Raw genomic sequence first — 56,563 nt, forward strand, 5'->3', positions numbered from 1 at the left:
CGACATGGCGTCGATCAAGCATTGAGCGCCGCCGGGCGGCATGCACGATCGCCGCCCCAAAAAGAAACGGGCCGCATGTTCGACATGCGGCCCGTTTTTGCATCCGGCGGCCGGACGATCCGGCTGCTACGCGCGCGGCGCAGCGCGGGACGTCACTTCTTGTAGTCGTAGTCGATCGTCAGCGGCGCATGATCGCTGAACTTGATGTCCTTGAAGATCGACGTGCTTTTCGCGGTGCCGGCCACACCCGGCGTCGCGATCTGGTAATCGATCCGCCACCCGACGTTCTTCGCATACGCCTGGCCGCGGTTGCTCCACCACGTGTACTGCTCGGCGCGCGGGTCGAGCGTGCGGAACACGTCGACATAGCCGACATCGTCGAACAGCTTCGTGAGCCATTCGCGCTCTTCCGGCAGGCAGCCCGAGTTCTTCTGGTTGCTCTTCCAGTTCTTGATGTCGATTTCCTTGTGGACGATGTTCACGTCGCCGCACAGGATCACCTCGCGCTTCTTCTTCAGCGCGGCGAGGTGCGGCATGAACTCGTCCATGAAGCGGTACTTCGCCTGCTGGCGCTCTTCGCCGCTCGAGCCGGACGGCACGTACACCGACACGACCGACAGCTTGCCGTAGCGCGCCTCGACGTAGCGCCCTTCGGCATCGAATTCGCTGCTGCCGAAGCCGATGATCACGTCATCGGGCTCGCGGCGGCTGTACACGCCCGCGCCGCTGTAGCCCTTCTTCTCGGCGTGGTGGAAATAGCTCTTGAAGCCGTGCGGCTCGACGAATTCGGCCGGCAGGTCGTCGGCCGAGACCTTGATTTCCTGCACGCACACGCAATCGGCGTTCTGTTCGCCGAGCCACTCGAAGAAGCCCTTCTTCGCGGCGGAGCGGATGCCGTTCAGGTTGGCGGTAATCACTCGCATCATGTCGGATTCCGTTCAGTTCGATGTTTTTTCAGGGGTGCAGCTTAGCGGATCTTCACGCCTTCGAGCTCGGGCTTCGGCGGCGGGAATTCCAGCTTCATGTCGGTCATCGTGCGCAGCAGCAGCTCGGCGATCATCACATTGCGGTGCGTCTTCGAGTTCGCCGGGATCACATACCACGGCGCATGCTCGGCCGACGTCGCGGCGAGCGCGTCGCGGTAGGCGGACTGGTACGCGTCCCAGTGCTTGCGTGCGTCGAGATCGGAGATGTCGAACTTCCAGTGCTTGGTCGGATCGTCGATGCGCGCCTGCAGCCGCTCGCGCTGCTCGTCCTTCGAGATGTGCAGGAAGCACTTGATGATCGTCGTGCCGTTCTCGACCAGCATCGTCTCGAAATCGCGGATCTGCCGGTAGCGGCGCTCGCATTCCTTCGCGTCGATCAGGTCGAGCACGCGCGGCACGAGCACGTCTTCATAGTGGCTGCGGTTGAAGATCGCGAGCTCGCCCGCGGCCGGCACCTGCGCATGCACGCGCCACAGGAAGTCGTGCGCGGCCTCGATCGGCGTGGGCGCCTTGAACGGCACGACGCGCAGGCCGAGCGGATCGACCTCGCGGAACACCGCGCGCACGGTGCCGTCCTTGCCGCTGGTGTCCATCCCCTGCAGCACGAGCAGCACGCGCTTCTTCTGCTGTGTGTGCAGGCGCTCCTGCTGCACGTCGAGCTCGGTCGACACGGCCGACAGCCGTTCGCGGTCGTCGTCCTTCGAACCGGACGAGAACGGCTTCGCGGCCGGGTCGAACGCATCGAGCTTGAATGCTGCGGCTTCCTTCTCGCGCGTGCTGTACGGCACGCGGAAATCGTCGAGCGACGGTTGTTTCGCCATTCGTTCCTCCGTTGGACGCTGTGGTGCATACGATAACGCATCCACCAAACGCAACGGGCCGCCCCGAACAGTTCGGGGCGGCCCGTCGTCATGCGCGGTTCAGGCGCGCGGTCATGCTCAGCCGAGCTTCTTCTTCAGCAGTTCGTTGACCTGCTGCGGATTGGCCTTGCCCTTGGTCGCCTTCATCGCCTGGCCGATCAGCGCGTTGAACGCCTTCTCCTTGCCCGCGCGGAATTCCTCGACCGACTTCGCGTTCGCCGCGAGCACTTCGTCGATGATCGCTTCCAGCGCGCCGGTGTCGGAGATCTGCTTCAGCCCCTTCGCGTCGATGATGCGGTCGGCCGCCCCTTCGTCGTCGGCCTTCTCGTCCCAGATCGTCGTGAAGATTTCCTTCGCGATCTTGTTCGAGATCGTGCCGTCGGCGATGCGCTGCAGCACGAGTGCGAGCTGCGCAGCCGAGACCGGAATCGCGTCGATCTCGATGCCGTCGCGGTTCAGCTGCGACGAAACGTCGCCCATCAGCCAGTTCGCGGCGATCTTCGCGTTCGCGGTGCCCGCCTTCGCGACCACGGCCTCGAAGTACGCGGCCATCGCCTTGCTCGACGTCAGCACGCCCGCGTCGTACGCGGACACGCCGTATTCGTCGGCGAAGCGCTGCTGCATCGCGGCCGGCAGCTCGGGCATCCCGGACTGCACGCGCTCGATCCAGTCCTGGCCGATCACGAGCGGCATCAGGTCGGGGTCGGGGAAGTAGCGGTAATCGTGCGCGTCTTCCTTGCTGCGCATCGAACGCGTCTCGCGCTTGTCCGGATCGTAGAGGCGCGTTTCCTGGACGACTTCGCCGCCGTCCTCGATCAGCTCGATCTGGCGACGCACTTCGAAATTGATCGCTTCCTCGAGGAACCGGAACGAGTTCAGGTTCTTGATTTCCGCGCGCGTGCCGAACTTCTCCTGGCCGATCGGGCGCACCGACACGTTCGCGTCGCAGCGGAACGAGCCTTCCTGCATGTTGCCGTCGCAGATGCCGAGCCACACGACGAGCCCGTGCAGCGCCTTCGCGTAGGCCACGGCCTCGGCCGCGCTGCGCATTTCCGGCTCGGTGACGATCTCGAGCAGCGGCGTGCCCGCACGGTTCAGGTCGATCCCCGTCATCCCGGCGAAGTCTTCATGCAGCGACTTGCCCGCATCTTCCTCGAGGTGCGCGCGGGTCAGGTTGACGGTCTTTTCGTACGCGTCCTTGCCGGCCTTTTCGTTGGCAGGCACCTGGATCGTGATCTGGCCGCCCTGCACGACCGGAATCTCGTACTGGCTGATCTGATAGCCCTTCGGCAGATCGGGGTAGAAATAATTCTTGCGCGCGAAGATGCTGCGCGGCGCGATGGTCGAGCCAATCGCGAGGCCGAAGCGAATCGCGCGTTCGACCGCACCGCGGTTCAGCACCGGCAGCACGCCCGGCAGCGCCAGGTCGACCGGGCAGGCCTGCGTGTTCGGCTCGGCGCCGAACTGCGTCGACGCGCCCGAGAAAATCTTCGAGACGGTCGACAGTTGCGCGTGCGTCTCGAGACCGATGACGACTTCCCATTGAGTTGCCATGTGCTTACACCCCCGCCGGAACTTGCTTGTGCCAGTCGGTCGCGCGCTGGAACGCGTCCGCGACCTGCAGCATCCGGGCTTCGTTGAAATAGTTGCCGATGATCTGCAGGCCGACCGGGCGCTTCGCGTTCGCGCCCGCACCGAAGCCGCACGGCACGCTCATGCCGGGCAGGCCGGCGAGGCTCACCGACAGCGTGTAGATATCCGCGAGATACATCTGCACCGGATCGTCACCCTTCGAGCCGAGATCCCATGCGACCGTCGGCGACGCCGGGCCCATGATCACGTCGCAGGACTTGAACGCTTCCTGGAAATCGTTCGCGATGATGCGGCGGATCTTCTGCGCCTGCAGGTAGTACGCGTCGTAGTAGCCGTGCGACAGCACGTACGCGCCGACCAGAATCCGGCGCTTCACCTCGGGGCCGAAGCCTTCCGCGCGCGACTTCTTGTACATGTCGAGCAGGTCGCCGTACTGCGCGGCGCGGTGGCCGAAGCGCACGCCGTCGAAACGCGACAGGTTCGACGACGCTTCCGCCGGCGCGATCACGTAGTACACGGGGATCGACAGTTCCGTCTTGGGCAGCGACACGGGCACGAGCGTCGCGCCGAGCGCTTCATACTGCTTCAGGGCCGCGTCGATCGTCGCGCGCACGTCGTCGGCGAGGCCGTCGCCGAAATACTCGTTCGGCAGGCCGATGCGCAGGCCCGCGAGCGGCTTGCCTGCATCGTTGCCGGCCGCCCACGGCTGGCCGAGGTGGCGCGTGAAGTCTTCGTCTTCGCGCTCGAGGCTCGTCGAGTCGCGCTCGTCGAAGCCGGCCATCGCGTTCAGCAGCAGCGCGCAGTCGGACGCGCTCTGCGCCATCGGGCCGCCCTGGTCGAGCGACGACGCGAACGCGATCATCCCGTAGCGCGACACGCGGCCGTAGGTCGGCTTGATGCCCGTCACGCCCGCGAACGACGCGGGCTGGCGGATCGAGCCGCCGGTGTCGGTGCCGGTCGCGGCCGGCGCGAGGCGCGCGGCGACGGCGGCCGAGCTGCCGCCCGAGCTGCCGCCCGGCACCGCGTTGGTGTCCCACGGGTTCTTCACCGCGCCGAACGCCGAATTCTCGTTCGACGAGCCCATCGCGAACTCGTCCATGTTGGTCTTGCCGAGCGTGACCATGCCGGCCGCCTGCAGGCGGGCGACGACGGTCGCGTCGAACGGGCTCTCGTAGTTCGCGAGCATCTTCGAGCCGGCGGTCGAGTGCCAGCCGCGCGTGACGAAGACATCCTTGTGCGCGATCGGCAGGCCGGTGAGCGCGCCGCCCGCGCCGCGCGCGAGCTCGGCGTCGGCAGCTTTCGCCTGCGCGAGGGTCAGATCGGCATCGACGTGGACGAACGCGTTCAGGTCGCGCGCGGCTTCGATCCGTTTCAGGTAGAGCTGCGCGAGCTCGACGGCCGAGCATTCCTTGGCGGCGAGCGCGGCGCGCAGTTCAGTCAGGCTTTTTGCGTGCATTGAGTGGTTTTCCTGGGAATTCTGGGTGGCGCGCGGCGCAAAGGCGGCGGCGCGCTTGTCATCGAATGCTTACTCGATCACCTTCGGCACAAGATAGAGGCCGTCCTGGACGGCCGGCGCCGGACGCTGGTTGTCGTCGCGATTGACGACTTCCGTCACGGCGTCTTCGCGCAGGCGCTGCGCGACTTCCTGGATCTGTTCGATCGGGTGGGCGAGCGGCGCGATGCCGGCGGTGTCGACCGCCTGCATCTGCTCGACGAGGCCGAAGAGTTCATTGAGCTGGCCGAGCATGTGCTCGGCGTCGGCGTCGGCCATTTCGAGTCGCGCCAGGTGCGCGATGCGTTTCACATCGGTCAGGGTCAGGGCCATGCGATCACCGGAAAAACAAGGCTGCGCAGCGCATCAAAAGCAGCACTGCCGCGGGGGGTTGGAGGGTGCGATCCCACCCTCAAAAATCGGGGCCGAAGCGGCAAAAATACCGGCCGTTTCGATTCAAATACCGTGAAATTATAAGGTATCATTACGCGTTCGACCCAAACCCGGCAGCCTTTTCCCGCACCGTTTCGCCCCGCTTCGGCAAGCCGTGCGTGCATCGTGCGATCCCCGGTAGACATCACTCGCAGCTTCGTGCGCCGCGGCGGCCGCTTCCGCCACGCTTCCCGAGGCTGTTATTTTTTCCGCTGCCGCCCTCAGCGCTCGCTATGCAGGGCCGGCCCAGAGCGAAACAGGATTCTGAATGTTCGGTTTTTTGCGCAGCTACTTCTCCAACGATCTCGCGATCGACCTCGGCACCGCAAACACCCTGATCTACATGCGCGGCAAGGGCATCGTGCTCGATGAGCCGTCCGTCGTGTCGATCCGCCAGGAAGGCGGCCCCAACGGCAAGAAGACCATCCAGGCAGTCGGTAAGGAAGCCAAGCAGATGCTCGGCAAGGTGCCGGGCAACATCGAGGCGATCCGCCCGATGAAGGACGGCGTGATCGCCGACTTCACCGTCACCGAGCAGATGATCAAGCAGTTCATCAAGACGGCCCACGAGTCGCGCATGTTCTCGCCGTCGCCGCGCATCATCATCTGCGTGCCGTGCGGCTCGACCCAGGTCGAGCGCCGCGCGATCAAGGAAGCCGCGCACGGCGCCGGCGCATCGCAGGTCTACCTGATCGAAGAGCCGATGGCCGCTGCGATCGGCGCGGGCCTGCCGGTGTCGGAAGCCACCGGCTCGATGGTCGTCGACATTGGCGGCGGCACGACGGAAGTCGGCGTGATCTCGCTCGGCGGCATCGTGTACAAGGGTTCGGTGCGCGTCGGCGGCGACAAGTTCGACGAGGCGATCGTCAACTACATCCGCCGCAACTACGGGATGCTGATCGGCGAACAGACCGCCGAAGCGATCAAGAAGGAAATCGGCTCCGCGTTCCCGGGCTCCGAAGTCAAGGAAATGGAAGTGAAGGGCCGCAACCTGTCGGAAGGCATTCCGCGCAGCTTCACGATCTCCAGCAACGAAATCCTCGAAGCGCTGACCGATCCGCTGAACCAGATCGTGTCGTCGGTGAAGATCGCGCTCGAACAGACGCCGCCGGAACTCGGCGCCGACATCGCCGAACGCGGGATGATGCTGACGGGCGGCGGCGCACTGCTGCGCGATCTCGATCGCCTGCTGGCGGAAGAAACCGGCCTGCCGGTGCTCGTCGCGGAAGATCCGCTCACCTGTGTCGTGCGCGGTTCGGGCATGGCGCTCGAGCGCATGGACAAGCTGGGCAGCATCTTCTCGTACGAGTGATCGTCCAGGCAGTCTTCCTGACATGACGCAACCGCGGCGTGGCCGGCTCGCTCGTTTAGAACGAACCGCCGCGCCGTTTGCGCGTCTGAGCATCATTTAACCGATCATTCGCGCCCGGCGCCGACCATGGAATACAGTCCGCCGCCCCTCTTCAAGCAAGGTCCGCCCGCGCTCGCGCGGCTCATCTTCTTCGTTGCCCTCGCCATCGCGCTCCTCGTCTCGGACGCGCGCTTCAGCACGCTCGAAATCGTCCGCGGCGTGCTCGGCACCGTGCTCTACCCGCTGCAGCGCGCCGCGCTCGTGCCGCGCGACCTGTTCATGGGCGCGGCCGACATCGCCGTCACCGGTGCCTCGCTGCGCCACGAGAACGACGACCTCCGCAAGCGCAACCTGCAGTTGTCCACGCAAGCCAACCAGGCCGCCGTGCTCACGCAGGAGAACGCGCACCTGCGCGCGGTGCTCGAGCTGCGCCAGCACATCGCGACGCAATCGACGCCGGCCGAAATCCAGTACGACACGAGCGATCCGTTCACGCAGAAGATCGTGATCGGCCAGGGGTCGCAGCAGGGCATCCAGAACGGCGCGCCCGTCGTCAGCGAGAACGGCGTGGTCGGCCAGGTCACGCGCGTGTTCCCGCTCCAGTCCGAAGTCACGCTGGTCACCGACCGCGATCTCGCGATTCCCGTGCAGGTGCTGCGCACCGGCCTGCGCAGCGTGATCTACGGCACGCCGAAGGGCGATTCGCTCGACCTGCGCTTCGTGCCGACGAGCGCGGATCTCGTCGTCGGCGACGAGCTCGTCACGAGCGGCCTCGACGGCGTCTACCCGCCCGGCCTGCCGGTCGCGAAGGTCGTGCGCGTCGACAAGCTCGCCGATACGGCGTTCGCACGCGTGACCTGCGCGCCGATCGCCGCCGTACGCGGCGCGCGCCAGATGCTCGTGCTGCATTACCAGCACGACATCCCGCCGCGCCCCGCCGAGCCCGATCCGGCCGCCGACAAGAATGCGAAGGGCAAGAAGGGCGCGAAGGCCGCCGCCAAGGGCGAGAAGGCCGACAAGGCTGACGCGAATGCGAAGCCGGCCGCCGCGGCCCAGCCTGGCGCGAAGCCCGCGCCGGCGGCACCGGCCGCTCCGGCCAAGCCCGCCGCCACGCCCGCGAAACCCGCGGCCGGGCAAACAGGAGCCCAGCGATGAATCGCCCGCAATACATCCTGCAGCCGGTCAATCCGTACTTCATCGTCTTCAGCCTCGCCGCCGCGTTCCTGCTGAACCTGATGCCGTGGGGCCGCCTGCCCGGCGTGCCCGACTTCGTCGCGCTCGTGCTGCTGTTCTGGAACATCCACCAGCCGCGCAAGGTCGGGATGGGCGTCGCGTTCGCGCTCGGCATCCTGATGGACGTGCATGACGCGGGGCTGCTCGGCGAGCATGCGCTCGCCTATACGCTGCTGTCGTACGGCGCGATCACGATCCACCGCCGCGTGCTGTGGATGCCGATCGGCGTGCAGGTGCTGTACGTCACGCCGCTGCTGGTCGTCGCGCAGCTCGTCCCGTTCGTGATCCGCCTCGTGATGGGCGCCGCGTTCCCGGGCTGGCGCTATCTGGTCGACGGCTTCGTCGAGGCCGCGCTGTGGCCGATCGCGAGCCACCTGCTGCTGATGCCGCAACGCCGCCCGGTCGATCCGGACGATACGCGCCCTATCTGAGCCAGGGGCCTGCCTTGAATACCCGCCGCCTCCACGCCCGCCGCGCGCCGCGCTTCGGGGCGGCACCTCGCCCGCGCCCGCTCGGCGCGCGCGGGCCAGATCGCTCCTAATCGCATGACCGAATTCAACGACACCCAACAGCAGCTCTCGAAGTTCCGCCTGCGCGTCGCGGCGGCGGGCGTGTTCGTGTTCGTCTGCTTCGGGCTGCTCGCGAGCCGTTTCTTCTACCTGCAGTTGATGCAGCACGGCAAATACGCGCTGCAGGCCGAGGAAAACCGCATCTCCGTCGCGCCGATCGTGCCGAACCGCGGGATCATCACCGACCGCAACGGCGTGATCCTCGCGAAGAACTATTCGGCCTATACGCTCGAGATCACGCCGTCGAAGCTCGACGACACGCTCGACAACACGATCGACAAGCTGTCCGAGATCATCCCGATCGACGCGCGCGACCGCCGCCGCTTCAAGAAGCTGCAGGAAGACTCGAAGAACTTCGAGAGCCTGCCGATCCGCACCCGGCTCACCGACGCCGAAGTCGCGCGCTTCACCGCGCAGCGCTTCCGCTTCCCCGGCGTCGACGTGCGCGCGCGGCTGTTCCGGCAATATCCGCTCGGCACGACGGCCGCGCACGTGATCGGCTACATCGGCCGGATCTCGAAGCGCGACCAGGATCGCATCGACGCGATGAGCGACGACAACGACAGCGATCAGGAAAACTACGATCCGCGCCGCGACGCGAACAACTACAAGGGCACCGACTACATCGGCAAGATCGGCGTCGAGCAGAGCTACGAGACCGAGCTGCACGGGCTGACGGGCTTCGAGGAAGTCGAGGTGACGGCCGGCGGCCGGCCGGTACGCACGCTGTCGCGCACGCAGGCGACGCCCGGCAACAACCTCGTGCTGTCGCTCGACATCGGGCTGCAGCAGGTCGCCGAGCAGGCGTTCGCCGGCAAGCGCGGCGCGCTGGTCGCGATCGAGCCGAAGACGGGCGACGTGCTCGCGTTCGTGTCGTCGCCGAGCTTCGACCCGAACTCGTTCGTCGACGGCATCGACCAGCAGACCTGGGACGAGCTGAACAACTCGACCGACAAGCCGCTCCTGAACCGCCCGCTGCACGGCACCTACCCGCCCGGCTCGACGTACAAGCCGTTCATGGCGCTCGCCGGCCTGACGCTCGGCAAGCGCACGCCGGGCTGGGGCTTCCAGGATCCCGGCTACTTCACGTTCGGCGGCCACACGTTCCGCAACGACGTGCGCTCGGGCCAGGGCTGGGTCGACATGAACAAGGCGATCATGGTGTCGAACGACACCTACTTCTACATGCTCGCGCGCGATCTCGGCGTGAACTCGATCGCGAACTTCATGAAGCCGTTCGGCTTCGGCCAGATCACCGGGATCGACATCCAGGGCGAAGCGCGCGGGATCCTGCCGTCGACCGACTGGAAGAAGAAGGCGTTCAAGAAGGCCGCGCAGCAGAAGTGGTTCGACGGCGAGACGATCAGCCTCGGGATCGGCCAGGGCTACAACTCGTTCACGATCCTGCAGCTCGCGCACGCGACCGCGACGCTCGCGAACAACGGCGTCGTGATGAAGCCTCACCTCGTGAAGGAAGTCGAGGATCCGATCTCGCGCGGGCGCCACCTGACCGTGCCGAAGGAAAGCGAAGTGATCCCGCTCAAGCAGGCCGACATCGACGTCGTGAAGCGCGGGATGGAGAACGTGATCGAGAACCCGTCCGGCACCGCGTACAAGGTGTTCCGCGGCGCGCCGTACCTCGCCGCCGGCAAGACCGGTACCGCACAGGTGTTCTCGCTGCAAGGCTCCAACTACAAGGGCCACCTGCTCGCCGAGCACCTGCGCGACCACGCGCTGTTCATCGCGTACGCGCCGGTCGACCATCCGCAGATCGCCGTCGCGCTGGTCGTCGAGAACGGCGGCTGGGGGGCGCAGGCCGCCGGCCCGATCGCGCGCCGCGTGCTCGACTTCTACCTCATCGACCGCCAGAAACCGGAGAACGAGGCCGCGGCCGTGGCTGCCGCGGCGTCGGCGACCGAACCGATCAACGCGCCGGTGATCGGCGACGCGAACAAGCCTGCTGGCGTCGCGGCTGGCTTCACGGCGCTGCCGCAGCCGGTCGTGCCGACCGCGGCCAGCGCGGCGGAAGCGGCATCGGCCGCAGCGGCCTCCGAAGCGTCGGCTGCCGCCGCCGCGAGCGCTGCCACGGCGGCCAATGCCAGTGCCGCTGCGCCAAGGGCCGCGAGCCTGCCGCCGATCCGGCGCCCGCACCGGCCACGCCGGCCCGCCAGCGACGCGCAGCCGCTCGTCGCCACGCCGCGCGACGACAATCACCGTGCCACGGCCCCCGCGAAGGCGGCGGACGCCGGCACCGCTCATTAACGGAGAAAGGCATGCAATTCGACAAGCGCGCCTGGCTCGACAAGATCAAGCAGATGTTCGCGGGCTTCGACCGCCCGCTCGCCCTCATCGTGTTCCTGCTGCTGTGCGTCGGCATCGTCACGCTGTACAGCGCGGCGATCGACATGCCGGGTCGCGTCGAGGACCAGTTGCGCAACATCCTGCTGACGTTCGTGCTGATGTGGGTGATCGCCAACATCCCGCCCACGACGCTGATGCGCTTCGCGGTCCCGCTCTACACGTTCGGAGTCGCGCTATTGGTCGCGGTCGCGTTGTTCGGGATGACCAAGAAGGGCGCGAAGCGCTGGCTGAACGTCGGCGTCGTGATCCAGCCGTCGGAAATCCTCAAGATCGCGACACCGCTGATGCTCGCGTGGTACTACCAGCGCCGCGAAGGCGGGCTGCGCTGGTACGACTTCATCGCCGCGTTCGGGATCCTGCTGGTACCGGTCGGGCTGATCGCGAAGCAGCCCGACCTCGGCACGGGCCTGCTCGTGTTCGCGGCCGGCTTCTTCGTGATCTATCTCGCCGGCCTGTCGTTCAAGCTGATCGTGCCGGTGCTCGTCGCGGGCGTGATCGCGGTCGGCTCGATCGCCGTGTTCGAAGAGCGCATCTGCCAGCCCGAAGTGCAGTGGCCGCTGATGCACGATTACCAGAAGCACCGCGTGTGTACGCTGCTCGATCCGACTTCCGACCCGCTCGGCAAGGGCTTCCACACGATCCAGGCCGTGATCGCGATCGGCTCGGGCGGCGTGCTCGGCAAGGGCTACCTGAAAGGCACGCAGGCGCACCTCGAATTCATTCCGGAGAAGCACACCGACTTCATCTTCGCGGTGTTCTCCGAGGAATGGGGGCTCGCCGGCGGGCTCGTGCTGCTGACGCTGTACATGGCGCTGATCGCGCGCGGGCTCTATATCGCCGCGCAGGGCGCGACACTGTTCGGCCGCCTGCTTGCGGGCTCGCTCACGCTCGCGTTCTTCGTCTACGCGTTCGTCAACATCGGGATGGTGAGCGGCGTGCTGCCGGTCGTCGGCGTGCCGCTGCCGTTCATGAGTTATGGCGGCACCGCGCTCACGACGCTCGGCATCGCGATCGGGATGATCATGAGCGTCGGGCGGCAGCGGCGGTTGATGAAGAGCTGACCGCGCGGCACGCACCGCACAAAGAAAAACGGCGCCTCGGCGCCGTTTTTTTCGACCGCGCAACGCGATCGCGGCCGCACTTCGCCGCACCGCCCCCCGCTCACGGCGGTGGCGCGTGCACCCCACCCGGCTCCGTGCCGGCACCCGATGCCGGCCCCTGTGCCTTCAGCCGCGCACTCAGTTCCTTGAATTTCATCCCGGCCGTCTCGTCGCCCTGCGCGGCGGCGGCCGCGTAATACGCCCGCGCGATGTTCAGGTTCTGCGCGACCCCGTCGCCGCCGCGCTCGTAGAACGACGCGGTCACGTACTGCGCGGTCGGCTCGCCGGCGTCGGCCGCCTGCTTGTACCACGTGAACGCCTGCCGGTTGTCGCGCGGCGTGCCGCGCCCGTCGAGGAACTGGTTCGCGAGCGACAGCTCGGCCTGCACATGCCCCTGCTTCGCCGCCCGCAGGAACCAGCGGTGCGCTTCGGCCGGATCGCGCGCGACGAACTCGCCGTCGTCGAACATCCGGCCGTACACGTACTGCGCATGCGACATGTTCGCGTCGGCCGCGCGCTTCAGCCAGCGCAACCCTTCGTCGACGTTCGCGGTCACGCCTTCGCCCGTCAGCAGCATCATCGCGTAGTTGAATTGCGCGAGACGGTCGCCGCGTTCGGCCGCGTCGTGGAACTGCACCAGCGCCGCACGATAATCGCCGGCGTTGTAGTCGGCGACCGCCGATTGCGTCTCGTGCGACGGATCGGGCTTCGCTTGCGGCGCACCCTGCGCGGCGGCCGCGATCCACACGACCCACAGGCCGAGCATCGCGCCGACCTGCCCGCGCCGCCCGGTCACACCCCGCGCGCGCCCACGGCACGCGCCATCGCCACCGTTCATGACCGTACCTCCTGCAGCGCCTGCCGCGTGGCACGCAACAGCCAGCTGACGTCGGCCGACAGCGTGATCATCCGGTAGCCGGCCTCGCGATACTGGCGCGCGGCCGCCGTATCGCCCGCGAAGATGCCGACCGCGACACCGGCCTGCCGGCCGGCCGCGAGCACGCGCGCCATCGCGGTTTCGACATCCGGGTGGCGGATGTCGCCGAGATGCCCGAGGCTCGCCGCGAGATCGGCCGGGCCGACGAACAGGCAGTCGACGCCGGGCAGCGCCGCAATCCGCTCGACTTCGTCGACGCCGCGCGCCGATTCGATCTGCACGATCACCGCGACCTGCGCATTCGCCGTCTGCACGTAATCGCGGCGCATGCCGAACGCCGCCGCGCGCACCATGCCCGCGACGCCGCGCAGCCCGTCCGGCGAATCGGGCGACGGATAACGCGTGAGCCGCACCGCATGCACGGCATCGTCCGGTGTCTCGATACCGGGAAACATCAGCGTGCGTGCGCCTGCATCGAGCGCGCGCTTCACGAGCCACGGCTCGCGCGCCGGCACGCGCACGACGGGCTCACTCGGCAGATGGGCGGCGGCGATCGCGCGCAACTGCGATGCAACATCGCGGCTGTCGTTCGGCGCGTGCTCCATGTCGATGCAGAGCCAGTCGTAGCCGGCATGCGCGAGCGCTTCCGCGGCCGACTCGCTGCCGAGCGACAGCCACAGGCCGTACAGCGGCTCGTCGCCGTCGCGCAGGCGTTGTTTGAGGGAATTGGTGAGCGTGCTCATCGATACGGCCTCCTGGACGGAACGGCAATCGAACGGGACAAGCAACGGGCAAAGCGGAGCGCGACACGCCGGGCAGCGATGCACGGCGGCGCCAGGACCGGGCCCTGGAACGTTAGTCGGCTATGGGCGGCCGATCTGACAGCGCCGGCCGCACGACTCGCGCACGGCAGCGTTTTTCGGCGCCACGCAACGATCATAGCGCGGCGTTACGCGAAATGTGGGAACGGACGGGGAGCGAGGCGGGACGAGGCCGCGGGGTGCGGCATCAGGCAGCCCGCGCCGGCTGGCGGGGCTGCCGGGAAGGCGGGATCAGCGGCCGGGCTGGCGCTCGACGTCGGCCCAGCAGTTCGGCGTTTCGTACAGGCGCACGCGCTCGAGCCGCAGGTTCACGCCATAGTGCGCGTCGTACACGTTCGCGAGGATGTCGAACGCGATCGCCGCGAGGTTCTCGACGGTCGGAATCCGGTCGATCACGACCGTCTTGTGGTCGGCCATCTGCTCGAGGAACGAGCGCACGACGTCGTCGCGCGCATAGACCAGGAACGCGTGGTCCCACTTGCCGACCAGGTGCTCCATCGCGAGCGCCTTCACGTCGGCGAAATCCATCACCATGCCGCGGTCGGGCGCCCCCTCGGTATCGACGAGATCGCCGCGCAGCGTGACTTCGAGCACATAGCGATGGCCATGCAGGTTCCGGCACTGGCTGCGGTGATCGGGAATGCGGTGGCCCGCGTCGAATTCGAGTTTTCGGGTAATCAGCACGATGTCAAAAGCCGGGGCTCAGGGAATGTTCAGATATTTGTGGGTCTGCATCGACAGCCGCCACTGCGGATGACGCTTGCACCAGTCGATCGCGAGCTTCGTATTGAGGTCGCGCGACGGGCCGTCCATCGGCTGGACGAGGTAATACTCGAAGTCGAGCTTCGCGTAGTCGGCCAGCCGCTGGTTGTCCTGCGGGATCACGACCTTCAGCTCGTTGCCCTTCGTGACGACGAGCGGCGCGTCAGCCTTCGGGCTCACGCAGATCCAGTCGATCGATTCGAGCACCGGCAGCGAGCCGTTGGTCTCGATCGCGATTTCGAAGCCGGCCGCGTGCAGCGCGTCGACGAGCGGCTGGTCGAGCTGCAGCATCGGCTCGCCGCCCGTGCAGACGACGAAGCGGTGCGCCTCGCCCTCCGGCCACAGGCCGGCGATCGTCGCGACGAGCGCTTCGGCGTCCTTGAACTTGCCGCCGTTCTCGCCGTCGGTGCCGACGAAGTCGGTATCGCAGAAGCGGCACACGGCCTCCGCACGATCCTCTTCGCGGCCCGACCACAGGTTGCAGCCGGCGAACCGGCAGAACACGGCCGGCCGGCCCGCGTTCGCGCCCTCGCCCTGCAACGTGTAGAAAATTTCCTTGACCGCGTAAGTCATCGTGCTTCGTCCGGCTCGCGCCGCTCGTTGTCGATCAGAATCCGTTAATCACCAGGCGCCGCCGTTGCTGCTGCATCACAGCGGCGCTTCGGTCACCCGCTCGCCCTTCAGGTAGGCCTCGTAGCCGCGCTTGCGCAGCTTGCAGGCCGGGCATTCGCCGCAGCCGAAACCCCAGTCGTGCAGTTCCGCGCGCTCGCCCACGTAGCACGTGTGCGTCTCGACGCGGATCAGTTCGACGAGCGCTTCGCCGCCGAGCTGCTCGGCGAGCTGCCACGTCTGTGCCTTGTCGAGCCACATCAGCGGCGTCTCGAGCACGACGCGCGTATCCATCCCGAGGTTCAGCGCGACCTGCAGCGCCTTCATCGTGTCGTCGCGGCAATCGGGGTAGCCCGAGAAATCGGTCTCGCACATCCCGCCGACCAGCACCCGCAGCCCGCGGCGATAGGCGATCGCCGCGGCGATCGTCATGAACATCAGGTTGCGGCCCGGCACGAACGTGTTCGGCAGGCCGTTCGCCGCCGTCTCGATCTCGATCGTGCGCGTCATCGCGGTATCGCTGATCGCGCCGAGCACCGACAGGTCGATCATGTGATCGTCGCCGAGTCGGTCCGACCACGCGGGAAAGTCACGCTTCAGCGCTTCGCGCACGCCTTCGCGACATTCGAGCTCGACGCGATGGCGCTGGCCGTAATCGAAGCCGAGCGTCTCGACCGTCTGGTAGCGTTCGAGGGCCCATGCCACGCACGTGGCCGAGTCCTGCCCGCCGGAAAACAACACGAGCGCGCCGTCTTTAGCGTCTGTCCGAATCACCGTGATACTCCGTGAATGTGTAGGCTCGCGTCGCGCTGCGCCCCGGGGCCGGCTGCCGCCGGGCGGCCCGACGCGTGCCGGCCTGGGCCGGCTCGACCAGTATAGGCAGCGGAATCGGCCGCGAACGCGGCGGAGCGCTTATACCGCCCATCGCGCGGCATCGTTGCCGCGCGCCACGGCGGCGCCACGCTGGCAGCCTGCCGTGCGCATGAAGCGATGCGCTAAGTTATTGAGCGGACACGGATTTTATCATGCCCTCACGAACACTGCCGGGCACGCCGCCTCACGCCACACATCACGCAAACCCCACCACAAACGAAAAACCCCAAGAACCTTCCGATTCTTGGGGTTTTAATTCTGGTGGCCTGGGTCGGAATCGAACCAACGACACGCGGATTTTCAATCCGCTGCTCTACCAACTGAGCTACCGGGCCAACGAAGAAGAGAAAGTATAGCGACCCTTCTTCACTTGAGCAAGTGCTTTCGCAAAATATTTTATATGGCGCCTTCGGACGGCTTCTTGCCGAGCTCGACACCGAGCTGCTTGAGCTTGCGATACAGGTGCGTGCGCTCGAGGCCCGTCTTCTCCGCGACACGCGTCATGCTGCCGTTTTCGCGCGCGAGGTGATATTCGAAGTACGCACGCTCGAACGCATCGCGCGCTTCGCGCAACGGGATGTCGAACGGGATCGCAGCCGTCTGGCCCGCGAGGCCGAGTGCCGAAGCCATGTCGTCGCCGAGCGTCGGCAGCGCGGCCGCGGACGCAACCGCCGCGGGCCCTGCCGCCTGCCCTGCACCGGCCTTCGCCGCCGCGTTCGCGGACACCGGCGCCGCGCCGCGTGCGAGACCGTGCTCGACGGACTTCAGCAGCTTCTGCAGCGCGATGGGCTTCTCGAGGAAATCGAGCGCGCCGATCTTCGTCGCCTCGACGGCCGTATCGATCGTCGCGTGCCCGGACATCATGATCACGGGCATCGTCAGCAGCCCTTGCGCCGCCCACTCCTTGAGCAACGTCACGCCGTCGGTATCGGGCATCCAGATATCGAGCAGCACGAGATCGGGCGCCTGATTCAACCGGTATTCCCGCGCGGCCTGCGCGTTCTCCGCCGCCTCGACGACATGTCCTTCATCGCTGAGGATCTCCGAGAGCAATTCCCGGATGCCCATTTCATCATCTACCACCAGGATGGTTGCCATTTACGCTGCCTTTGTCTGCTCACTTGCTTTTGTCTTGGCGGGGGCCGCCCCGTCCTGCACGCCCGATTCGGCGCCTGGCGCATCGCTCGCCATCTGCAGGAACAGGATCGACACCTGCGCACCCTCGACGGTCTCGCCGTGCATGCGATTGCGCAGATCGATCCGCGCACCGTGCTCATCGACGATCTTCTTGACCGTGGCCAACCCCAGACCCGTGCCCTTCGCCTTCGTCGTCACATAAGGCTCGAACGCGCGGGTCAGGATGCGCGCCGGAAAACCGGGCCCGTTGTCGGACACGGTAAGACGTACCGCGACGCGCGTTTTGCCCTCGGCGTCGGGATCGCCATATTCTACTGTCTTGGTTTCGATCAACACACGCGGATGCGCCGACTCCGCGACCGAATCCTGCGCATTCTGCAGCAGGTTGTGAATCACCTGGCGCAGTTGCGTCGCGTCACCGCGTATCACCGGCAGCGACGGCGCGAGCTCGGCGACGATCGCGCTCTTGCCTTCGCCCACACCGTACAGCCCGAGCACCTCGCTCGCGAGTTCGTTCAACTGCAGGTTCGAGAGCACGGCCGGCGGCGTGCGCGCGTATTCGCGGAAGTCGTCGACCATCCGCTTCATCGCGGCCACCTGGTTGACGATCATCGTCGCGCCGCGCTTGAGCACATCGGCGTCGGGCGGTGCGAGCTTGTCGGACAGCTTCATCTGCAACCGCTCCGCCGACAGCTGAATCGGCGTCAGCGGATTCTTGATCTCGTGCGCGAGCCGGCGAGCGACCTCGCCCCATGCGACCGAACGCTGCGCGGAAATCACGTCGGAGATGTCGTCGAACACGACGACGTAACCGGACGTCTGCGGATCCTCGGCCTGCCCCTCGACCGTCGATACGAGGCGCGTGCCGCGCACGAGCAAAGTCAGCGGATCGGCTTCGCCCGGCACCTCGATCGCGAACTGCTGCTGCCAGTGGCCGCGATCGCCGCTGCCGCCGTCGGACGCCGCCTCGCGATCGGCGAACGCCTTGCGCACCATCGCGCCGAACCCGGCGGCCACGCCGATCCGGTCGAGCGTCGTGCCGATCAGCGCGTTGAACGGCTGCCGGAAGATCCGCTCGGCGCCGCGATTGGCGGTCGTCAGCCGGAACTGGCGGTCGAGCACGAACACGCCGGCGGTCAGGTTCGCGAGGATGCTTTCGAGATACGTCTTCGAATGCTCTAGCGCGACGCGATTCTTCTCGACCGCGAGCCGCGCCTCGGACAACTGGCGCGTCATCGCATTGAACGACTGCGTGAGGAAACCGAGCTCGTCGCGCGTCTTGATCTCGCGCTTCGGCGTGTAGTCGCCTTCCGCGACCTCCTTCGTGCCCTGCGCGAGCAGGAACAGCGGCCGCGCGAGCTGCTGGCCGAGCGCGAGCGCAAGCATCATCGCGATGAAGGTCGCGAGGAACAGCGCGAGCGTCAGCGTGCCGATGTACATCTTGCGCAGCCCGGTGCGGCCGAGCGACTTTTCCTGGTACTCGCGATACGCGCGCTGCACGGCGTCCGCGTTGTGGGCAAGCGTCGGTGGCACCGGCTGCGTGAGCTGCAGGAAGCGTTCGGCCGGCTGCAGCAGCGACGTCGACGCATCGGGAATCGGCCGCACGACGCGCAACCGCAGCGCACCCTTCGCGCCGTGTGTGCGCGGGTCACCGTCGACTTCACCCTCGATCGCCGCGTACGCACCGTGTTCACGCGCCTGGTTCAGCATCAGCGGCGTCGGCAGGTCGTCCGGAATCAGCGCCGCGAAATTGCCAGACGCCTGCGCGACGATGTGCAGGTCGGGCGCCGCCCCCGAGCCGCCACGGCTCGGCTCGACGATCGTCGCGTCCTGCACGCCGAACTGGTCGCGCAGCCGCAGCAGCGTGAGCGTCGTGCCGTTCGTGTTCGCATCGACGCTCGCGAGCTGGTCGGACATCAGCCGCGCCTTCGTCTGCAGATCGGACAGCGAAGCATCGAGCATCCCGCGGCCGAGGTTCAGGCCGGCCGTCAGCGCCGTCTCGACGTTCACGTCGAACCACGACTCGATGCTGCGCGACACGAACTGGTACGACACGATGTAGATGATCCCGCCCGGCACCACGCCGACGAGTGCGAAGAACACCGCGAGCTTCGCGAGCAGCCGCGTGCCGAACTTGCCCTTCCTCAGGCGCACGACGATCATCCCGATCAGCCCGAGCACCACGAGCAGGAACACGAGGGCGACGACGATGTTCGTCGCGTACAGCCACGAGTAGTAGCGGTCGAAGAATTCGGTATTCGCGCTCGCGGCCGCGAGCAGCACGAGCAGCAGCAGCGCGGTGAGCGCGACAGTCGAGACGATCACGCGAACGAGGAGGCTCTTCCCGCTGGCCGCGCGGCGCACTTTATTTAGCACGTTCGGTCACCGTGAAGTTGAAGCGCTTCCAGTCCGACCCGAGCGTCCAGTCGCGGTTGTTCACGGCATCGACCTGGAACGGCTTCGGCATCAGCGCCGTATCGAGCTGCATCCGCACCGATGCCGTGTAGGTTTCACCGGAGCGCACCTGGTTGCGGTCGATCACGTGCCACGACGTGATGTGCCTGACGACCGCGAGCGCATCCTTCAGCGAAGGAAAACCGAGCTGCAGGCCGCCCGTCGACACGCGATACTCGCGCGTGAGCGGCTGGAACGACAGGCGGATCGTCTGCGTCACCGCCACCGGCTGCTCGTCGAACCAGTACCAGCGCGCACGACTCAACTCGAAGTCGGTCGTGAAGTAAAGCGGAATGCCTTTGTTGACGGCATCCTCGAGGTTCGGGTTCAGTTCGAAATCGAAGCGGGCGTCGAGCGCCCAGCCGCTTCCGTCGGACTGGAGCGACGCACGCTGCACGGCGATCGACTCGGCATGCGCCGGCCGGACGAGGGCCAGGCACAGCGTCAACGCGACCATCAGGACGGCCGCGAGCCGAAGTGGAAAAAGGTGTTTGATCGTCACCGTTTCTGAAACTGCGCGTAGAAAAATCCGTCGTGATCGGTGTTCTGGTCGAGTGCGCCGGCGGCCGCCCCTCCCTGCACTCCGCCCGGCAGCAGCTGGCCGGGGGCGTCCAATCGTACCGCATCTTCACAGGCCGCTTCAAACCAGCGGGCCTGCAATTCACCTTCTTCGGGGAACACCGAACAGGTCACGTAAAGCAGTTCGCCGCCCGGCTTCACGAGCGGCCACAACGCCGACAGGATGCGGCGCTGTTCCGCGACGAGCGCCGGGATGTCGGCCTCGCGGCGCAGCCAGCGAATGTCGGGATGCCGACGCACGATGCCGGACGCCGAGCACGGCACATCGGCGAGGATGCGGTCGAACGGGCGCCCGTCGTACCACGCGCCGGGTGCGCCCGCATCGCCGACACGCACGTCCGCTTCGAGCGACAGCCGCACGAGGTTCTCGCCGATCCGCGCCGCGCGTGTCGCATCGCTCTCCAGCGCGACGACTTCCGCATCGGCCAGTTCGAGAATGTGGCCGGTCTTGCCGCCGGGCGCCGCGCATGCGTCGAGCACGCGCATGCCGTCGCGCGCACCGAGCCATTCGGCTGCGAGCTGCGCGCCGGCGTCCTGCACCGACACGACGCCGTCGGCAAACCCCGGAATGCGATCGACCGGCAGCGCCGACGCGAGCCGCACTGCATGCCGGCCGATCGCGGTCGCTTCGATCCCGTTCGCGCGCAGCGTATCGAGATACGCGTCGACGCTCGCGCGGCGCGCGTTCACGCGCAGCGTCAGCGGCCCCTGCCGCTCGCCGGCCGCGAGGATCGCCTGCCATGCGTCGGGCCATGCGCGCTTCACCGAATCGACCCACCACGCCCGGTAGTTCCAGCGTGCGACGACATCGTCCTGCAGCGCCGCGACGAGTGCGTCGCGCTCGCGCAGGAAACGGCGCAGCACCGCGTTGACCATCCCCTTCGCGAACGCGCATTCGCGGCGTGCGCCGATCACGGTCACGGCCTGGTCGACCACCGTGAACGCCGGATAGGCGGCCTCGTCCGCCGGGTCGAGCAGCAGCGCGAACGCACCGGCGAGCACCGCGTGCACGTGCGCGGGCGGCGCCTTGCTGATGAACCGGCCGATCAGCCAGTCCGCGCTGCCGAGGCGACGCATCGTCCGGTATGCGACGTCCTGTGTTGCCCCACGCGCGAGTGCCTGCGCACCGGATGGCATCTGCGCGAATACCGCCGAGAGTGCCGCCGGCAGCGCGGTGCCGCGCCGTACCGCATCGACCGCCTGCGCGGCCGCATCGAGGGCGAAGCCGAGCGAATCGGGCGCGAGATGCAGCGCGGACAGGCGCGCCGGGCGGCTGGAAGAAGACGGAGCGGTAGAACGGGTTCGTGTCATCGGAGCAGATTCGGCAAACAAGCGCGGCAAGCGGGCACAGCAAATAAATGCGGCAAACGGCGGGATCGCGGTGCCTGCGGGCCCTGCGATCCCAAACCGGGCATTGTAGCGTGCGACGCTGCAGGCCCTTTGTCCCCTTTACGGCGCGCACAAATGAAACACCCCGCAGCGCAAAGCGTGCGGGGTGGCATGGCGGCTCCCGCGCGGCAACTGCCGCACGGTGTGCCGTAGCTTTGGCTTAGTCGAAGCGACCGGTACGCGCCATCTCCATCAGGCGCGCGATCCGTTCCTCGGTGGCCGGGTGCGTCGAGAACAGATTCTGCAGGCCGCCGCCGTGCAGCGGATTCATGATCATCATCTGCGCGGTGGCCGGATGCTGCTCGGCTGCCTGGAACGGGATGCCCGCCGCATAGCGATGGATCTTGTCGAGCGCAGTCGCAAGCGACTGCGGATCGCCGGAGATCTGCGCGCCACCGCGATCGGCCTCGAACTCGCGAGCCCGCGAAATCGCCATCTGGATCAGCGCGCCGGCGATCGGCGCGAGCAGCGCGACCGCGATACCCGCGATCGGGTTGGCCGGCCGGCCATTCTCGTCGCGCCCGCCGAAGAACATCGCGAAGTTCGCGATTGCCGAGATCGCGCCTGCCATCGTCGCGGTGATCGTCGAGATCAGGATGTCGCGGTGCTTCACGTGTGCGAGCTCGTGCGCCATCACGCCGCGCATCTCGCGCTCCGACAGCACGCGCAGGATGCCCGTCGTCGCGGCGACTGCCGCGTGCTCCGGGTTGCGGCCGGTCGCAAATGCGTTCGGCGCATCCTCGTTGATCAGGTAGACGCGCGGCATCGGCAAGTTCGCGCGCGTAGCCAGCTCGCGCACCATCCGGTAGAACTGCGGCGCCGTGTTCTCGTCGACTTCCTGCGCGTTGTACATGCGCAGCACCATCTTGTCCGAGAACCAGTAAGAGAAGAAATTCATGCCGAGCGCGAACAGCAGCGCGATCGTCATGCCCCGCGAGCCGCCGATCATCCCGCCGATCACGATGAACAGGGCCGTGATCGCGGCCATCAGCATCGCCGTTTTGACCCAATTGAACATACCCACTCCTTATCCGTCAGGGGGCCCGCCGCGCATCAAAGGGCGCGGCGGAAAATTGTAAGCGATTTGTTAGATAAGGTCTTGCCGGAAAAATTCAATCTCAGCGTTGCGATGTTGCAAGACGAAGGCCGAGGCCGACGAACGCGCTGCCGACCGTGCGGTCGAGCCACTTCTTGACGCCCGGCTTGCCGGAGAAGCGCTCCGTGACACTGCCCGCGACCCACGCGACGAGACTGGTCCACACCGTGCTCATCGCGACAAACACGCCGCCGAGGGTCAGGAACGCCAATGCCTTGTGCGGGCTGTCGGCCGACACGAACTGCGGGAAGAACGACACGAAGAACAGCACGACCTTCGGGTTCAGCACGTTGGTCCAGAAGCCCTGCATGAACAGCTGGCGCAGCGGCTTCGCGGCTTGGGTGGCCGCCTTGCCCGACGGCTCGGCCGCCTGCTTCGCGAAGATCATCCGCACGCCGAGGTAGATCAGGTAGGCGGCGCCGACCAGCTTGATCACCGTGAATGCGGCAGCCGACGCCGCAAGCAGCGCGGTCAGGCCGAATGCGCAGGCGAGCGCGTGAACGCAGCAGCCGGCCGAAATGCCGAACGCCGACATCAGCCCCGCGCCGCGGCCCTGCGCGACGCTGCGGCCAACGATATAGGCCGTATCGGGGCCGGGCGTGACGTTCAGCAGGAAGACTGCCAGCACGAAGAAGCCGAAATGGGTGATGCCGAACATGAGAACCTCGAAACCGGAGAGCGCAGGGAAATTCTACGCGCGCCTGCCGCACCGCGCGACTCGGCCGTCCGGCCGATTGCGCACGCCCGGCAGGCCGTGTCGAATGGCGGTCAGGCCGCGTCAGGCAACGTCAGTCAGCGCGAAGCGCTGGCCTGCGGCGAGCGGCGAGCCGGCCAGGAATTCGCGCGCGGGCAGCCGCTTGCCGCCCGGCTTCTGCAACTGCGTGACGCGCAACGCACCGCTGCCGCACGCAACGACCACGCCTTCCGGCGCGGCTTCGACGATCGTGCCGGGCGCTGCTTCGCCGCGCGCCGCCACCGGCTCGGCTGCCCACAGCTTGATCGCCGCGCCGTCGAGCGTCGCGACGCCGCCCGGGAACGGATCGAACGCACGCACCTGGCGCGCGAGCACGTCGGCCGGCTTGCGCCAGTCGAGCGCCGCTTCGTGCTTGCCGATCTTTTCCGCATAGGTCACGCCGTCGGCCGGTTGCGGCGTCGCCGGCAGCACGCCGTCGCGCTCGAGCTGCACGAGCGCGTCGACGATCAGTCGCGCACCTTCGGCGGCGAGCCGGTCGTGCAGCGTTGCGGTCGTCTCGTCGGGCGCGATCGCGATGCGCGCTTCCTCGATCATCGCGCCGGTGTCGAGGCCGATGTCCATCTGCATCAGCGTGACGCCCGTTTCGGCGTCGCCGGCCTCGATCGCGCGGTGGATCGGCGCGGCGCCGCGCCAGCGCGGCAGCAGCGACGCGTGAATGTTGATGCAGCCGTCACGCGGAATGTCGAGCACTTCCTGCGGCAGTAGCAAGCCGTATGCGGCGACCACCATCACGTCATGCGGGGTCGAGCGCAGCAGCTCAATCGCGTCGGCCGCCTCCGCCGGGTACTTGCCCGCGCGGCGCAGCGACGGCGGTTGCGCAACGGGCATCCCGTGCTCGACGGCGTAGCGCTTCACCGCGCTGGCCTGCAATTTCATCCCGCGCCCGGCAGGGCGATCGGGCTGGGTGAGCACGAGCGGCACCGGAAAACCGGCCTCGTGGATCGCGGCGAGGGCAGCCGCGGCGAATTCCGGCGTGCCGGCAAAAACTACGCGCAACGTATGGGTCATGACAGCGTTCGGGATCGGGCTGGGCGAACGCGCGTTACATCGCGCGTTCGAGTTTCTTCATCTTCGTCTTGATGCGCGTCTGCTTGAGCGGCGACAGGTATTCGACGAACACGCGCCCCATCAGGTGATCCATCTCATGCTGGACGCACACGGCCAGCAGGCCTTCGCAGTCGAGCTCGAAAGTCTCGCCCTGCTCGTTGAGCGCGCGCACGCGCACGTGATCGGGACGCTCGACTTCATCGTAGATGCCGGGCACCGACAGGCAGCCCTCTTCATAGATCTGCTTCTCGTCGCTCGACCACACGATCTCGGGGTTGATGAACGCGCGCAGCTCGTTCTTCTCCTCGGAGACGTCGATCACGATCACGCGCTCGTGCACGTCGACCTGCGTGGCCGCCAGGCCGATGCCCGGCGCCGCATACATGGTCTCGGCCATGTCGGCGACGAGCTTGCGGATCCGGTCGTCGACCTTGTCGACGGGCTTCGCGACCTTGTGCAGCCGCTTGTCGGGGTAATGAAGAATATTGAGTAAAGCCATGGCGTTCGGTATTCGGTGGAGCGGCGTGCCGCATCGGCCATCCGGCCAGCTGGCGCTGCCGCCGGGATGCAATGAAGATGAGGCGGACGCGCGGCGAATCAATGCCGCGGATCATGCCTCCTGCAATTGGCCGGGCGCCTGCGCGCGCGGCCCTGTCGAGTATTTCGGATGATGAAAATTTTATCATGGCGCCACGCGGTCCGCTGGCCACCGCATTCGAGGGGCGCCTCATGTCGCCGCAAGCGCTGACCACCTCCGCCGTGCGCGCGTGGCTGCAGCTCGCGCACGCACCCGGCCTCACACCCGCCGTACTGCAGGCACTGCTCGATGCGTTCGGCTCGCCGGACGCGCTGCTGCGTGCGCCCGACCAGGCCATCGCCGCCGTTACCGGCCCTGCCGCCGCCCAGGCCGTGCGCGCAAGCGAGCGCGACGATCTCGACACCCGCACCGGCGCCGTGCTCGCGTGGCTCGACACGCCGGGCAATACGCTCGTCACGTTCAACGATCCGGCCTACCCGCCGCGGCTGCGCGACCTGCACGATCCGCCGCCACTGCTATATGTAAAGGGCCGGCTCGACCTGCTGCACGCGCGCAGTCTCGCCGTGGTCGGCAGCCGTCACGCAACGCCGCAGGGGCTCGCCGACGCAACACGCTTCGCACGCGAACTGTCCGACGCCGGGCTTCCGATCGTGTCCGGGCTCGCGCTCGGGATCGACGGCGCCGCGCATCGTGGCGGGCTCGACGGCCGGTCGGGCACGGTCGCGGTGATCGCGACCGGCGCCGATCTCGTCTATCCGGCGCGACACCGCGCACTCGCCCACGAGATCGCCGCACACGGCGCGATCGTGTCGGAGTGGCCGCTCGGCACACCGGCCCGCGCCGCGCACTTCCCGCAGCGCAACCGGCTGATCGCCGCGCTCGCGATCGGTGCACTCGTCGTCGAGGCCGCGCCGCGCTCCGGCTCGCTCATCACCGCGCGACTCGCGAACGAACTGGGGCGCGACGTGTTCGCGATGCCGGGCTCGATCCATGCGCCGCTCGCGCAGGGCTGCCACGCACTGATCCGCGACGGCGCGAAGCTGACGTCGGCACCGCTCGACGTGCTCGAGGAATACGGGCTGGGCGAATCGAAAGCCGGCGTGGCAAGCGGTGCGGCGTGTTCCGGGCATCCGTGCACGGACACCGGCGACCTCCACGAAGCCGAAGCCGCCACTCAGCGCGCCGCTACCGGGGTTATCCAGACTGGCGACGCCGCTCCGGCCACCGCGCCTGCCCGAGACGAAGCACCGTCGCCGGCGCCACCGCTGCCCGGCACTCCATCCGAACAGGCCGTGCTGGCCGCATTGGGATACGGCCCCGTCACCTACGAATGGCTCGCCGAGCACAGCGGCCTGTCCGACGACGTGCTGCACCGCGCGCTGCTTGCGCTGGAACTGGCCGGCCGCGTCGCCAGCCTCCCCGGCGGACGCTTCGCGCGGCTTGACGCAGCGCGCACCCCGCCCGTGCACGGCGTGCTACATTCCCCCGCATAGGGGCGGCCAGGCCGCCAACGATACCCAAGGAAACCCATGCCCGCGCTGAATCTCGACACCGATGCAGATCGGATCGCCGAGCGCCTCGCCGATCCCGGCACGCTGCTCGTCGCGTGCCTGTGCGCCGAGTGGTGCGGCACCTGCCGCGACTACCGGACGGCCTTCGACCAGCTCGCCGATGCGCATCCGGACGCCTGCTTCGCCTGGATCGACATCGAAACGCATGCCGACCAGCTCGACGATCTCGACGTCGAGAACTTCCCGACGATCCTGATCGAAGATACCCACACCGCACGCTTCTTCGGCACGGTGCTGCCGCATGCGGCGATCGTCGAGCGGATGCTGTCCGACCTGAGCGCGGTACCCGGTGCACCGCACGCACCGAAATTGCGCAACGTCCTGGCCGTCGAAGCCTGAATTCGCAAGCCGGCCCGGTGGTTTTGCACGCATTTGCGCGCCCCGCCGCGCCGGGCGCTTGCCGCCGTTGCAGCCCCCCTCTATGATGGGCCGCTTTTTACACGCTGAGCCGCCATCGCTGCGGCGTGTGCTATAAAGCGGTCGTAAAAGGGACCCACAACCGGCGAACCCGGTCTACCAACACACACCTGTCATGTCCAAAGCACTGATCATTGCGGAAAAGCCTTCTGTCGCGAACGACATCGCACGCGCTTTGGGCGGCTTTACCAAGCATGACGAGTATTACGAAAGCGACGAGTTCGTCCTTTCGTCCGCTGTCGGCCACCTGCTGGAAATCGCCGCCCCGGAAGAGTACGAGGTCAAGCGCGGGAAATGGAGCTTCGCGCATCTGCCCGTCATCCCCCCGCATTTCGACCTGAACCCGATCGCAAAAAGCGAGTCGCGCCTCAAGGTGCTCACGAAGCTGTTGAAGCGCAAGGACGTCGACCGCCTGATCAACGCATGTGACGCGGGGCGCGAGGGCGAGCTGATTTTCCGCCTGATCGCGCAGCACGCGAAGGCGAAGCAGCCGGTCCAGCGCCTGTGGCTGCAGTCGATGACCCCGCAGGCGATCCGCGACGGCTTCGCGAACCTGCGCAGCGACGCGGACATGCTGCCGCTCGCCGACGCCGCACGCTGCCGCTCGGAAGCCGACTGGCTCGTCGGGATCAACGGCACCCGCGCGATGACCGCGTTCAACAGCAAGGGTGGCGGCTTCTTCCTGACGACAGTTGGCCGGGTTCAGACGCCAACGTTGTCGATCGTCGTCGAACGCGAAGAGAAAATCCGCCGCTTCATCCCGCGCGACTACTGGGAAGTGAAGGCCGAATTCGCGTGCGCGGGCGGCTTCTACGAAGGCAAGTGGTACGACCCGAAATTCAAGCGCGACGAATTCGATCCGGAAAAGCGCGACTCCCGCCTGTGGAGCCTGCCGGCTGCCGAAACGATCGTCGCCGCGTGTCGCGACCAGGTCGGCACGGTCTCCGAGGAATCGAAGCCGTCGACGCAGCTGTCGCCGCTGCTGTTCGACCTGACGAGCCTGCAGCGTGAAGCGAATAGCCGCTTCGGCTTCTCCGCGAAGAACACGCTCGGCCTCGCGCAGGCGCTGTATGAAAAGCACAAGGTGCTGACCTACCCGCGTACCGACGCGCGCGCACTGCCGGAAGACTACCTGTCGACGGTCCAGTCCACGCTCGAGATGCTCAAGGAGAGCAACAACTACCTGCCGCATGCGAAGCAGGTGCTCGACAAGGGCTGGGTGAAGCCGAACAAGCGGATCTTCGACAACTCGAAGATCAGCGACCACTTTGCAATCATCCCGACGCTGCAGGCGCCGAAGTCGCTGTCCGAGCCGGAGCAGAAGCTGTACGACATGGTCGTGAAGCGCTTCCTCGCCGTGTTCTTCCCGGCCGCCGAATTCCGCGTCACGACGCGAATCACCGAAGTCGCCGGCCATCACTTCAAGACCGAAGGCAAGGTGCTCGTCGAGCCGGGCTGGCTGCAGGTGTACGGCCGCGACGCCGAAGGCGCGGATGCGAACCTGGTGCCGGTGCAGAAGGACGAGAAGGTGAAGACGGACGAAATCGCCGCCGTCGCGCTCGTCACGAAGCCGCCCGCACGCTACTCGGAAGCGACGCTGCTGTCCGCGATGGAAGGCGCGGGCAAGCTCGTCGAGGACGACGAACTGCGCGAGGCGATGGCCGCAAAGGGCCTCGGTACGCCGGCCACGCGCGCGGCGATCATCGAAGGCCTGCTCGGCGAGAAATACCTCGTGCGCGAAGGCCGCGAGCTGATCCCGACCGCGAAGGCATTCCAGCTGATGACGCTGCTGCGCGGGCTCGGCGTGAAGGAACTCACCGCGCCCGAGCTCACCGGCGAATGGGAATACAAGCTGTCGCAGATGGAGCGCGGCAACCTAGGGCGCGAAGCGTTCATGCAGGAAATTGCCCGCATGACGCAGCAGATCGTCAAGCGCGCGAAGGAATACGATTCCGACACGATCCCCGGCGATTACGCGACGCTCGAGACGCCGTGCCCGAACTGCGGCGGCCAGGTGAAGGAAAACTACCGCCGTTTCGCGTGCACGAAGTGCGAGTTCTCGATCTCGAAGATTCCGGGCAGCCGGCAGTTCGAGATCGCGGAAGTCGAGGAGCTGCTGCGCGAGAAGACGATCGGCCCGCTGTCCGGCTTCCGCAGCAAGATGGGCCGCCCGTTCTCGGCGATCCTCAAGCTGTCCTTCGACGACGAGACGAAGAACTACAAGCTCGAGTTCGATTTCGGCCAGGATTCCGGTGGTGAAGAAGGCGAGGCGCCCGACTTCTCCGCGCAGGAGCCGGTCGGCGCATGCCCGAAGTGCAAGGGCCGCGTGTTCGAGCACGGGATGAGCTACGTGTGCGAGCACTCGGTGGCCAACCCGAAGACCTGCGACTTCCGCTCAGGCAAGGTGATTCTGCAGCAGGAAATCACGCGCGAGCAGATGGGCAAGCTGCTTGCCGACGGCCGCACGGATCTGCTGCCGAACTTCAAGTCGTCACGCACGGGCCGCAACTTCAAGGCCTTCCTCGTGAAGCAGCCCGACGGCAAGATCGGCTTCGAGTTCGAGAAGAAGGAGCCGAAGGCCGCTGCCGCGAAGAAGACGGCAAAATCGGCGACGAAGGATGCCGAAACCGTGACGGAAGGCGCCGAAGAGAAACCGGCACCGGCTCGCAAGACCGCCGCCCGCAAGACGACGGCGCGCAAGACGGGCTCGTAACGGCCTGACGGCCGGGGTTCTCCCGGCCACGCCGGATTCCGGCAGGCAGCGATAAAAAAACGCGGATCGATTGCTCGATCCGCGTTTTTCTTTGTGCCGGCGGCAACCGCCGCCCGGCCGTCGCGCCGTTACAGTGGCGACGGCACCGCGACGCGCGGGCGCGGCGAACGCGGCAGGCGCGGCGACAGGTTCGGGTCGGCCGATTCCGGCTGCTCCGCACGCGTCTCGACACCGATCGGCGGAAGCGCCGAATTCTGCGCGGCCCACTGCTCGCCCATCGTCGCATCGGTCGAGTGACTGAAATGCTCGACGAGGTGGTCGATGAACGTGCGCACCTTCGCAGGCAAATGGCGCCGGCTCGGGTAAGCGATGTTGATCTCGACCTGCGGCAGCCGGAAATCCGGCAGCAGCCGCACGAGCGCGCCGCGCGCGATGTCGCTGCCGATCAGGTAGCTCGGCAGGATCGCGACCCCCATCCCGAGCAGCGCGAACTGGCGCAGCATCGCGGTGTTGTTCGCGACGATCACGTTGGTCGGGCGCACGCGCACTTCACCGTCCGGCCCCGTGAACACGCGCTCGTCGCCCCAGTATTCGGTCGGCAGGCTCAGGCTCGGGTGCTCGGCGAGATGCTCCGGATGGGTCGGCACACCGTGCTTCTCCAGGTAGCTCGGCGTCGCGCACACGGTCATGCAGCCGGTGGTCAGGCGCCGCGTGACGATGCTCGCGCTACGCATCTGGCGCGTGACGACGATGCCGACGTCGAAGCCTTCCTCGACGAGATCGACCTGCCGGTCGACCAGCGTGAGATCGGGCACCACTTTCGGGAAATTCTCCGTGTACGACTGCAACACGGGCGCGAGGTTATGCAGGCCGAACACGACCGGCGCAACGATGCGCAACGTTCCGACCGGCTCGTGATTGCGCGCAACGACCATCTGCTCGACGTCCTCGAGCTCATCGAGGATCTGGCGAGCACGCTCCAGATAGACCTGGCCTGACTCCGTCAGGGAAAGGCTGCGCGTGGTGCGGTTCAGCAAACGCGTGCCGAGCCGGCCTTCCAGATCGGCGACGTGACGCGTCGCGACCGCGTTGGAGATATCCATTGCACTCGCGGCCCGCGCAAAACTGCCGAGATCTGCAACCTTGACGAACACGCGCATCGACTGCAAATGATCCATAAACGACTCCTGCCGCTGTTACAACTTCAAAAAGATGAAGCAAATGCGTAATTCTCCTACGACAGCGGAAATGATGCAGAGTTGCTCAACAAGGCCCTTGTAGACGATAAAAATAGTCAAAAATCCTCGCCTTCTGCGGATAGTTGATCCAATTATTCTGATTGGAGCAACAATTTGGTGAACCTCGTCGAGTAAGCGGCCGAATCAGGAAGGACGTATTTGATGCGACACAACAGCGCACCCTTCCGCCCGTCGCGCGAGCGGCTCCGGGTCAGGCTCCCGCCGATTGCGGCGGAGCGTAACAACCTGTTAAAAAGACACCATGGCAGCGGCCGACGTAGCATCATGTCGGCCCCGGCCGGGCGGGACGGGTGCGCGACGTGCGCCGCCGCCGCCGCCGCTTTCAACGCGCGACACCCGCTCACCATGAAAATTGCCATCCTCGACGACTACCAGGACGCCGTCCGCAAGCTGAACTGCTTCGAGATGCTTGCCGACCACGACGTGAAGGTCTTCAACAATACGGTGCGCGGATTGGGACAACTCGCCAGCCGTCTGGCGGAAGTCGAGGCGCTCGTGCTGATTCGCGAACGGACCCCGATTTCGTCGCAACTGCTCGCCAAGCTGCCGAACCTGCGCATGATCAGCCAGACCGGTCGCATTTCGAGCCACATCGATCTCGAAGCCTGTACCGACCGCGGCATCGCTGTGCTCGAAGGCACGGGCTCGCCGATTGCCCCCGCCGAACTGACCTGGGCACTCGTGATGGCCGCCCAGCGCCGCATTCCGCAGTACGTCGCGAACCTGAAGCAGGGTGCGTGGCAACAGTCGGGCCTGAAGACGTCGGCGATGCCGCCGAACTTCGGCCTCGGCCAGGTGCTGCGCGGCCAGACGCTCGGCATCTGGGGCTACGGCAAGATCGGCCGGCTTGTCGCCGGCTACGGCAAGGCATTCGGGATGAACGTGCTGATCTGGGGCCGCGAGCATTCGCTCGAGGCCGCGCGGGCTGACGGCTATACGGCCGCCGAAAGCCGCGAAGCGCTGTTCGAGCAGAGCGACGTGCTGTCGCTGCACCTGCGCATGCATGACGACACGCGCGGGATCGTGAAGCAGGAAGACCTGATGCGGATGAAGCCGACGTCGCTGCTCGTCAACACGAGCCGCGCCGAACTGCTCGAGGAAAATGCCCTGGTCAACGCGCTGTCGCACAACCGTCCGGGGATGGTGGCGATCGACGTGTTCGAGAGCGAGCCGATCCTGCAGGGCTACAGCCTGCTGCGGATGGAAAACGTGATCTGCACGCCGCACATCGGCTACGTCGAGCGCGAAAGCTACGAGCTCTACTTCAGCGCGGCATTCCGGAACATCCTGGCGTTCGACCAGGGCGACATGTCGAGCGTCGTCAATCCGGAAGCCCTGACGCCGCGCCGCGTGCGCTGAGCGCCGCGGGCCGCGCCCGCCGCGCGGCCCCGCTTCCTGCTTCCCGTCTTCAGGCGGCCACGCGGCCGCCCGTCATCGCGCCGACGCGCGTGAGGAAATGCTCGCCGTCGCGCCGCCCGAGGTCGTACGCATGCCGCATCTGCGACGGGCTCGTGTAATCCCAACTCGAAATCGGCACCTTGCTCGACGGCTGGACATACAGCCGCCGCTGCTCGCCGTGCGCGACCGTGAACATCTGCGGACGCGGGTACAGCCGCGTGACGAGCACCAGCACGTCGCCCGGCGTCGGGTCGAGCGCGTCGACCGGCACGTTGTCGACCATCCCACCGTCGAGCACGGGCCGGCCGCCGCAGCGCAGCACCGGCGTGAATGGCGGCGTACAGGATGACTGCAGGATCAGGTCGGCGAGTTCGTCGACGCGCGTGCAGGCCTGCGCGCGCACGAATTCCGGCCGAAAGCCGAGCGTGCGCCCGAGCGTCGGGTGCAGCGTCTTGCGCACGTATTTCTCGATGTTGTACGCGACAAGGCCGGCGGCCACTGCGCTGCGCGCGCCGAGCCAGCGCGGCACGTGCGACACGCCAATGCGGATCTCCGGCGCCGCGGCAAGCTTCGCGAACGGCTCGCCGTAGATGTCGAGCAGCGCCTGGCGGTAAATCCGGTAATGCGGAAACACGGGCTCGCGCCCGAACAGGTTGCCCCAGTACGCGTTCTTCCGGTTGTGGCGCAGCGCCTCTTCGTAATAGCGCATCACCCAGGCGGCGTCGCGTGTATACAGCATGCACGCGGTCGCCGCGCCGGCCGAGATGCCGGTGATCACGCGCGGGCGCAGGCCGAGCGCCGGCTGGGCGACGTCCCAGAAGCCGGCCTGCCACCAGCAGCGATTGCCGCCGCCCGCAAAGACGATCTGGTCGAACATCGCGCCGCTCAGCTGACGAGCGCGTAGGTCGACGTCGCGTGAACGGCCATCTTGCCGTCTTCGTCGAACAACTCGACTTCGCCGAATACGAGATTGCGGCCCATCCGCAGCACGCGCGCGGTGACGAGCACGTCGCCCTTGCGCACGGGACGCATGAAGTTCGTGTTCAGCGATACGGTCGTCATCGGCCGGAACTCGCCGAGCGCGGCCGAGATCGCAACCACCATCGCGGTGTCTGCGGCCGCCGTGAACACCTGGCCGCAGATGATGCCGCCCGAATGGCGGAATTCGCCGGAAAACGGCAGGCGCAGCGTGACGCTGTCGTCGCCGATCGACACGGGGACCAGACCGAGCGAGCGGACCCAGGGGGCCAGCAGGCGATCCAGCAATTCGCGGACTGCGTTTTCGTCCATCATCGAAAGCCCAGAAAGCGTTGCGCGACCGCCGCGCAACACGTGTGGCGTCATCATACCGGGACCGAGGAATCTCCGATCGCTCGTTATCGGACCGACAGCCGCCGTTGTCGTGACGAAATATTTTCAGGAGATTTGCAGAAAGGGCTTGCAAGACCTCAAATACCCATGCATAATCTTTCTTCTGTTGGGGGCGTTAGCTCAGTTGGTAGAGCAGCGGACTCTTAATCCGTAGGTCGAGTGTTCGAGTCACTCACGCCCCACCAGGAATTCCGAAGCCCGGTTAGCGAAAGCTAACCGGGCTTTTTCCTTTTCCGCCGCTGCAATCGCGGCGCGCGTCCTGTCGCAGTACGCCACCGCACGCCTGCTGCGCATCGTTTCCGCTAGAATCGTCCGACAAATATCACACGACCGGCGCAGGCACTGCCGTTTGCCCGCCGGCACTGAGAGAACATGGGACGTCAGACATGGAAGCATGTACCCGAGACGCGACCATTCAGAGAGCCTGGTTGCGCCGATATCGGCGAGTCCGACGAGACGCGCCACTCCCACGATCACGCCGGCATCCGCAGTGCGACGCACGAACCGGATCCGGTCATGCCGGGTAAGGACGCGCTCGTCGCCATGGCGCTCGGCGTCGTGCTGCTCGTGCTGGCCGGCATGCTCGCCGTCACGGCCGGCCAGGCGACCGGCCAACTGGTCAGCGCGCCGGGCACGGTCGTGCGCATCGTGCAGGACAGCGACGCGATGCGCGCGTACCGGCCAATCGTCGCGTACCTCGCGAACGACGGCCAGCGCCGCGAAGTCGCCGGCAATACCGCATCGACCGTCCCCGCCTACGATATCGGCGAGAACGTCGAGGTATGGCTCGACCCCAACCACCCCGAACGCCCCGCACTGATCGACGATTTCACGCAACGCTGGTTTCCGGCGGCCGTCGCGGCGCTACTCGCCATTGCGTCGCTCGCGATCGGGGGCCTGCTGATCGCTGGCGGGCGCCGTCGCCGGTCATCCGAGCCACCGCCGGCCCAACCGGCCCGCAAGCCCACATCGAGCCGCTGGAACGTCGCGATCGTGCTGATTCCAATCTCGATCGGCACGGGCTTCATCGCCGGCGCCGGTGCAGCCGGCCTGCGTCAGTGGCAGATCGCCCACCACTACGCACGTTCGACCGGCCATGTCGTCGAGATCGCGAAAAACGCGCGCTCGACCCGCTCGCGCACGTCGCTGTATTCGGCGATCGTCGCGTTCACGACCGACAGCGGCCGCCAGATCACGTTCGCCCAGGGCTCGGCGTCGTCGCATCCGGGCCTGCGCGAAGGCGAAGCGGTCAGCGTGCTGTACGACCCTGTCACCCCCGAGCGCGCGGTCGTCGACCGCTTCTGGGATCGCTGGGGCCTCGCGGCCATCCTGTTCGCGATCGGCGCACCGTTCCTCGTGGCCGGGCTGTTCATCGCCGCGACGCTGTGGCCGGAACACCCGGCACACGAAGCCGCTCCATGACGTTCGCGCGCCGGCCGCGCTCCGCGTGGCGCGACAACCGGCACGGCGCGCGCATCACCGCTCCCTGAACGCTTCCACCTTCGCGCGGTTCCCGCACGTGCGCATGTCGCACCAGCGGCGCCCGACGCCGCGGCCGCGATCGACGAAGAACCACGTGCACCGGCCACACTGCCGCACGCGTGCGAAGTCGTCGCTGCGCAGCAGTTGCTCGAAACCGAGTGCGGCCGCATCGACCCAGCGCGACGCGGCGCGCGCGTCGGGTCGCCACGCGAACCGGCCGTCGACCGCATCGAATGCGCTACGCGCGATCGCCTCGCGGATCGCGACAGCGAGCCGGTCCGCCGCGCGTGCGCCGGCGGTGCTACCGCCTCCGGTCGTCAGGTGCGCGACTGCGATGTACGCGTCCTCGCGAAAGCGATGCAGCGCCGCCAGCGCGTCCGCGTCGTCCTGCCATGCATGACGCAGAAGCCGCGCCAGATCGGCTGGCGCCAGCAGCCCCGATCGTTCCGCCCACCCATGCACGGCCGGCCAGTCGACGAGCTTGTCCGCGTCGCGCGTCTTGCCCGTGTCGGCCACCGTATTGAGGAAGTCGAGCGCCGGATGGCCGCCGACGAAATCGGCTGCACCCCATGCGTGCGCGGGTCGCACGGGCTCGTGTCGAGTAACCATTTATTTCTACCTATCGGTTTCACACCCGGACAATCCGGAGTAACCTGTTAACAACCAAAACAGGTTAGCACGGAGATGCCGATGCTCGAACTCGCCAATCGCTTCATTTTCGAAGGCCACCGGATTGCCTGGGGAACGCTCGGCGAAGGCCCGCCGCTCGTGCTCGTGCACGGCACGCCGTTTTCGTCGCAGGTGTGGCGGCGGATCGCACCGTGGCTCGCGCGGCGTCATCGCGTGTTCTTCTACGACCTGCTCGGCTACGGTCAGTCCGACATGCCTGACGCGGACGTGTCGCTCAGCCGCCAGAACCGGCTGTTCGGCGCGATGCTCGACGCGTGGAACATTTCGCGTCCGCGCGTGCTCGCGCACGACTACGGCGGCGCAACCGTGCTGCGCGCGCACTTCCTCGACGGCGTCGACTATGCGGATCTCACCCTCGTGAATCCGGTCGCGATTACGCCGCAGGGTTCGCCGTTCGTGCGCCACGTCGCGCAGCACGAAGCCGCCTTCACCGGATTGCCTGCGTATGCGCATCACGCGCTCGTGTCGGCCTATCTCGACAATGCGGTCGCCCGGCCGCTGAGCGACGAGGCGCTGTCGATCTACCGTGCGCCGTGGCTCACGCCCGACGGTCAGGCCGCGTTCTATCGCCAGATCGCGCAGATGCGCCAGCGCTACATCGAGGAAGTCGAGGCGCGTTACGCGCCGCCGGACTTTCCGGTGCGCATCGTGTGGGGCGAGGACGACGCGTGGATTCCGCTCGAACAGGGCCAGGCGCTGGCCGATCGCATCGCCAACGGCCAGCTGATCAGGGTGCCGCGCGCGGGCCACCTGGTGCAGGAAGATGCGCCGGAGGCGATCGTCGCGGCGGTGCTCGACGGGTCAGGGCACGGCTGACGCCCGCTGTACCGCGCGTCGCTTTTTGCGTGCCGCGCCCCGCGTCAGAACACCGGCACGCCCTGCGCGAGCGTCGAAATGAACTTCGCGGTGCGCGGATCGCGCGGGTCGCCGAACAGGTCGCGCGATGCACCGGCCTCGACCACGCGGCCTTCCGCGAGAAACACCGAGTCATGCGCGATCGACGCGGCCAGGCGCAAGTCGTGCGTCGCCATCAGCATCGTCGTGCCTTCGCGTGCGAGCTGGCGCAGCACCTCGACCACTTCGACGGACAGCTCCGGATCGAGCGCCGACGTCGGCTCGTCGCATAACAGCACCTGCGGCGACGGTGCGAGCGCACGCGCAATCGCGACACGTTGCTGCTGGCCGCCCGACAGCGTACCGGGCCATGCGTTGGCCTTGTCCGCGATGCCGACCTTCTCGAGCAGCGCGAGCGCGCGTTCGCGGGCCCGTTCGCGCGGCCAGCGCTGTACCGTGACGAGCCCTTCCATCACGTTCTGCACGACGCTCAGGTGCGGAAACAGCTGAAAGTTCTGGAACACCATGCCGGTCTGTCGGCGCACCGCAAACACGGCGTCGCGCACCGGCCGGTGCGCCGGCGAGAAGTCGATGCGTGCGTCACCCACCATCAGCACGCCAGCCTCAGGCACTTCGAGCAGGTTCACGCAACGCAGCAGCGTGCTCTTGCCGCTGCCGGACGGCCCGATCAGCGCCGTCACGCTGCCGGGCTGCAGCGCGAGGTCGATCCCGTGCAACACGCGATGCGCGCCGAACGATTTGTCGATGCGTTCGAGCCGGATCATCGCAACTCCGCCTGGAACAGCGCATGGCGGCCGAAGCGGATTTCGAGGCGACGCTGCAGCGTGGACAGCACCGAGCTGAGCAGCAGATAGATCAGCGCGGCTTCCGTATAGAGAATCATCGGCTCGTAGGTCACGGCTGCGATCCGCTGCGCGGCCTGGAAGATCTCCGGCACGGTCAGCACGGCCGCGAGCGACGTGTCCTTCACGAGCGAAATGAACGAATTCGACAGTGCGGGCAGCGCGACGCGCGCGGCCTGCGGCAGGATCGCGCGGCGCAGCGCCTGCGGGCGCGTCATCGCCATCGAGTACGCGGCCTCCCACTGCCCCTTCGGAATCGATTCGATCACGCCGCGGATCACCTCGGCGTTGTACGCGCCGACGTTCAGCGAGAAGCCGATCACCGCGGCCGTCAGCGGATCGAGCACGATGCCGACGCTCGGCAGGCCGTAGAAGATCACGAACAGTTGCACGAGCAGCGGCGAACCGCGAAACAGCCAGATGTAGAAACGCACGGCGGCCTGCGCCCAACGCGGCCCGAACAGCCTCGTGAGCGCTGCGCCGAATGCGAGCAGCAGGCCGATCGCGAACGACGCGAGCGTGAGCGGCACCGTGAACACGAGCCCCGCAACCAGCAGGGGCCGCAGCGATTCCGCCATCAGGTGAAGCCAGGCCGGCATCGTTCAGCCTCGCGTTACGGCTGCGACACGTCGCGGCCGAAATACTTGTGCGAGATCTTCGCGTAGGTACCGTCCGCCTTGATGTCCGCGAGCGCCTTGTCGACCGCGGCCACCAGCGCGGGGCTGCCCTTGCGCAGCAGCACGCCCGATGCGTCGCTCGCGCCGCCGGTGTCGGTCGCCGCGACCTTCAGCTTCGCGTCCGGCTTGTGCTTGCGGAAATCGAGGTACGACAGCGAATCGTTGATCGTCGCGTCGACGCGCCCCGAGCTCAGCAGGTCGATCGCTTCGTTGAAGCCCTGCACGGGCACGACGTCCGCGCCGTGCGACGCCGCGAGCTTGCCGAAATTGCTGGTCAGCGTGTTCGCGGATTTCTTGCCCTTGAGATCGTCGAACGAGCGGATCGTCGTGTTGTCCGCGCGCACGATCAGCACCGCGCGCGACGTGATGTACGGCGTCGAGAAATCGTATTTCGCCTTGCGCGCGTCGGTGATCGACACTTCGTTGACGACCGCGTCGTAGCGGTTCACGTCGAGGCCCGCGATCAGCCCGTCCCACTTGCCTTCGACGAACTGCGGCTTCACGCCGAGGCGCTGCGCGATCGCGGTCGCGATGTCGACGTCGAAGCCCGTCAGCTTGCCGGTTTCGTCGTGATACGTGAACGGCGCATATGTGCCTTCGGTACCGACCCGGAACACGCCGGACGACTTGATCTGCGACAGGTCGTCGGCAGCCAGTGCGCTCGTGACCGAAACGGCCTGCAGCATGGCGACGACCAGGATGGAGCGAAGGAATTTCATGGTGCGGACCCCGAATGATTGGAGGGAATCTTCCCGCGGCACATGCATGCCGTTCGAGAGGTCCGCGAATTCTACCGACGCGTCGAGGCCCGGCAAAAACGCAAATCGGCTATCGATATGAGCCGATCGAATAACGCGCGCACCGGCCGCGAAACCAGTGCGCGCGACTTACACGCCACTTACCACGGCAGCGAATACGTCTTCGTATTCGTGAAGCTCTTCATCGCTTCCTGCACGCCTTCCTTGTAGCCGAGCCCCGAATCCTTCACGCCGCCGAACGGCGTCAGTTCGAGCCGGTAGCCCGGCACTTCGCGCACGTTCACGCTGCCGACTTCCAGCTCGGTGATGAAGCGCGTGATGCTATCGAAGCGGTTCGTGCAGACCGACGACGACAGCGCGTAGTCGGTGCTGTTCGACATCCGGATCGCTTCGTCGATGTCGCTGAAGCGCATGATCGGCGATACGGGGCCGAAGGTTTCGTATTTCACCAGCGGCATGTCGGGCGTCACGCGGTCGATCACCGTCGGCGAATACAGCGCGCCGTTGCGAACGTTGCCGACCAGCAGCCGCGCCCCGCGCGCGATCGCATCGTTCACCTGCTGCTCGCAGAACTTCGCGGCCGCCTCGTCGATCACCGTACCCATGTCGACCGACGGATCGGCCGGATTGCCGTACGACCACGCGCGCGTTTTCTCGACCACCAGCTCCGTGAAGCGGTCGGCTACCGACTCGTGCACGAGCATCCGCTTGATCGCGGTACATCGCTGCCCCGAGTTCTTGTACGAACCCGACACCGCGAGCGTGCTCGCTTCGTCGAGATCGGCGTCTTCCATCACGATGATCGGATCGTTGCCGCCGAGTTCGAGCACCGCGCGCCGGTAGCCCATCCGCGACGCGATCGACTTGCCGATCGACACGCCGCCCGTGAACGTGATCAGATCGATCGCCGGGTTCGTGATCAGCTCGTCGGCGATCTCCTTCGGGTCGCCGGTGAGCACTTGCAGCATCTGCGGCGGCAGGCCGGCTTCATACAGGATGTCCGCGAACAGGTAGCACGACAGCGGCACCTTCTCCGACGGCTTCACGACCATCCGGTTGTTGGTGGCCACCGACGGCACGATCTTGTGCGCGACCTGGTTCATCGGATGGTTGAACGGCGTGATCGCGGAAATCACGCCAAGCAGCGGATCGCGCTGCGTGTACACGCGGCGTTTCTTGCCGTGCGGGGTCAGGTCGCACGAGAAGATCTGCCCGTCGTCCTTCAGCACTTCACCCGCGCCGAACGTCAGTACATCGGCTACGCGGCCGGCTTCGTAAGTCGAATCCTTGACGCACAGGCCGGACTCGGCCGTGATCAGCCCGGCAATCTCGGCCGTGCGCGCACGCACGATGTCGGCTGCACGACGCAGGATCGCCGAACGATCGTGGCGCGTAAGCGTTGGCCGGTAAGCGCGTGCGACCGCGAACGCGCGCCGCACGTCGTCCAGCGTCGCCTTCGGCACGGTGCCGACCAGCGAGCCGTCGTACGGGTTGCGCACTTCGATTACCGCGTCCCGATGAATCCGTTCGCCGTCGATTCGCAGTGCTTCGCGACGAATCTCGCGGACGTCCGTCGATGCTGCAATGGCGTTCATGAGTGTGTCCCCTTACGGATGCGTGCGCATCACTGCAGATGGTTGAGCGCGATGTCGATGATGTCGAAGTTGCGCAGCCGCGCGCGGCCCGACACGTCGCCGGCGACCGGCTTGCTGAAGATCAGCGGCACGATCTGTTCGGAGATCCCGCCATGCGAACGCAGCGGCACGTCGAGGCCCGACAGGTCGTGCTTGATGCGGCGCGTGCCGAGCACGACGTCCTGCTTCGAGATCACGATCAGGTCGCCCATCCGCGCCGGCGGCAGCTCGAAGCGCGCGCAGCCCTCGGCACCCGTCAGCACGACGTCGATGCCGTCGACCGCGGCGAGCCGGGCGCGCAGCGCCTCGGCGTCGGCCGTCGCCGGCACGTAGACGGTCGCGAACGAGCCGAGCGCGCCGTGGTGCACGACGTAGGGATCGGTGATCGGCAGGATCACGCGCGCCGCATCCTCGCCGAGCCACTCGTCGAACAGCTCCTGCAGGTAGATCACGTTCGGCTCGCCGGTTTCATCGTCGTGCTTCGCGTTCATCCCGTGGTCGGCCGTGATCGCGACGATCGCGCCGAGCTCGTCGAGGCGCTGCAGGTACTTGTCCATCATCGCGTAGAACGCGTTCGCGCCTTCCGTGCCGGGCGCGCACTTGTGCTGCACGTAGTCGGTGGTCGACAGGTACATCAGGTCGATCGGGCGCGTCTCGAGCAGGCGCACGCCGGCCGCGAACACGAATTCCGACAGGTCCGCGCTATACACGCTCGGCACCGGCTTGCCGACCAGCTCGAGCACGTTGTCGATGCCGTTTTCCTCGATGCTCGCCTCGTCGGCCTTTTCCGACGAGAAGCAGATGCCCTTCAGCCCCTTGCCGAGCAGGCGGCGCAGCTTGTCCTTCGCGGTGACGACCGCGACCTTCGCGCCTTGCTCCGCGAACGTCGCGAGCACGGTCGGTGCGACCAGGTACTTCGGATCGTTCATCAGCACCTCGGCGCCGGTGTCGCGATCGTAGAAGTAGTTGCCGCTTATCCCATGCACCGCCGGCGGCACACCCGTCACGATCGACAGGTTGTTCGGGTTCGTGAAGCTCGGCACCACGCACTCGCCCTTGAGCGCCGTGCCCGGCTTCAGCAGCGTGCGCAGGAACGGCGCGACGCCGGCCTCGGCCGCTTCTTCCAGATATTCGTATGCGCAGCCATCGACGCAGACGACCACCACGGGCCGGCTCATCCAGTTGTAGCGGCGGCCGTTCACTTCCACGGATACAGGCGTTTCAATCATGACGTTCAATCCTTTCAGTTCGAAGGGTAGAGCCGTCGGCGCCCGCGTCGCGCCGAAGGGAGGTGTTTTCCATGCTTGACATTAAAATTGATGATTTGTAGATTGTCAACAACATGCAGAGAACAGAAAGCAAAACAACGCAGCAGCAAGAGGGCTGGTCTCCACTCATCCGCCGCGTGCCGCGGCGCCACAGTCAAGGGGTCTGAAGATGAACGAAGTGCCGGTAAACAAGCGTTTGAACGCATGGGCGGCGGGCGCGGCCCGCTTCGCGCTGGTCGCGGCGGTCGCGCTCGGCGCGGTGCAGGCGGCGCACGCGAAGACGTCGCTGCTCGTCTATACCGCGCTGGAAGACGAGGCGATGAAGCCCTACAAGGACGCGTTCGAGAAAGCGAACCCCGATATCGAGATCCGCTGGGTGCGCGACTCGACCGGCTCGGTCACCGCGAAGCTGCTCGCGGAGAAGAACAACCCGCGCGCGGACGTCGTGCTCGGCCTCGCCGCGTCGAGCCTGACGCTGCTCGACCTGCAGGGGATGCTGATGCCGTACACGCCGAAGGGCTTCGACCAGCTCACGCGCAAGTACAGCGACGCCAACACGCCGCCGCACTGGGTCGGCATGGACGTGTGGGGCGCGACGATCTGCTACAACCGCGTCGCCGCGCAGGCGAAGGGCATCCCGAAGCCGACGTCGTGGGAAGACCTGACGAAGCCCGTCTATAAAGGCGCGATCGTGATGCCGAGCCCGGTTTCCTCCGGCACCGGCTATCTCGACGTGACCGCGTGGCTGCAGACCTTCGGCGACGACAAAGGCTGGAAATTCATGGACGCGCTCGACAAGAACGTCGCGCAATACGTGCACTCGGGCTCGAAGCCCTGCACGCTCGCCGGCACCGGCGAATTCCCGATCGGCATCTCGTTCGAGTTCCGCGGCCACGAACTGCAGTCGCAGGGCGCGCCGATCGATCTCGTGTTCCCGAAGGAAGGGCTCGGCTGGGACATGGAAGGCACTGCGATCATGAAGACGACGAAGCAGCCCGACGCCGCGAAGAAACTGGCCGACTTCATGGCTAGCAAGGATGCGAACCAGATCACCGCGCGCTGGTGGGCAATCGTCGCGTATCCGGGCGTCGCACGGAAGCTGGCCGGCATCCCCGACAACTACTCGGACCTGCTCGTGAAGAACGACTTCGTGTGGTCGGCGAAGAACCGCCAGTCGATCCTCGACACGTGGCAGAAGCGCTACGGCGCGAAGGCACAGCAGTAACGTCGCGATCCGCCGCGGGGCCGCGCCGCGCGCCGCCCCGCGCCACCCTTCCTATCGTCGAATCCGGCCCCCGGGCCGCCCCAGCATGGAGGCGCGCATGGCACCTTATCTGAGCGCAGAACGCATCGAGAAGCGGTACAACGACACGCAGGTCCTGACCGACATCAACCTGAGCGTGATGAAGGGCGAAATGATCTGCTTCCTGGGGCCGTCCGGCTGCGGGAAGACCACGCTGCTGCGGATCATCGCGGGGCTCGAGACGCAGAACGCCGGCCACATCATGCAGGACGGCCGCGACATCTCGCGGCTGCCGCCGCAACTGCGCGACTACGGGATCGTGTTCCAGTCGTACGCGCTGTTCCCCAACCTCACGGTGTACGACAACGTCGCGTACGGGCTCGTGAACCGCAAGATGAAGCGCGACGCGATCCACGAGCGCGTGCACACGCTGCTCGCGCTGGTCGGCCTGCCCGACAGCCATCGCAAGCATCCGGGCCAGTTGTCCGGCGGCCAGCAGCAGCGCATCGCACTGGCACGCGCGCTCGCCACCTCCCCCGGCCTGCTGCTGCTCGACGAGCCGCTGTCGGCGCTCGACGCGCGGGTGCGCGTGCGGTTGCGCCAGGAGATTCGCGCGCTGCAGCAGCGGCTCGGCGTGACGACGATCATGGTCACGCACGACCAGGAAGAAGCGCTGTCGATGGCCGACCGCATCGTCGTGATGAACCACGGCGTGATCGAGCAGATCGGCACGCCGCTCGAAATCTACCGGCAGCCGGCGTCGCCGTTCGTCGCGGACTTCATCGGCCGCGTGAACACGATTCCCGCCGAAGTCGCGCAGGACGGCACGCTGCGCGCGGGCGCGGTCGGCCTCGACTGCCGTCATGGCACGGCACGCCCCGCGCAAGGCGCGGCGGTGTCGGTGTACGTGCGGCCGGAAGACCTGCGCATCCGCGTACCGGGCGAGACGGCCGACAACGTGCTGGCCGGCCGCGTCGAGAAGCTCGAATTCCTCGGTGCGTTCTGCCGCGTGAGCTTCCGGATCGACGGGCTCGACGGCCAGGAGATCGTCGCCGACCTGTCGTATCACGACGTCGACCGCACCGGCGTGCAGGCCGGCGCGCGCATCGACCTCGCGCTCGATCGCGAGCATGTCCGCGTGTTCCCGAGCGCGAAGGAGCGACTGCAATGAGCACCGTCCTGACCGAGCGCCGCCGCGGCGCCTCCGCCCCCGCCGACGTGCGGCAGATCACGCACTGGCACGACCGCATCGCGCAGCTCGCGCTGCTGGCGATGGCCGCGCTGATGTCGATGTTCCTGCTGCTGCCGCTCGCGCTCGTCGTGCAGAAATGCTTCGTCGATGCGGACGGACGCTTCGTCGGCGCGCACAACTTCGTCGAGTATCTCGAGGACAGCGGCGTGCTGCGCTCGATGCTGCATTCGCTGACGGTCGGCGCACTCGTCACGTCGATCGTCGTGCCGATGGCGTTCACGTTCGCGTATGCGCTGACCCGCTCGTGCATGCCGTTCAAGAACGCCGCGCGTACCGTCGCGCTGCTGCCGCTGCTCGCGCCGACGCTGTTGTCCGCGGTGTCGTTCATCTACTGGTTCGGCAACGCGGGGCTGTTGAAGCCGCTGCTGCACGGCCATTCGATCTACGGGCTGCCGGGCATCGTGCTGAGCATGGTGTACGCGTCGTTCCCGCACGTGCTGATGATCCTCGTTACCGCGCTGTCGCTTGCCGACGGCCGGCTCTACGAGGCCGCCGACGCGATGGGCACGCGCCGCATCCGCAAGTTCTTCACGATCACGCTGCCGGGTGCGAAGTACGGGCTGATCAGCGCGACGATGGTGGCGTTCACGATGTGCATCAACGACTTCGGCGTGCCGGTCGTGATCGGCGGTTCGTACAACGTGCTGTCGACCGACATCTACAAGCTGATCATCGGCCTGCAGGACTTCAACCGCAGCGCGGTCGTGAGCCTGATGCTGCTGTGCCCGGCGCTGGTCGCGTTCGGCGTCGACTTCTTCATCCGCCGCCGCCAGCAGTCGCAACTCGGCGCACGCTCGACGCCATACCAGCCGAAGCCGTCGCGCGGCTTCGACGCCGCGATGCTCGCGTACTGCGGCATCGTGTGCGCGTTCTTCATCGCGGTGGTCGGCATCTCGGTGTTTGCGTCGTTCGTGAAGTTCTGGCCGTACCAGATGAGCCTCGGGCTGCAGCACTACAAGATGGGGCTGATCGGCGCCGGCATCTTCGACGCGTACAAGAACAGCCTGCGGATGGCCGCGACCGTGGCGCTCGGCGGCACGATCGTCGTGTTCGGCGGCGCATACCTGATCGAGAAGACGCGCGGCGCGCGCTGGCTGCGCGGCTTCATCGCGCTCTGCGCGATCCTGCCGATGGGCGTGCCGGGGCTCGTGCTCGGCATCAGCTACATCTTCCTGTTCAACGCGCCCGGCAACCCGCTGAACGGACTGTACGGCTCGCTGTGGCTGCTCGCGATCGTCACGGTGGTGCACTACTACGCATCGAGCCACCTGACCGCCGTCACCGCGCTCAGGCAGATCGACAGCGAGTTCGAGGCCGTATCCGCGTCGCTGAAGGTGCCGTTCTACAAGACCTTCCTGCGCGTGACCGTGCCCGTGTGCCTGCCCGCGATCCTGCTGATCGCACGCTACCTGTTCGTCAACGGGATGACGACGGTCTCGGCCGTCGCGTTCCTCTACTCGCCCGACACGCAGCCCGCCTCGGTCGCGATCCTGAACCTCGACGACGCGGGCCAGATGGGTCCGGCCGCCGCGATGGCCACGCTCGTGCTCGCGACGTCGTCGTTCGCCTGCGTGCTGTTCGCGTGCATCTCGCATCGACTGTTGCGCCGCACGCAGGCCTGGCGCAACCCGCATCGCCACTGACTTTTTAGCCGCATTCACGTGACGTCCCGACTTCATCAAGGAGACACCATGACGCTCGCCGCCCAGCCCATCCTGCTCACCCCCGGCCCCCTGACGACCTCCGACACCACGCGCGACGCGATGCTGCGCGACTGGGGATCGTGGGACAGCGACTTCAACGCGATCACCGCGCGGCTGCGCGAACGCCTGCTGCAGATCGTGCACGGCGAAGGCACGCACGAATGCGTCCCGCTGCAAGGCAGCGGCACGTTCTCGGTCGAAGCGGCCATCGGCACGCTCGTGCCGCGCGACGGCCACGTGCTCGTGCCGAACAACGGCGCGTACTGCCAGCGCATCGCGAAGATCTGCCGCGTGCTCGGCCGCCAGCTGACGACGATCGACTACAGCGAGGATCGCCGCGTCGATCCGGCCGACGTCGAACGCGCGCTCGCCGCCGATCCGACCATCACGCACGTCGCGCTCGTGCACTGCGAAACCGGTGCCGGCGTGCTGAACCCGCTGCATGACATCGCACAGGTCGTCGCGAAGCACGGCCGTGCGCTGATCGTCGATGCGATGAGCTCGTTCGGCGCGATCGACATCGACGCGCGCACGACGCCGTTCGACGCGGTGATCGCCGCATCCGGCAAATGCCTCGAAGGCGTACCGGGGCTCGGCTTCGTGATCGCGAAGCGCAGCACGCTCGAACGCTGCGAAGGCAACAGCCACTCGCTCGCGATGGACCTGTACGACCAGTGGGTCTACATGCAGCGCACGACGCAGTGGCGCTTCACGCCGCCGACGCACGTGGTCGCGGCGCTCGACGCCGCCGTCGGGCAATACGTCGACGAGGGCGGGCTCGCTGCTCGCGGCGGCCGCTACCAGCGCAACTATCGCGCGCTGATCGACGGGATGCTCGCGCTCGGCTTCCGGCCGTTCCTCGATCCGGCGATCCAGGCGCCGATCATCGTCACGTTCCATGCACCGGACGATCCGAACTACGACTTCAAGCGGTTCTACCAGGAGGTCAAGAAGCGCGGCTACATCCTGTATCCGGGCAAGCTGACCGAGGTCGAGACGTTCCGGGTCGGCTGCATCGGCCACTTCGGCGAAGCCGGCATCCCGGGCGCCGTCGCCGCGATCGCCGACACGCTGCGCGCGATGGGTGTGCGCCGCGTGTCGGCCGAAGCGGCAGCGTGACGTGACGCACCACGACGTGACGTGATGGTCCCCGCCGCATGCACGTTCGCATGCGGCGGCCGGTGTTTTTCGGGCCGTGCGCGGCACGGCCCCTTTTCGAAGCCCCCTCTCATGCGACCCTTCTGGATCGAACAAGCGCTGTTCAACGACGGCGATCTCGCCCCCGCGCTGCAAGGCGAAACGCGGGCCGACGTGTGCATCGTCGGCGGCGGTTTCACCGGGCTCTGGACGGCAATCCAGGCGAAGCAGCAGAACCCCGCGCTCGACATCGCGATCGTCGAGGCCGACCTGTGCGGCGCCGGCGCGAGCGGTCGCAACGGCGGTTGCCTGCTCACGTGGTCCGCAAAATTCCTGACGCTGCGGCGGCTGTTCGGCGAAGCCGAGGCGATCCGGCTCGTGAAGGCATCCGAAGCGGCCGTGCAGCACATCGCCGATTTCTGCCGCGCGCACGACATCGATGCCGAGCTGCGGCTCGACGGCACGCTGTACACCGCGACGTCACGCGCGCAGGTCGGCACGCTCGCGCCGGTACTCGACGCACTCGCCGCGTGCGGCATCCGCAGCTACGAGCCGCTGCCGCCCGCCGAAGTCGCGCGCCGCTCGGGGTCCGCTCGCAATCTCGACGGCGTCTACTCGCCGATCGCCGCGACCGTGCATCCCGGCAAGCTCGTGCGCGGGCTGCGCCGCGTCGCGCTCGCGATGGGCATCCGGATCTACGAACGCACGCCGATGCTCGACTTCACGCCCGGGCAACCGGCCGTCGTGCGCACGCCGTCCGGCAGCGTGAGCGCGGGCAAGCTCGTGTTCGCGATCAATGCGTGGATGGCGAGCCGCTTCCCGCAGTTCGAGCGCACGATCGCGGTCGTGTCGAGCGACATGGTCATCACCGAGAAATGCCCGGAACTGCTCGAGAAAACCGGGCTCGTGGATGGCGTATCCGTGCTCGATTCGCGGATCTTCGTCTACTACTACCGCACCACCGCGGACGGGCGGCTGATGCTCGGCAAGGGCGGCAACACGTTCTCGTGGCGTAGCCGCATCGCGCCCGTGTTCGACCGGCGCTCGCCGTACGAGGCGCAGCTCACGCAAAGCCTGCGCGAGTTCTTTCCGTCGCTCGCAGGCGTGCCGGTCACGGCGAGCTGGAACGGGCCGTCGGATCGCTCGGTCACCGGCTTCCCGTTCTTCGGCCGCCTCGACGACGCGCCGAACGTGTTCTACGGTTTCGGCTACTCGGGTAACGGCGTGGGGCCGACCTACATGGGCGGGCAGATCCTGTCGTCGCTCGTGCTCGGTCTCGACAACGCGTGGACGCGCAGCCCGATCGTGCGCGGCCCGCTTGGGGCGTTCCCGCCGGAGCCGATCCGCTATGTCGGTGCGCACGTCGTGCGCAATGCGATCCGCCGCAAGGAGCGCGCGGAGGACGAAAGCCGGCAGCCGGCCGTTGTCGACACGTGGCTCGCGAAATTCGCGAGCGCGGCCGGGAAGGCAGACAAGGCGTGACGCTGCGTTGGTCTGCAGGACCTGCATGACCTGAAGACGCAATGAAAAAGGGACGCTGCGAAGCGTCCCTTTGCTTTGTGCCTTGTGCTGTACGCGGCAACCCGCGCGAGCGTTGCCGAGCGCTTACGCGCGCACGGGCTTTTCCCGCGTCGACTTGCCCGTCGAGGGCAGCCCCTGCTCGTGCGTGCGACGCATGCGCTCGAGACCGTGCGAGAGGTGCTCGCGCACGAGCGCCACCGCCTGCTCCCCGTCGCCGCCCGCGAGCGCCTGTACGATCTTGTCGTGCTCGGCGGCGGACACGGCGATCGCATCCTCCTCGGCCTCGATCGCGGCCTGGCGCAGCAGGCCGAGCTGGCGCACGAGCCGGCGGTAGGTATCGGTGAGGTGCGTATTGCCGACGCCGACGACCATCGCGTCGTGGAACTGCACGTTCAGCTCGGTGTAGCGCGTGACGTCGTGCGTCTTCGCGGCGTCCTTCATCGACTGGATGATGCCCTTCAGCACCTTCAGCGTGTCGGGCGAGATGCGCTTCGCGAGCGCGCGCGCGACCGACTCGTCGAGCATCGCGCGCACTTCGTAGATCTCCTCGGCCTCGCGCAGCGGCACGACGCGCACCGTCACGCCGCGATTCTTCTCGTTGCGCAGCAGGCCGGCCTGTTCGAGCGCACGGAATGCTTCGCGCACGGGGCCGCGCGACACGTTCAGCTTGGTCGCGATCTCGACTTCGTTGAGCTTCTCGCCAGGGGCGTATTCGCCGGAGACAATCGCGCGCTCGAGCATGTCCTGGACGATCATCGCGAGCGACTGGCTTTGCAGGAGTTCGATGGCGCTGAGCGCGTTCGGGGCTGTCATGGTCGGGCAGGCAGCAAGGCTGCGGTAGAAAACGAGGGCGCCATATCGGCGAATGATCCTTATATACCCTCGACCCGACACATTGTCAACAGTTTTCAGTTTCCAAAAACCAATTCCGCCTGCCGGAATGCAATCGACACAAAGCCGGCAGGCGGTGGTCGCGCGGCGGGCCGACCTCGCCCGCCTCGCGCGACATGTGCCGGCCGTCAGGCCGTCGTGTGCTTCACCGGCCCCGGATCGCTGTGGCTCGGCCGGCCCGTCTCGACGTGGCCCGCGAAGCGGCGCACGACCTTGTCGTCGCCGCCGCGCAGCGTCGTCGCGCTGATCGTCAGATCGTACCAGCCGTGGCTCGACGACAACTCGAAGTGATCCTCGATGCGCTCGCCCGGCTCCAGCGTGTAGGTCCGCGCATGCTTGTGGCTGTATGCGTTGTCGACCGTCACGCGGCACGTCGCGCGCCCGCTGTTGCGCAGTTGCAGGTACACATGACGGTTGCGCACGTCGTAGCCGATCCGCGCTTCGGCGTTCGCGTGGCGGCCGTCCGCCGCGAGCCGCGTGTTGCCCTGGAACTCGCACAGATAGCCGTTCGGGCCGTAGGCCGCGAGATGGTAGTCGCCGCGTGCGGCCGACGTGTTCCACGTGTCGACGAAACGGTCGTGCGCGGACACCGCATAGCGGCGCGGCGGCGTCGTCGGGTTGCGGCGGTCGTACACGTAGAACGCCGCGCCTGCGTCACCGGTGTTCGCAAAGTCGAGCGACACGCTGTCGTCGTGCCCGCTCACGCGGCTGTGCACGAACAGTTCGTACGGCAGCGCACGTGCCGGACGCGTGCCGGGCTCCTGCGCCGGCATCGACTGCTGCGCGGGCACCTGGTACGCCTGGCCGGCCGTCGCGATGTGCTGCGGCACCGTGAAGCTCACCGTGCGCGTGTCGGGGCGCGCGGAGAAGTCGAATGCCGACGTGAGGTCGCCGCAGATCGACCGGCGCCATGCGCTGATGTTCGGCTCCTTCACGCCGAAACGCGCTTCGAGGAAACGCAGCACCGACGTATGGTCGAACGTCTCCGAGCAGACCCAGCCGCCTTTCGTCCACGGCGAGATGATGATCAGCGGCACGCGCGGCCCGAGGCCAATCGGCTGGATGCCGCCCGGGTCCGCGCCCGGCACGAGCGGGCTCATTTCGCCCGGGTACTTGTTCAGGTCGAGCAGTTCGTCGCCGAGATTCGACAGCAGGTTCGACGACACGATGCCCTGGCCGCCCACGCCGCTCGTCACCGGCGGCACCGGCGGCACGACGTGGTCGAACAGGCCGTCGTTTTCGTCGTAGTTCAGGATGAACACCGTCTTCGCCCACACTTCCGGGTTCGACGTGAGCGCCTCGAGCACCATGTTGATGTAGAACGCGCCGTCGGTCGGTGATGCCTGCGGGTGCTCGCTGTACTTGTACGGCGACACGATCCACGACACCTGCGGCAGCCGGTTCGCCTGCACGTCGGCCTTCAGCTCGGCGAGCGTGTGGTCCGATGCGCCCTTGTCGACCAGCGGGCCGCTCGCGCCTTCCTTCACCTGGAAGCGCTTGAAGAACATCAGCGAGTTGTCGGTGTAGTTGTCGGTCGGGTCGCCCGGGATGCCGGTGCCGCCCTGGTACACCTTCCAGCTGATCTTCGCGTTTTCGAGGCGTTCCGCGTAGGTCGTCCACGTGTAGCCGTTCACGTCGTCGCGCTCGCCGATGCCCGGGCCGTTCGGCGGGTTGCCGTAGATGTTGCGCGGGTCGACCGTGCCGGTCCACAGGTAGATGCGGTTCGGCGCGGTGTCGGCGTGCGCGGAGCAGAAGTACGAATCGCAGATCGTGAACGCGTCGGCCAATGCGTAGTGGTACGTGAGATCCTGGCGCTTCAGGTAGCCCATCGTCAGCACGTCCTGCTTCTGGTTCACCCACTGGTCCCACTGGCCGTTGTTCCAGGACAGGTGGCCGCTGCTCCAGCCGTGATTGGTGCCCGGCTGGAATTCGGTCGTCTGCTTCGGATCGAGGTAGAACGGCAGCACGTACGGCGCCGACGAATCGAGGCCGCGCGAATGGTAGTTCTTCGTGAACACCGACGCCGGCGGCTGCTGCCACACCGGTGCGCCGCTCGGCAGCAGGTGCGGGCGCGGATCGTTGAAGCCGCGCACGCCGCGCAGCCCGCCGAAGTAATGGTCGAACGAACGGTTTTCCTGCATGAAGATCACGACGTGTTCGACGTCGCGGATCGTACCCGTGCGATAGGCGGCCGGCATCGCCAGCGCATTGCGGATCGCGGGCGGGAAGCCCGCGTAGGCGGCCATCGCGCCGGCCGACTGCGCGGCGAGGCGCAGGAAATCGCGTCGATTGTTCGAAGACATGAAGAGAACCCTGTTGTCGGTAGGAGTGGGGCGCCGGTCGAGCGGGGCCGGCGGTGGTGCGTTGCCGTTATTACCCCGCATCGGCGTGTCCCGGCCGTGACCGGTTACCGCAGGTTTCTTTTGGTTACCCACAAGAATTTTTTCGAAGCGGCACACGACGCGTCTTTCATCCGGCCGACACACGCATGCGCTACGCTGACGCGCGATACAGAGGGGAGAAGCCGAGTCGTGTTCGATCAGCTGAAGGCGTTCCACGCGACCGTCCGGCAGGGCAGCATCACGCGCGCCGCGCGCCACCTGGGCGTGAGCCAGCCGACGATTGCCGCGCAGATCCGGCAGGTCGAGCAGGTGTACGGTGTCGAGCTGTTCTACCGCAGCGGCCGCAAGCTCGAGGTCACCGACACCGGCATCGAGCTGCTGCCGCTCGTCGAGAAGATGATCGCGCTCGAGGCGCAGGCCGACATCATGCTGCGCAATGTCGGCGGCCTGTTCGAAGGCCACCTGCGGATCGGTGCGACGGGGCCGTACTACATCATGGACGCGGTCGGCCGCTTCTCGAACGCGCATCCGTCGATCGCGCTCACGTGCCGGATCGGCAACTCCGAGGAAATCCTGCAGGCGCTGCAGGAATTCCGCATCGACCTCGCCGTCTCGTCGCAGCGCAACGATGCCGACGGCCTCGAACGCAAGGTGATCTCGACCGACCCGCTCGTGCTGGTCGTGCATCGCAACCATCCGCTCGCGCGTTTCGACGCGATCGATCCGGCGCAGCTCGCCGACGTGCGACTGCTGATTCGCGAAGAAGGCTCGGTCACGCGCCGCTGCACGGAGACGATTCTCGAAACGGCCGGTGTCGCCGCCGTCTCGGTGGCCGAGATCGGCAGCCGCGAAGCGATCCGCGAGGCGATCCTGCACAGCGTGGGCGGCAGCCTGTTTCCGCTCGGCGAGGCCGAACGTCATCCGGATTTGCGCGTGATCGCGCTGCGCGGCGTCGACACGACGATCGACGAATACGTGTACTACCTGAAAGCGCGCCGCCAGAGCCCGGCGATCGACGCGTTCCTCGCGTGCATCCTGCCGGCCGGCAGCGACGCGGCCGCGGCGGATGAAGCCGGACGAACGGCGCGGCGGGCGAACGCGCGCTGAACGGCCGCGCGTTCGCCGGTACCGCACATCAGTGGCGCTTTTCCCGCGCCTTCCCTCGTTTTTCCTCGTGCCTTCCTTCTGTCGTTGCGCTCACATCACTTCGGTAGTGCCGGAATCATCCACGTCAGTACGTGCTGCTGCAGGAACACGAGCACGCCGAGCAGAAGCGTGAGGATCACGCTGTGCCAGAACGTGCGCGCGAACACGACACCTTCCTGCCCTTTCAGGTCCGTCGTCGACACACCCGTCGCGATGTTCTGCGGCGAGATCATCTTGCCCATCACGCCGCCCGACGAGTTGGTCGCGGCCATCAACACCGGATCCAGGCCGAGCTGCCGGGCTGCGACGACCTGCAGGTTGCCGAACAGCGCATTGCCCGACGTGTCGCTGCCGGACAGGAACACGGCGATCCAGCCGAGCGACGCGGACACCAGCGGGAACAGCGCGCCCGTCGACGCGACGCCGGTGCCGAGCGTGTAGCTGATCCCCGAGTAGTTCAGCAGGTACGCGAGCCCGACGATCATCATCACCGTGACGATCGCGATCCACGTCTGCCGCCAGGTCTTGACCACGCATTCGAAGAACGCGCCGACGCCGGTGCGCGTCAGCGCGGCCGTGATGATCGCCGACACCAGGATCGCGGTGCCCGTGCCGAGCGGCTGGAAGTCCCAGATCGCCGCATAGGGCTTGTGATACAGCGACACGAACACAGCGTTGTGCAGGCCCGGCCACTTGATCTTCACGTCGCCGATCGCCGCGATGTTCGCGTGCACCCACACGATCACGACCACCGACACGACGAGCCACGGCAGCCAGCCGCCGAAGCCCGCGCGTGCGGCGCCGGCCGTTGCCGGCACGCTGCGCGCGAGCGCGTATTGCGGATCGGGCTGCGGCTTCCACACCTGTAGGAAGCCGATCGTGACGATCAGCGACGAGAGCGACGACAGCACGTCGGTGAGCTGGTAGCCGAGGAAGTTCGACGTGACGAACTGCGCGATCGCGAAGCTGCCGCCCGACACGAGCAGCGCCGGCCACAACTTCGAGATCGAGCGCAGCCCCCCGTACGCGCCGACCACGTAGAACGGCAGCAGCAGCGCGAAAAATGGCAGTTGTCGGCCGACCATCTGCGCGAGTGTCGCGGGCGGCAGCGACGTGACCGCGCCGAGCACGGTGATCGGCACGCCGAGCGCGCCGAACGCGACCGGCGCCGTGTTGAACAGCAGCGTATAGGTGAGCGCTTCGAGCGCGGGGAAACCGAGCGCGATCAGGAGTGCGCTCGTGATCGCGACCGGCGTGCCGAATCCCGAGATCCCTTCGAGCAGGCAGCCGAACGAAAACGCGACGACGAGCAGCACGAGGCGCCGGTCGTCGGGCAGGTTGTCGAGCATCCACTGCCGGAACTGGTCGAAGCGGCCCGACTTCACCGCGATGTTGTACAGCAGCAGCGCGTTGAAGACGATCCACATCACCGGCACGACCGCGAGCGCCATGCCCGCACCGACCGCATTGAACGCGAGCCCGGCCGGCATGCCCCATGCGCCGATCGCGACCGCGAGGCCGGCGACGAGCCCGGCGAGCGACGCCTGCCATGCGGGCCGGCGCAGCACGCCGAGTGCGATCAGCGCGACCGCGATCGGGATCGCGGCGACGAGAAAAGACAGCAACAGCGAGCTGGCGACCGGCGTCAACGGCTGTGCGAAGACGATGCCGGGCGGTAGGGCGTCGGTGGGGTTCATCGTGTCTCCAGAGTCGACCCAAGCTGGCATCGGGATGCCCCGGGTTCGGTACAAGGCGATGTCCTGCGGTCACGACCGAGATCAGGCGCTTGCGCACGCAACGACGTCGCACGGCCAACCGATCGGTCGCTTAAAAGAGGTTAGGAGGCGCGCGACGCTTGTACAAGGGGGACAAGCCCGATGCGTGCCGACCCGATACGAACCCGCCGCCACACGCTGACCGGCAGCGGGCAGCCCACTGTCTCGTTCGACAGGAAGCCCGCCGCGAGCGGCTCACCCGCGCAATGTTGCACATGCGGCAAAGGTGCCTGACGGCGGGCGGGATGTTTCGTTTGGCGTCCGAAGCCTAGACTGGTCGCATCGATTCCGCCCGCGCCGGCCACGGCAGGCACGGCACCGGAACCTCACGGAGTGAACACGATGAAGACGATGAAACAGGCGGCATGCGCATGCGTGCTGATCGGCGCGGCCTTCGCCGCTCACGCGCAGGCCGCGTCGACGCTGACGCGCTCCGAGGTCCGCCAGGAACTCGTGGAGTTGCAGGCCGCCGGCTATCGGACGAGCCTCGCCAGCAGTCCCGACTTTCCGGACAACATGCAGGCGATCATGCGCCGTGCCGCGCAGGCACGCGGCGAGGACGCCGGCTACGGCAGCGAAGGCGGGGCAAACGTGGAATCGGGCAAACCGGTGCTGCCGCACACGATCGATCGCGGCACCTACGCACACCATTGACGGCTGATCGAACCGGATCGAGCGCACAACGGAGCGCCCTGACCGGCGACGGAGATACGCAGCGTGCACCGCGCCGACCGACGCGGTGCACGTGCGCCAGGCATTACACGCTGAAGCGGTTCAACGTATAGGCGCGATAGGCCGCGACGAACGCGTCGAACGATCCGGCCTCCTTCGCTTCGAGCTCGGCCTGCTCGGCCAGCGATTTCGCGGCAAGCGCCTGCTCGGTGCGCAGCGTATCCGCCGACGGCGGATGCGCGCGGAAATGCGCGGCATGCGCTTCGCTCTGCGCCAGCGCGAACCCGAGGAACGACTGACCGCGTTCGCGCATCGTGCGCAGCACGTGCGCGGACGGCGTGCGCTCCGGATCGGCCAGTTTCTCGCGTTGCGCGGCAATCGCGCGCACGTGCTCGTCGCCGCCGCGGATTTCGTCGAGACGACGGCCGACGGTTTCGATATCGGCCATCAGGTCGTCCGCCCACGCCTGCAGCGTGACCGGCTGGCCGTCGCGCTGCAGCGTGAGACCCGGCTTGCGCCCTTCCATCGTCACGCTGCCGAAGTTTGCGTTCGCTTCCTTGTACGCAGGGCAATCGAGCGCCGGGCTTTCGTCGAGCGCGCACGCGAGCAGGAACGCGTCGATGAAGCGCGCGGTTTGCAGCGCGATGCCGGTCGGCTCGAACGGATCGATGTCGAGACAGCGCACCTCGATGTACTGCACGCCGCGCGACGCGAGCGCATGCAGCGGCCGCTCGCCCGAGTACGTGACGCGCTTCGGCCGGATCGTCGAGTAGAACTCGTTCTCGATCTGCAGCACGTTGGTGTTGATCTGGATCCACTCGCCGTCGCGATGCGTGCCGATCGCCTCGTAGGCCGGATACGGCTCGCTCACGGCCGTCGACAGCGCGTCGAGATAGCCGGGCAGCGTGTTGTAGTCGACGTGCAGCGCGGCCTGGGCGGTCGTGTTCGAGTAGCCGAGATCGCTCATCCGCAGGCTCGTCGCATACGGCAAGTACAGCGTATCGGCGTCGAACGTGTCGAGCTTGTGCGGCTT

At 66.9% G+C, this 56,563-nt stretch carries 50 protein-coding genes and 2 tRNA genes (2 of these 52 running past the window's edge); 20 read left to right on the forward strand and 32 right to left on the reverse strand.

The features are described 5' to 3' along the window. A protein-coding gene (locus BCEP18194_RS22425; RefSeq protein ID WP_011353552.1) for an NAD(P)-dependent alcohol dehydrogenase crosses the window boundary here: on the forward strand, positions 1 to 25 show its 3' portion. The gene continues 1,028 nt to the left of window position 1, outside the view; the window shows 25 of its 1,053 coding nt (coding positions 1,029-1,053); its start codon lies beyond the left edge, outside the window; it ends in the stop codon at positions 23 to 25. Between the two features lie 127 nt (positions 26 to 152). Here the strand turns inward: BCEP18194_RS22425 and BCEP18194_RS22430 are convergent, their stop codons facing one another. The 5 genes from BCEP18194_RS22430 to gatC all read right to left on the reverse strand — a co-directional run bounded on the left by BCEP18194_RS22430 (position 153) and on the right by gatC (position 5,264). Further along, positions 153 to 926 (reverse strand): exodeoxyribonuclease III, encoded by a 774-nt coding sequence (locus tag BCEP18194_RS22430; RefSeq protein ID WP_011353553.1) that lies wholly within the window; start codon positions 924 to 926, stop codon positions 153 to 155. A gap of 41 nt (positions 927 to 967) precedes the next feature. Next, positions 968 to 1,807 (reverse strand): polyphosphate kinase 2 family protein, encoded by an 840-nt coding sequence (locus BCEP18194_RS22435; RefSeq protein WP_011353554.1) that lies wholly within the window; start codon positions 1,805 to 1,807, stop codon positions 968 to 970. Between the two features lie 117 nt (positions 1,808 to 1,924). Next, positions 1,925 to 3,400: an Asp-tRNA(Asn)/Glu-tRNA(Gln) amidotransferase subunit GatB gene (gene gatB, locus BCEP18194_RS22440; RefSeq protein ID WP_011353555.1), complete on the reverse strand. Its 1,476-nt coding sequence runs from the start codon at positions 3,398 to 3,400 to the stop codon at positions 1,925 to 1,927. Positions 3,401 to 3,404: 4 nt separating this feature from the next. Further along, positions 3,405 to 4,895 carry an Asp-tRNA(Asn)/Glu-tRNA(Gln) amidotransferase subunit GatA gene (gene gatA / locus BCEP18194_RS22445; RefSeq protein WP_011353556.1) on the reverse strand — a complete coding sequence of 497 codons (1,491 nt, stop codon included), beginning with the start codon at positions 4,893 to 4,895 and terminating at the stop codon, positions 3,405 to 3,407. Positions 4,896 to 4,964: 69 nt separating this feature from the next. After that, on the reverse strand, positions 4,965 to 5,264 hold the full coding sequence (gene gatC / locus BCEP18194_RS22450) for an Asp-tRNA(Asn)/Glu-tRNA(Gln) amidotransferase subunit GatC (protein ID WP_011353557.1): 300 nt from the start codon (positions 5,262 to 5,264) through the stop codon (positions 4,965 to 4,967). Between the two features lie 367 nt (positions 5,265 to 5,631). On the opposite strand from gatC, the gene BCEP18194_RS22455 reads away from it, so the two are divergent. The 5 genes from BCEP18194_RS22455 to rodA all read left to right on the forward strand — a co-directional run bounded on the left by BCEP18194_RS22455 (position 5,632) and on the right by rodA (position 11,938). Beyond that, positions 5,632 to 6,675 carry a rod shape-determining protein gene (locus tag BCEP18194_RS22455; protein ID WP_004189550.1) on the forward strand — a complete coding sequence of 348 codons (1,044 nt, stop codon included), beginning with the start codon at positions 5,632 to 5,634 and terminating at the stop codon, positions 6,673 to 6,675. Positions 6,676 to 6,801: 126 nt separating this feature from the next. Beyond that, positions 6,802 to 7,869 (forward strand): rod shape-determining protein MreC, encoded by a 1,068-nt coding sequence (gene mreC, locus BCEP18194_RS22460; RefSeq protein ID WP_011353558.1) that lies wholly within the window; start codon positions 6,802 to 6,804, stop codon positions 7,867 to 7,869. Continuing rightward, positions 7,866 to 8,378, forward strand: coding sequence for a rod shape-determining protein MreD (gene mreD, locus BCEP18194_RS22465; protein WP_009687274.1), 513 nt, complete (start codon positions 7,866 to 7,868; stop codon positions 8,376 to 8,378). The genes mreC and mreD overlap by 4 nt, the downstream gene beginning before the upstream one ends. Positions 8,379 to 8,492: 114 nt before the next feature. Next, positions 8,493 to 10,778, forward strand: coding sequence for a penicillin-binding protein 2 (gene mrdA, locus BCEP18194_RS22470; RefSeq protein WP_011353559.1), 2,286 nt, complete (start codon positions 8,493 to 8,495; stop codon positions 10,776 to 10,778). An 11-nt stretch (positions 10,779 to 10,789) separates the two neighbouring features. Beyond that, entirely contained in the window at positions 10,790 to 11,938 is a 1,149-nt protein-coding gene (gene rodA, locus BCEP18194_RS22475) for a rod shape-determining protein RodA (RefSeq protein ID WP_011353560.1), read from the forward strand. A gap of 100 nt (positions 11,939 to 12,038) precedes the next feature. On the opposite strand, the gene BCEP18194_RS22480 is transcribed toward rodA, so the two are convergent. From BCEP18194_RS22480 to def, 14 genes are all read right to left on the reverse strand, one after another. Next, positions 12,039 to 12,815, reverse strand: a complete 777-nt coding sequence (locus tag BCEP18194_RS22480) for a tetratricopeptide repeat protein (RefSeq protein WP_011353561.1) — start codon at positions 12,813 to 12,815, stop codon at positions 12,039 to 12,041. Beyond that, the gene (locus BCEP18194_RS22485) at positions 12,812 to 13,597 is read right to left on the reverse strand and encodes an HpcH/HpaI aldolase family protein (RefSeq protein WP_011353562.1); all 786 of its coding nucleotides are present in this window, start codon (positions 13,595 to 13,597) and stop codon (positions 12,812 to 12,814) included. The genes BCEP18194_RS22480 and BCEP18194_RS22485 overlap by 4 nt, the downstream gene beginning before the upstream one ends. Positions 13,598 to 13,906: 309 nt before the next feature. Beyond that, positions 13,907 to 14,359, reverse strand: coding sequence for a 6-carboxytetrahydropterin synthase QueD (gene queD, locus BCEP18194_RS22490; protein WP_011353563.1), 453 nt, complete (start codon positions 14,357 to 14,359; stop codon positions 13,907 to 13,909). Positions 14,360 to 14,377: 18 nt separating this feature from the next. Continuing rightward, positions 14,378 to 15,010 (reverse strand): 7-carboxy-7-deazaguanine synthase, encoded by a 633-nt coding sequence (gene queE, locus BCEP18194_RS22495; protein ID WP_011353564.1) that lies wholly within the window; start codon positions 15,008 to 15,010, stop codon positions 14,378 to 14,380. A 75-nt stretch (positions 15,011 to 15,085) separates the two neighbouring features. Next, positions 15,086 to 15,820, reverse strand: a complete 735-nt coding sequence (queC, locus tag BCEP18194_RS22500) for a 7-cyano-7-deazaguanine synthase QueC (protein WP_011353565.1) — start codon at positions 15,818 to 15,820, stop codon at positions 15,086 to 15,088. A gap of 358 nt (positions 15,821 to 16,178) precedes the next feature. Next, a tRNA-Phe gene (locus BCEP18194_RS22505) sits at positions 16,179 to 16,254 on the reverse strand. Positions 16,255 to 16,315: 61 nt separating this feature from the next. Beyond that, a complete protein-coding gene (esaR, locus tag BCEP18194_RS22510; protein ID WP_011353566.1) occupies positions 16,316 to 17,017 on the reverse strand; it encodes a response regulator transcription factor EsaR in 702 nt (233 codons plus the stop codon). Continuing rightward, positions 17,018 to 19,432, reverse strand: coding sequence for a sensor histidine kinase EsaS (gene esaS, locus BCEP18194_RS22515; protein ID WP_011353567.1), 2,415 nt, complete (start codon positions 19,430 to 19,432; stop codon positions 17,018 to 17,020). After that, positions 19,422 to 20,012 (reverse strand): DUF4390 domain-containing protein, encoded by a 591-nt coding sequence (locus BCEP18194_RS22520; RefSeq protein WP_011353568.1) that lies wholly within the window; start codon positions 20,010 to 20,012, stop codon positions 19,422 to 19,424. Before BCEP18194_RS22520 ends, esaS begins: the two co-directional genes overlap by 11 nt. Beyond that, on the reverse strand, positions 20,009 to 21,400 hold the full coding sequence (rsmB, locus tag BCEP18194_RS22525) for a 16S rRNA (cytosine(967)-C(5))-methyltransferase RsmB (RefSeq protein WP_011353569.1): 1,392 nt from the start codon (positions 21,398 to 21,400) through the stop codon (positions 20,009 to 20,011). The genes BCEP18194_RS22520 and rsmB overlap by 4 nt, the downstream gene beginning before the upstream one ends. Before the next feature lie 238 nt (positions 21,401 to 21,638). Continuing rightward, positions 21,639 to 22,496 carry a zinc metalloprotease HtpX gene (gene htpX / locus BCEP18194_RS22530; RefSeq protein WP_011353570.1) on the reverse strand — a complete coding sequence of 286 codons (858 nt, stop codon included), beginning with the start codon at positions 22,494 to 22,496 and terminating at the stop codon, positions 21,639 to 21,641. A gap of 100 nt (positions 22,497 to 22,596) precedes the next feature. Next, complete coding sequence (locus BCEP18194_RS22535) at positions 22,597 to 23,232, reverse strand: LysE family translocator (RefSeq protein WP_011353571.1); 636 nt, start codon at positions 23,230 to 23,232, stop codon at positions 22,597 to 22,599. Positions 23,233 to 23,352: 120 nt separating this feature from the next. After that, complete coding sequence (fmt, locus tag BCEP18194_RS22540) at positions 23,353 to 24,336, reverse strand: methionyl-tRNA formyltransferase (RefSeq protein WP_011353572.1); 984 nt, start codon at positions 24,334 to 24,336, stop codon at positions 23,353 to 23,355. Between the two features lie 34 nt (positions 24,337 to 24,370). Next, complete coding sequence (def, locus tag BCEP18194_RS22545) at positions 24,371 to 24,874, reverse strand: peptide deformylase (RefSeq protein WP_011353573.1); 504 nt, start codon at positions 24,872 to 24,874, stop codon at positions 24,371 to 24,373. A gap of 185 nt (positions 24,875 to 25,059) precedes the next feature. Between def and dprA the strand changes: the two genes are divergently transcribed. The 3 genes from dprA (at position 25,060) to BCEP18194_RS22560 (ending at position 29,614) form a co-directional block, all read left to right on the forward strand. Then, complete coding sequence (gene dprA, locus BCEP18194_RS22550; RefSeq protein ID WP_011353574.1) at positions 25,060 to 26,406, forward strand: DNA-processing protein DprA; 1,347 nt, start codon at positions 25,060 to 25,062, stop codon at positions 26,404 to 26,406. Between the two features lie 36 nt (positions 26,407 to 26,442). Beyond that, positions 26,443 to 26,823: a thioredoxin family protein gene (locus tag BCEP18194_RS22555; RefSeq protein WP_011353575.1), complete on the forward strand. Its 381-nt coding sequence runs from the start codon at positions 26,443 to 26,445 to the stop codon at positions 26,821 to 26,823. Positions 26,824 to 27,016: 193 nt separating this feature from the next. Next, positions 27,017 to 29,614, forward strand: coding sequence for a DNA topoisomerase III (locus tag BCEP18194_RS22560; protein WP_011353576.1), 2,598 nt, complete (start codon positions 27,017 to 27,019; stop codon positions 29,612 to 29,614). 128 nt (positions 29,615 to 29,742) lie between these two features. On the opposite strand, the gene BCEP18194_RS22565 is transcribed toward BCEP18194_RS22560, so the two are convergent. Beyond that, complete coding sequence (locus tag BCEP18194_RS22565) at positions 29,743 to 30,792, reverse strand: LysR family transcriptional regulator (protein ID WP_011353577.1); 1,050 nt, start codon at positions 30,790 to 30,792, stop codon at positions 29,743 to 29,745. 426 nt (positions 30,793 to 31,218) lie between these two features. On the opposite strand from BCEP18194_RS22565, the gene BCEP18194_RS22575 reads away from it, so the two are divergent. After that, the gene (locus BCEP18194_RS22575; protein WP_011353578.1) at positions 31,219 to 32,232 is read left to right on the forward strand and encodes a D-2-hydroxyacid dehydrogenase family protein; all 1,014 of its coding nucleotides are present in this window, start codon (positions 31,219 to 31,221) and stop codon (positions 32,230 to 32,232) included. 49 nt (positions 32,233 to 32,281) lie between these two features. On the opposite strand, the gene BCEP18194_RS22580 is transcribed toward BCEP18194_RS22575, so the two are convergent. Together BCEP18194_RS22580 and BCEP18194_RS22585 are read right to left on the reverse strand one after the other, a co-directional pair. Beyond that, on the reverse strand, positions 32,282 to 33,148 hold the full coding sequence (locus BCEP18194_RS22580; protein ID WP_011353579.1) for a patatin-like phospholipase family protein: 867 nt from the start codon (positions 33,146 to 33,148) through the stop codon (positions 32,282 to 32,284). Positions 33,149 to 33,156: 8 nt separating this feature from the next. Continuing rightward, entirely contained in the window at positions 33,157 to 33,561 is a 405-nt protein-coding gene (locus BCEP18194_RS22585) for a PaaI family thioesterase (RefSeq protein ID WP_006477449.1), read from the reverse strand. A 190-nt stretch (positions 33,562 to 33,751) separates the two neighbouring features. Between BCEP18194_RS22585 and BCEP18194_RS22590 the strand changes: the two genes are divergently transcribed. Next, positions 33,752 to 33,827 (forward strand) — tRNA-Lys (locus BCEP18194_RS22590). A 331-nt stretch (positions 33,828 to 34,158) separates the two neighbouring features. Continuing rightward, on the forward strand, positions 34,159 to 35,064 hold the full coding sequence (locus tag BCEP18194_RS22595) for a DUF3592 domain-containing protein (protein ID WP_011353581.1): 906 nt from the start codon (positions 34,159 to 34,161) through the stop codon (positions 35,062 to 35,064). 54 nt (positions 35,065 to 35,118) lie between these two features. On the opposite strand, the gene BCEP18194_RS22600 is transcribed toward BCEP18194_RS22595, so the two are convergent. After that, entirely contained in the window at positions 35,119 to 35,733 is a 615-nt protein-coding gene (locus BCEP18194_RS22600; protein ID WP_011353582.1) for a CGNR zinc finger domain-containing protein, read from the reverse strand. Between the two features lie 81 nt (positions 35,734 to 35,814). Between BCEP18194_RS22600 and BCEP18194_RS22605 the strand changes: the two genes are divergently transcribed. Continuing rightward, on the forward strand, positions 35,815 to 36,630 hold the full coding sequence (locus BCEP18194_RS22605; RefSeq protein ID WP_011353583.1) for an alpha/beta fold hydrolase: 816 nt from the start codon (positions 35,815 to 35,817) through the stop codon (positions 36,628 to 36,630). A gap of 44 nt (positions 36,631 to 36,674) precedes the next feature. On the opposite strand, the gene BCEP18194_RS22610 is transcribed toward BCEP18194_RS22605, so the two are convergent. The 5 genes from BCEP18194_RS22610 to phnA form a co-directional block, all read right to left on the reverse strand. Then, entirely contained in the window at positions 36,675 to 37,433 is a 759-nt protein-coding gene (locus BCEP18194_RS22610) for an amino acid ABC transporter ATP-binding protein (protein ID WP_011353584.1), read from the reverse strand. Further along, on the reverse strand, positions 37,430 to 38,110 hold the full coding sequence (locus BCEP18194_RS22615) for an amino acid ABC transporter permease (RefSeq protein ID WP_011353585.1): 681 nt from the start codon (positions 38,108 to 38,110) through the stop codon (positions 37,430 to 37,432). Before BCEP18194_RS22615 ends, BCEP18194_RS22610 begins: the two co-directional genes overlap by 4 nt. Before the next feature lie 14 nt (positions 38,111 to 38,124). After that, positions 38,125 to 38,907 carry an amino acid ABC transporter substrate-binding protein gene (locus BCEP18194_RS22620; protein ID WP_011353586.1) on the reverse strand — a complete coding sequence of 261 codons (783 nt, stop codon included), beginning with the start codon at positions 38,905 to 38,907 and terminating at the stop codon, positions 38,125 to 38,127. Between the two features lie 179 nt (positions 38,908 to 39,086). Continuing rightward, positions 39,087 to 40,541: a phosphonoacetaldehyde dehydrogenase gene (gene phnY / locus BCEP18194_RS22625; RefSeq protein WP_011353587.1), complete on the reverse strand. Its 1,455-nt coding sequence runs from the start codon at positions 40,539 to 40,541 to the stop codon at positions 39,087 to 39,089. 29 nt (positions 40,542 to 40,570) lie between these two features. Then, the gene (gene phnA, locus BCEP18194_RS22630; protein ID WP_011353588.1) at positions 40,571 to 41,809 is read right to left on the reverse strand and encodes a phosphonoacetate hydrolase; all 1,239 of its coding nucleotides are present in this window, start codon (positions 41,807 to 41,809) and stop codon (positions 40,571 to 40,573) included. Between the two features lie 208 nt (positions 41,810 to 42,017). Here phnA and BCEP18194_RS22635 point away from each other — a divergent pair, with 208 nt between their 5' ends. The 5 genes from BCEP18194_RS22635 to BCEP18194_RS22655 all read left to right on the forward strand — a co-directional run bounded on the left by BCEP18194_RS22635 (position 42,018) and on the right by BCEP18194_RS22655 (position 48,665). Beyond that, on the forward strand, positions 42,018 to 43,073 hold the full coding sequence (locus tag BCEP18194_RS22635) for a putative 2-aminoethylphosphonate ABC transporter substrate-binding protein (protein ID WP_011353589.1): 1,056 nt from the start codon (positions 42,018 to 42,020) through the stop codon (positions 43,071 to 43,073). 97 nt (positions 43,074 to 43,170) lie between these two features. Then, positions 43,171 to 44,262, forward strand: a complete 1,092-nt coding sequence (locus BCEP18194_RS22640; RefSeq protein WP_011353590.1) for a putative 2-aminoethylphosphonate ABC transporter ATP-binding protein — start codon at positions 43,171 to 43,173, stop codon at positions 44,260 to 44,262. Beyond that, complete coding sequence (locus BCEP18194_RS22645; RefSeq protein ID WP_011353591.1) at positions 44,259 to 45,986, forward strand: putative 2-aminoethylphosphonate ABC transporter permease subunit; 1,728 nt, start codon at positions 44,259 to 44,261, stop codon at positions 45,984 to 45,986. Before BCEP18194_RS22640 ends, BCEP18194_RS22645 begins: the two co-directional genes overlap by 4 nt. A 48-nt stretch (positions 45,987 to 46,034) precedes the next feature. Continuing rightward, the gene (locus tag BCEP18194_RS22650; RefSeq protein ID WP_011353592.1) at positions 46,035 to 47,165 is read left to right on the forward strand and encodes a 2-aminoethylphosphonate--pyruvate transaminase; all 1,131 of its coding nucleotides are present in this window, start codon (positions 46,035 to 46,037) and stop codon (positions 47,163 to 47,165) included. Positions 47,166 to 47,276: 111 nt separating this feature from the next. Then, complete coding sequence (locus BCEP18194_RS22655) at positions 47,277 to 48,665, forward strand: FAD-dependent oxidoreductase (protein WP_041492988.1); 1,389 nt, start codon at positions 47,277 to 47,279, stop codon at positions 48,663 to 48,665. 123 nt (positions 48,666 to 48,788) lie between these two features. Here the strand turns inward: BCEP18194_RS22655 and BCEP18194_RS22660 are convergent, their stop codons facing one another. After that, positions 48,789 to 49,517 (reverse strand): phosphonate utilization associated transcriptional regulator, encoded by a 729-nt coding sequence (locus BCEP18194_RS22660; RefSeq protein ID WP_011353594.1) that lies wholly within the window; start codon positions 49,515 to 49,517, stop codon positions 48,789 to 48,791. Positions 49,518 to 49,723: 206 nt separating this feature from the next. Beyond that, entirely contained in the window at positions 49,724 to 51,898 is a 2,175-nt protein-coding gene (locus tag BCEP18194_RS22665; RefSeq protein ID WP_011353595.1) for a phosphocholine-specific phospholipase C, read from the reverse strand. Positions 51,899 to 52,126: 228 nt separating this feature from the next. On the opposite strand from BCEP18194_RS22665, the gene BCEP18194_RS22670 reads away from it, so the two are divergent. Continuing rightward, positions 52,127 to 53,044 (forward strand): LysR family transcriptional regulator, encoded by a 918-nt coding sequence (locus tag BCEP18194_RS22670; protein ID WP_011353596.1) that lies wholly within the window; start codon positions 52,127 to 52,129, stop codon positions 53,042 to 53,044. A gap of 95 nt (positions 53,045 to 53,139) precedes the next feature. Here the strand turns inward: BCEP18194_RS22670 and BCEP18194_RS22675 are convergent, their stop codons facing one another. Next, a complete protein-coding gene (locus BCEP18194_RS22675) occupies positions 53,140 to 54,780 on the reverse strand; it encodes an L-lactate permease (protein WP_041492989.1) in 1,641 nt (546 codons plus the stop codon). Positions 54,781 to 55,200: 420 nt separating this feature from the next. On the opposite strand from BCEP18194_RS22675, the gene BCEP18194_RS22680 reads away from it, so the two are divergent. Next, complete coding sequence (locus tag BCEP18194_RS22680; RefSeq protein ID WP_011353599.1) at positions 55,201 to 55,512, forward strand: DUF4148 domain-containing protein; 312 nt, start codon at positions 55,201 to 55,203, stop codon at positions 55,510 to 55,512. Between the two features lie 103 nt (positions 55,513 to 55,615). Here BCEP18194_RS22680 and gshA read toward each other — a convergent pair whose 3' ends face one another. Further along, positions 55,616 to 56,563: the 3' portion of a glutamate--cysteine ligase gene (gene gshA / locus BCEP18194_RS22685; protein ID WP_011353600.1), read on the reverse strand. It continues 666 nt past the right edge of the window; only the last 948 of its 1,614 coding nucleotides appear in the window; the start codon falls outside the window, past its right edge; the stop codon is at positions 55,616 to 55,618.

The sequence above is a fragment of the Burkholderia lata genome (assembly GCF_000012945.1).
Lineage (GTDB): Bacteria > Pseudomonadota > Gammaproteobacteria > Burkholderiales > Burkholderiaceae > Burkholderia > Burkholderia lata.

Excerpts from the sequence above, each read along its gene's own strand:
- BCEP18194_RS22430 (WP_011353553.1), bottom strand. The coding sequence starts at position 926 with ATGATGCGAGTGATTACCGCCAACCTGAACGGCATCCGCTCCGCCGCG.
- BCEP18194_RS22435 (WP_011353554.1), bottom strand. The coding sequence starts at position 1,807 with ATGGCGAAACAACCGTCGCTCGACGATTTCCGCGTGCCGTACAGCACG.
- gatB (WP_011353555.1), bottom strand. The coding sequence starts at position 3,400 with ATGGCAACTCAATGGGAAGTCGTCATCGGTCTCGAGACGCACGCGCAA.
- gatA (WP_011353556.1), bottom strand. The coding sequence starts at position 4,895 with ATGCACGCAAAAAGCCTGACTGAACTGCGCGCCGCGCTCGCCGCCAAG.
- gatC (WP_011353557.1), bottom strand. The coding sequence starts at position 5,264 with ATGGCCCTGACCCTGACCGATGTGAAACGCATCGCGCACCTGGCGCGA.
- BCEP18194_RS22455 (WP_004189550.1), top strand. The coding sequence starts at position 5,632 with ATGTTCGGTTTTTTGCGCAGCTACTTCTCCAACGATCTCGCGATCGAC.
- mreC (WP_011353558.1), top strand. The coding sequence starts at position 6,802 with ATGGAATACAGTCCGCCGCCCCTCTTCAAGCAAGGTCCGCCCGCGCTC.
- mreD (WP_009687274.1), top strand. The coding sequence starts at position 7,866 with ATGAATCGCCCGCAATACATCCTGCAGCCGGTCAATCCGTACTTCATC.
- mrdA (WP_011353559.1), top strand. The coding sequence starts at position 8,493 with ATGACCGAATTCAACGACACCCAACAGCAGCTCTCGAAGTTCCGCCTG.
- rodA (WP_011353560.1), top strand. The coding sequence starts at position 10,790 with ATGCAATTCGACAAGCGCGCCTGGCTCGACAAGATCAAGCAGATGTTC.
- BCEP18194_RS22480 (WP_011353561.1), bottom strand. The coding sequence starts at position 12,815 with ATGAACGGTGGCGATGGCGCGTGCCGTGGGCGCGCGCGGGGTGTGACC.
- BCEP18194_RS22485 (WP_011353562.1), bottom strand. The coding sequence starts at position 13,597 with ATGAGCACGCTCACCAATTCCCTCAAACAACGCCTGCGCGACGGCGAC.
- queE (WP_011353564.1), bottom strand. The coding sequence starts at position 15,010 with ATGACTTACGCGGTCAAGGAAATTTTCTACACGTTGCAGGGCGAGGGC.
- esaR (WP_011353566.1), bottom strand. The coding sequence starts at position 17,017 with ATGGCAACCATCCTGGTGGTAGATGATGAAATGGGCATCCGGGAATTG.
- rsmB (WP_011353569.1), bottom strand. The coding sequence starts at position 21,400 with ATGACACGAACCCGTTCTACCGCTCCGTCTTCTTCCAGCCGCCCGGCG.
- htpX (WP_011353570.1), bottom strand. The coding sequence starts at position 22,496 with ATGTTCAATTGGGTCAAAACGGCGATGCTGATGGCCGCGATCACGGCC.
- BCEP18194_RS22535 (WP_011353571.1), bottom strand. The coding sequence starts at position 23,232 with ATGTTCGGCATCACCCATTTCGGCTTCTTCGTGCTGGCAGTCTTCCTG.
- fmt (WP_011353572.1), bottom strand. The coding sequence starts at position 24,336 with ATGACCCATACGTTGCGCGTAGTTTTTGCCGGCACGCCGGAATTCGCC.
- def (WP_011353573.1), bottom strand. The coding sequence starts at position 24,874 with ATGGCTTTACTCAATATTCTTCATTACCCCGACAAGCGGCTGCACAAG.
- dprA (WP_011353574.1), top strand. The coding sequence starts at position 25,060 with ATGGCGCCACGCGGTCCGCTGGCCACCGCATTCGAGGGGCGCCTCATG.
- BCEP18194_RS22555 (WP_011353575.1), top strand. The coding sequence starts at position 26,443 with ATGCCCGCGCTGAATCTCGACACCGATGCAGATCGGATCGCCGAGCGC.
- BCEP18194_RS22560 (WP_011353576.1), top strand. The coding sequence starts at position 27,017 with ATGTCCAAAGCACTGATCATTGCGGAAAAGCCTTCTGTCGCGAACGAC.
- BCEP18194_RS22565 (WP_011353577.1), bottom strand. The coding sequence starts at position 30,792 with ATGGATCATTTGCAGTCGATGCGCGTGTTCGTCAAGGTTGCAGATCTC.
- BCEP18194_RS22575 (WP_011353578.1), top strand. The coding sequence starts at position 31,219 with ATGAAAATTGCCATCCTCGACGACTACCAGGACGCCGTCCGCAAGCTG.
- BCEP18194_RS22580 (WP_011353579.1), bottom strand. The coding sequence starts at position 33,148 with ATGTTCGACCAGATCGTCTTTGCGGGCGGCGGCAATCGCTGCTGGTGG.
- BCEP18194_RS22585 (WP_006477449.1), bottom strand. The coding sequence starts at position 33,561 with ATGGACGAAAACGCAGTCCGCGAATTGCTGGATCGCCTGCTGGCCCCC.
- BCEP18194_RS22595 (WP_011353581.1), top strand. The coding sequence starts at position 34,159 with ATGCCGGGTAAGGACGCGCTCGTCGCCATGGCGCTCGGCGTCGTGCTG.
- BCEP18194_RS22600 (WP_011353582.1), bottom strand. The coding sequence starts at position 35,733 with ATGGTTACTCGACACGAGCCCGTGCGACCCGCGCACGCATGGGGTGCA.
- BCEP18194_RS22605 (WP_011353583.1), top strand. The coding sequence starts at position 35,815 with ATGCTCGAACTCGCCAATCGCTTCATTTTCGAAGGCCACCGGATTGCC.
- BCEP18194_RS22610 (WP_011353584.1), bottom strand. The coding sequence starts at position 37,433 with ATGATCCGGCTCGAACGCATCGACAAATCGTTCGGCGCGCATCGCGTG.
- BCEP18194_RS22615 (WP_011353585.1), bottom strand. The coding sequence starts at position 38,110 with ATGCCGGCCTGGCTTCACCTGATGGCGGAATCGCTGCGGCCCCTGCTG.
- BCEP18194_RS22620 (WP_011353586.1), bottom strand. The coding sequence starts at position 38,907 with ATGAAATTCCTTCGCTCCATCCTGGTCGTCGCCATGCTGCAGGCCGTT.
- phnY (WP_011353587.1), bottom strand. The coding sequence starts at position 40,541 with ATGAACGCCATTGCAGCATCGACGGACGTCCGCGAGATTCGTCGCGAA.
- phnA (WP_011353588.1), bottom strand. The coding sequence starts at position 41,809 with ATGATTGAAACGCCTGTATCCGTGGAAGTGAACGGCCGCCGCTACAAC.
- BCEP18194_RS22635 (WP_011353589.1), top strand. The coding sequence starts at position 42,018 with ATGAACGAAGTGCCGGTAAACAAGCGTTTGAACGCATGGGCGGCGGGC.
- BCEP18194_RS22640 (WP_011353590.1), top strand. The coding sequence starts at position 43,171 with ATGGCACCTTATCTGAGCGCAGAACGCATCGAGAAGCGGTACAACGAC.
- BCEP18194_RS22645 (WP_011353591.1), top strand. The coding sequence starts at position 44,259 with ATGAGCACCGTCCTGACCGAGCGCCGCCGCGGCGCCTCCGCCCCCGCC.
- BCEP18194_RS22650 (WP_011353592.1), top strand. The coding sequence starts at position 46,035 with ATGACGCTCGCCGCCCAGCCCATCCTGCTCACCCCCGGCCCCCTGACG.
- BCEP18194_RS22655 (WP_041492988.1), top strand. The coding sequence starts at position 47,277 with ATGCGACCCTTCTGGATCGAACAAGCGCTGTTCAACGACGGCGATCTC.
- BCEP18194_RS22660 (WP_011353594.1), bottom strand. The coding sequence starts at position 49,517 with ATGACAGCCCCGAACGCGCTCAGCGCCATCGAACTCCTGCAAAGCCAG.
- BCEP18194_RS22665 (WP_011353595.1), bottom strand. The coding sequence starts at position 51,898 with ATGTCTTCGAACAATCGACGCGATTTCCTGCGCCTCGCCGCGCAGTCG.
- BCEP18194_RS22675 (WP_041492989.1), bottom strand. The coding sequence starts at position 54,780 with ATGAACCCCACCGACGCCCTACCGCCCGGCATCGTCTTCGCACAGCCG.
- BCEP18194_RS22680 (WP_011353599.1), top strand. The coding sequence starts at position 55,201 with ATGAAGACGATGAAACAGGCGGCATGCGCATGCGTGCTGATCGGCGCG.